This window comes from Variovorax boronicumulans (assembly GCF_040544675.1).
Taxonomy (GTDB): Bacteria; Pseudomonadota; Gammaproteobacteria; order Burkholderiales; family Burkholderiaceae_C; genus Variovorax; species Variovorax boronicumulans_D.
The window spans coordinates 1-57,548 of sequence record NZ_JBEPKK010000019.1 but is presented as its reverse complement, the minus strand read 5'-3'; the positions used below and the strand labels follow the sequence as shown (position 1 = coordinate 57,548).

49 protein-coding genes (1 of these 49 running past the window's edge) are annotated in these 57,548 nt (G+C 66.3%); 28 read left to right on the top strand and 21 right to left on the bottom strand.

The window, feature by feature from the left end:
- The 14 genes from paaK to ABIC90_RS24775 all read left to right on the top strand — a co-directional run.
- Positions 1–1,059, top strand: the 3' portion of a protein-coding gene (gene paaK / locus ABIC90_RS24840; protein WP_354358941.1) for a phenylacetate--CoA ligase PaaK. The gene continues 252 nt to the left of window position 1, outside the view; the window shows 1,059 of its 1,311 coding nt (coding positions 253–1,311); its start codon lies beyond the left edge, outside the window; it ends in the stop codon at positions 1,057–1,059.
- Positions 1,060–1,092: 33 nt separating this feature from the next.
- The gene (gene paaA / locus ABIC90_RS24835) at positions 1,093–2,103 is read left to right on the top strand and encodes a 1,2-phenylacetyl-CoA epoxidase subunit PaaA (protein ID WP_354358939.1); all 1,011 of its coding nucleotides are present in this window, start codon (positions 1,093–1,095) and stop codon (positions 2,101–2,103) included.
- A complete protein-coding gene (gene paaB / locus ABIC90_RS24830; protein ID WP_354358937.1) occupies positions 2,100–2,399 on the top strand; it encodes a 1,2-phenylacetyl-CoA epoxidase subunit PaaB in 300 nt (99 codons plus the stop codon). The genes paaA and paaB overlap by 4 nt, the downstream gene beginning before the upstream one ends.
- 98 nt (positions 2,400–2,497) lie before the next feature.
- A complete protein-coding gene (gene paaC / locus ABIC90_RS24825; protein WP_354358935.1) occupies positions 2,498–3,277 on the top strand; it encodes a 1,2-phenylacetyl-CoA epoxidase subunit PaaC in 780 nt (259 codons plus the stop codon).
- The gene (paaD, locus tag ABIC90_RS24820; RefSeq protein WP_436318246.1) at positions 3,274–3,798 is read left to right on the top strand and encodes a 1,2-phenylacetyl-CoA epoxidase subunit PaaD; all 525 of its coding nucleotides are present in this window, start codon (positions 3,274–3,276) and stop codon (positions 3,796–3,798) included. The genes paaC and paaD overlap by 4 nt, the downstream gene beginning before the upstream one ends.
- Positions 3,799–3,809: 11 nt before the next feature.
- A complete protein-coding gene (paaE, locus tag ABIC90_RS24815) occupies positions 3,810–4,895 on the top strand; it encodes a 1,2-phenylacetyl-CoA epoxidase subunit PaaE (protein WP_354358931.1) in 1,086 nt (361 codons plus the stop codon).
- Positions 4,896–4,938: 43 nt separating this feature from the next.
- Positions 4,939–6,087, top strand: a complete 1,149-nt coding sequence (locus ABIC90_RS24810) for an ABC transporter substrate-binding protein (RefSeq protein WP_354358929.1) — start codon at positions 4,939–4,941, stop codon at positions 6,085–6,087.
- 201 nt (positions 6,088–6,288) lie between these two features.
- Positions 6,289–7,317, top strand: a complete 1,029-nt coding sequence (locus ABIC90_RS24805) for a branched-chain amino acid ABC transporter permease (protein WP_354358927.1) — start codon at positions 6,289–6,291, stop codon at positions 7,315–7,317.
- Positions 7,314–9,212, top strand: a complete 1,899-nt coding sequence (locus tag ABIC90_RS24800) for a branched-chain amino acid ABC transporter ATP-binding protein/permease (RefSeq protein WP_354358925.1) — start codon at positions 7,314–7,316, stop codon at positions 9,210–9,212. Before ABIC90_RS24805 ends, ABIC90_RS24800 begins: the two co-directional genes overlap by 4 nt.
- On the top strand, positions 9,209–9,940 hold the full coding sequence (locus ABIC90_RS24795) for an ABC transporter ATP-binding protein (RefSeq protein WP_354358923.1): 732 nt from the start codon (positions 9,209–9,211) through the stop codon (positions 9,938–9,940). The genes ABIC90_RS24800 and ABIC90_RS24795 overlap by 4 nt, the downstream gene beginning before the upstream one ends.
- Before the next feature lie 175 nt (positions 9,941–10,115).
- On the top strand, positions 10,116–12,167 hold the full coding sequence (gene paaZ, locus ABIC90_RS24790) for a phenylacetic acid degradation bifunctional protein PaaZ (RefSeq protein WP_354358921.1): 2,052 nt from the start codon (positions 10,116–10,118) through the stop codon (positions 12,165–12,167).
- Entirely contained in the window at positions 12,167–12,925 is a 759-nt protein-coding gene (locus ABIC90_RS24785; protein ID WP_354358919.1) for an SDR family NAD(P)-dependent oxidoreductase, read from the top strand. Before paaZ ends, ABIC90_RS24785 begins: the two co-directional genes overlap by 1 nt.
- Before the next feature lie 30 nt (positions 12,926–12,955).
- Positions 12,956–13,516, top strand: coding sequence for a methyltransferase family protein (locus ABIC90_RS24780; protein ID WP_354358917.1), 561 nt, complete (start codon positions 12,956–12,958; stop codon positions 13,514–13,516).
- Positions 13,517–13,643: 127 nt separating this feature from the next.
- Complete coding sequence (locus ABIC90_RS24775) at positions 13,644–14,411, top strand: CPBP family intramembrane glutamic endopeptidase (RefSeq protein ID WP_354358915.1); 768 nt, start codon at positions 13,644–13,646, stop codon at positions 14,409–14,411.
- Positions 14,412–14,420: 9 nt separating this feature from the next.
- Here ABIC90_RS24775 and ABIC90_RS24770 read toward each other — a convergent pair whose 3' ends face one another.
- Both ABIC90_RS24770 and ABIC90_RS24765 read right to left on the bottom strand, forming a co-directional pair.
- Positions 14,421–15,071, bottom strand: a complete 651-nt coding sequence (locus ABIC90_RS24770; protein WP_354358913.1) for a flavin reductase family protein — start codon at positions 15,069–15,071, stop codon at positions 14,421–14,423.
- A 47-nt stretch (positions 15,072–15,118) separates the two neighbouring features.
- Positions 15,119–16,075: a helix-turn-helix domain-containing protein gene (locus ABIC90_RS24765; protein ID WP_354358911.1), complete on the bottom strand. Its 957-nt coding sequence runs from the start codon at positions 16,073–16,075 to the stop codon at positions 15,119–15,121.
- Between the two features lie 202 nt (positions 16,076–16,277).
- Here ABIC90_RS24765 and ABIC90_RS24760 point away from each other — a divergent pair, with 202 nt between their 5' ends.
- Genes ABIC90_RS24760 through ABIC90_RS24735 form a run of 6 tightly spaced genes read left to right on the top strand, consistent with a single transcriptional unit; the run spans position 16,278 to position 22,227 of the window.
- Positions 16,278–17,468 (top strand): amino acid ABC transporter substrate-binding protein, encoded by a 1,191-nt coding sequence (locus ABIC90_RS24760; RefSeq protein WP_354358909.1) that lies wholly within the window; start codon positions 16,278–16,280, stop codon positions 17,466–17,468.
- Between the two features lie 4 nt (positions 17,469–17,472).
- Positions 17,473–18,351, top strand: coding sequence for a branched-chain amino acid ABC transporter permease (locus tag ABIC90_RS24755; protein WP_354358907.1), 879 nt, complete (start codon positions 17,473–17,475; stop codon positions 18,349–18,351).
- Entirely contained in the window at positions 18,348–19,280 is a 933-nt protein-coding gene (locus ABIC90_RS24750; RefSeq protein WP_354358905.1) for a branched-chain amino acid ABC transporter permease, read from the top strand. The genes ABIC90_RS24755 and ABIC90_RS24750 overlap by 4 nt, the downstream gene beginning before the upstream one ends.
- Positions 19,277–20,026 carry an ABC transporter ATP-binding protein gene (locus ABIC90_RS24745; RefSeq protein WP_354358903.1) on the top strand — a complete coding sequence of 250 codons (750 nt, stop codon included), beginning with the start codon at positions 19,277–19,279 and terminating at the stop codon, positions 20,024–20,026. Before ABIC90_RS24750 ends, ABIC90_RS24745 begins: the two co-directional genes overlap by 4 nt.
- Complete coding sequence (locus tag ABIC90_RS24740) at positions 20,023–20,739, top strand: ABC transporter ATP-binding protein (RefSeq protein WP_354358901.1); 717 nt, start codon at positions 20,023–20,025, stop codon at positions 20,737–20,739. The genes ABIC90_RS24745 and ABIC90_RS24740 overlap by 4 nt, the downstream gene beginning before the upstream one ends.
- A 36-nt stretch (positions 20,740–20,775) precedes the next feature.
- On the top strand, positions 20,776–22,227 hold the full coding sequence (locus ABIC90_RS24735; protein ID WP_354358899.1) for an aldehyde dehydrogenase: 1,452 nt from the start codon (positions 20,776–20,778) through the stop codon (positions 22,225–22,227).
- A gap of 13 nt (positions 22,228–22,240) precedes the next feature.
- On the opposite strand, the gene ABIC90_RS24730 is transcribed toward ABIC90_RS24735, so the two are convergent.
- The 5 genes from ABIC90_RS24730 to ABIC90_RS24710 all read right to left on the bottom strand — a co-directional run bounded on the left by ABIC90_RS24730 (position 22,241) and on the right by ABIC90_RS24710 (position 26,900).
- Positions 22,241–22,588 (bottom strand): DUF3325 domain-containing protein, encoded by a 348-nt coding sequence (locus ABIC90_RS24730; protein ID WP_436318245.1) that lies wholly within the window; start codon positions 22,586–22,588, stop codon positions 22,241–22,243.
- Positions 22,581–24,260, bottom strand: coding sequence for a PepSY-associated TM helix domain-containing protein (locus ABIC90_RS24725; RefSeq protein WP_354358897.1), 1,680 nt, complete (start codon positions 24,258–24,260; stop codon positions 22,581–22,583). The genes ABIC90_RS24730 and ABIC90_RS24725 overlap by 8 nt, the downstream gene beginning before the upstream one ends.
- A gap of 24 nt (positions 24,261–24,284) precedes the next feature.
- Positions 24,285–24,581, bottom strand: a complete 297-nt coding sequence (locus ABIC90_RS24720; RefSeq protein ID WP_354358895.1) for an iron uptake protein — start codon at positions 24,579–24,581, stop codon at positions 24,285–24,287.
- A 118-nt stretch (positions 24,582–24,699) separates the two neighbouring features.
- Entirely contained in the window at positions 24,700–25,992 is a 1,293-nt protein-coding gene (locus ABIC90_RS24715) for an aminotransferase class V-fold PLP-dependent enzyme (protein ID WP_354358893.1), read from the bottom strand.
- Positions 25,993–25,994: 2 nt separating this feature from the next.
- A complete protein-coding gene (locus tag ABIC90_RS24710) occupies positions 25,995–26,900 on the bottom strand; it encodes an amino acid ABC transporter substrate-binding protein (RefSeq protein WP_354358891.1) in 906 nt (301 codons plus the stop codon).
- A 132-nt stretch (positions 26,901–27,032) separates the two neighbouring features.
- Between ABIC90_RS24710 and ABIC90_RS24705 the strand changes: the two genes are divergently transcribed.
- On the top strand, positions 27,033–27,947 hold the full coding sequence (locus tag ABIC90_RS24705; protein WP_354359014.1) for a LysR family transcriptional regulator: 915 nt from the start codon (positions 27,033–27,035) through the stop codon (positions 27,945–27,947).
- Between the two features lie 292 nt (positions 27,948–28,239).
- Here the strand turns inward: ABIC90_RS24705 and ABIC90_RS24700 are convergent, their stop codons facing one another.
- The 10 genes from ABIC90_RS24700 to ABIC90_RS24655 form a co-directional block, all read right to left on the bottom strand.
- Positions 28,240–30,690, bottom strand: a complete 2,451-nt coding sequence (locus tag ABIC90_RS24700; protein WP_354358889.1) for a hypothetical protein — start codon at positions 30,688–30,690, stop codon at positions 28,240–28,242.
- A gap of 240 nt (positions 30,691–30,930) precedes the next feature.
- On the bottom strand, positions 30,931–32,400 hold the full coding sequence (locus ABIC90_RS24695; RefSeq protein ID WP_354358887.1) for an N-acyl-D-amino-acid deacylase family protein: 1,470 nt from the start codon (positions 32,398–32,400) through the stop codon (positions 30,931–30,933).
- Positions 32,397–33,311, bottom strand: a complete 915-nt coding sequence (locus ABIC90_RS24690; protein WP_354358886.1) for a MurR/RpiR family transcriptional regulator — start codon at positions 33,309–33,311, stop codon at positions 32,397–32,399. Before ABIC90_RS24690 ends, ABIC90_RS24695 begins: the two co-directional genes overlap by 4 nt.
- Positions 33,312–33,324: 13 nt before the next feature.
- Complete coding sequence (locus tag ABIC90_RS24685; RefSeq protein WP_354358884.1) at positions 33,325–34,641, bottom strand: amino acid deaminase; 1,317 nt, start codon at positions 34,639–34,641, stop codon at positions 33,325–33,327.
- A complete protein-coding gene (locus ABIC90_RS24680) occupies positions 34,638–35,615 on the bottom strand; it encodes an ABC transporter ATP-binding protein (protein ID WP_354358882.1) in 978 nt (325 codons plus the stop codon). The genes ABIC90_RS24685 and ABIC90_RS24680 overlap by 4 nt, the downstream gene beginning before the upstream one ends.
- Before the next feature lie 154 nt (positions 35,616–35,769).
- Positions 35,770–36,807: an ABC transporter ATP-binding protein gene (locus ABIC90_RS24675; protein ID WP_354358880.1), complete on the bottom strand. Its 1,038-nt coding sequence runs from the start codon at positions 36,805–36,807 to the stop codon at positions 35,770–35,772.
- Positions 36,807–37,646, bottom strand: a complete 840-nt coding sequence (locus tag ABIC90_RS24670; protein WP_354358878.1) for an ABC transporter permease — start codon at positions 37,644–37,646, stop codon at positions 36,807–36,809. Before ABIC90_RS24670 ends, ABIC90_RS24675 begins: the two co-directional genes overlap by 1 nt.
- A 13-nt stretch (positions 37,647–37,659) precedes the next feature.
- Entirely contained in the window at positions 37,660–38,613 is a 954-nt protein-coding gene (locus ABIC90_RS24665; protein WP_354358875.1) for an ABC transporter permease, read from the bottom strand.
- Complete coding sequence (locus ABIC90_RS24660) at positions 38,613–39,869, bottom strand: lactonase family protein (RefSeq protein WP_354358873.1); 1,257 nt, start codon at positions 39,867–39,869, stop codon at positions 38,613–38,615. Before ABIC90_RS24660 ends, ABIC90_RS24665 begins: the two co-directional genes overlap by 1 nt.
- 19 nt (positions 39,870–39,888) lie before the next feature.
- Entirely contained in the window at positions 39,889–41,472 is a 1,584-nt protein-coding gene (locus tag ABIC90_RS24655; RefSeq protein WP_354358871.1) for an ABC transporter substrate-binding protein, read from the bottom strand.
- A 192-nt stretch (positions 41,473–41,664) separates the two neighbouring features.
- Here ABIC90_RS24655 and ABIC90_RS24650 point away from each other — a divergent pair, with 192 nt between their 5' ends.
- On the top strand, positions 41,665–42,051 hold the full coding sequence (locus ABIC90_RS24650; protein WP_281149377.1) for a RidA family protein: 387 nt from the start codon (positions 41,665–41,667) through the stop codon (positions 42,049–42,051).
- Between the two features lie 3 nt (positions 42,052–42,054).
- Here the strand turns inward: ABIC90_RS24650 and ABIC90_RS24645 are convergent, their stop codons facing one another.
- The 4 genes from ABIC90_RS24645 to ABIC90_RS24630 form a co-directional block, all read right to left on the bottom strand.
- A complete protein-coding gene (locus ABIC90_RS24645; RefSeq protein ID WP_354358869.1) occupies positions 42,055–42,648 on the bottom strand; it encodes an ATP-dependent Clp protease proteolytic subunit in 594 nt (197 codons plus the stop codon).
- A 98-nt stretch (positions 42,649–42,746) separates the two neighbouring features.
- Positions 42,747–42,887, bottom strand: coding sequence for a hypothetical protein (locus ABIC90_RS24640; protein WP_354358867.1), 141 nt, complete (start codon positions 42,885–42,887; stop codon positions 42,747–42,749).
- An 18-nt stretch (positions 42,888–42,905) separates the two neighbouring features.
- Entirely contained in the window at positions 42,906–43,667 is a 762-nt protein-coding gene (lolD, locus tag ABIC90_RS24635) for a lipoprotein-releasing ABC transporter ATP-binding protein LolD (RefSeq protein ID WP_354358865.1), read from the bottom strand.
- The gene (locus ABIC90_RS24630; protein WP_354358863.1) at positions 43,660–44,916 is read right to left on the bottom strand and encodes a lipoprotein-releasing ABC transporter permease subunit; all 1,257 of its coding nucleotides are present in this window, start codon (positions 44,914–44,916) and stop codon (positions 43,660–43,662) included. Before ABIC90_RS24630 ends, lolD begins: the two co-directional genes overlap by 8 nt.
- Positions 44,917–44,971: 55 nt before the next feature.
- Here ABIC90_RS24630 and ABIC90_RS24625 point away from each other — a divergent pair, with 55 nt between their 5' ends.
- The 6 genes from ABIC90_RS24625 to ABIC90_RS24600 all read left to right on the top strand — a co-directional run bounded on the left by ABIC90_RS24625 (position 44,972) and on the right by ABIC90_RS24600 (position 57,458).
- Positions 44,972–45,937 (top strand): hypothetical protein, encoded by a 966-nt coding sequence (locus tag ABIC90_RS24625; protein ID WP_354358861.1) that lies wholly within the window; start codon positions 44,972–44,974, stop codon positions 45,935–45,937.
- On the top strand, positions 45,934–47,745 hold the full coding sequence (gene recJ / locus ABIC90_RS24620; protein ID WP_354358859.1) for a single-stranded-DNA-specific exonuclease RecJ: 1,812 nt from the start codon (positions 45,934–45,936) through the stop codon (positions 47,743–47,745). The genes ABIC90_RS24625 and recJ overlap by 4 nt, the downstream gene beginning before the upstream one ends.
- Before the next feature lie 251 nt (positions 47,746–47,996).
- On the top strand, positions 47,997–48,278 hold the full coding sequence (locus ABIC90_RS24615) for a hypothetical protein (RefSeq protein ID WP_354358857.1): 282 nt from the start codon (positions 47,997–47,999) through the stop codon (positions 48,276–48,278).
- Positions 48,279–48,542: 264 nt separating this feature from the next.
- Positions 48,543–49,763: a tyrosine-type recombinase/integrase gene (locus ABIC90_RS24610; protein WP_354358855.1), complete on the top strand. Its 1,221-nt coding sequence runs from the start codon at positions 48,543–48,545 to the stop codon at positions 49,761–49,763.
- A gap of 499 nt (positions 49,764–50,262) precedes the next feature.
- Positions 50,263–53,403, top strand: a complete 3,141-nt coding sequence (gene drmD / locus ABIC90_RS24605) for a DISARM system SNF2-like helicase DrmD (RefSeq protein ID WP_354358853.1) — start codon at positions 50,263–50,265, stop codon at positions 53,401–53,403.
- Positions 53,400–57,458: an Eco57I restriction-modification methylase domain-containing protein gene (locus ABIC90_RS24600; protein ID WP_354358851.1), complete on the top strand. Its 4,059-nt coding sequence runs from the start codon at positions 53,400–53,402 to the stop codon at positions 57,456–57,458. The genes drmD and ABIC90_RS24600 overlap by 4 nt, the downstream gene beginning before the upstream one ends.
- Positions 57,459–57,548 lie beyond the last annotated feature (90 nt).

The following is a 57,548-nucleotide window of genomic DNA, read 5'->3' as shown; positions in this document are numbered from 1 at the left end:
GCCGTGCCGCGCACACAGGTCGCGCGCATCCACGCATCGTCGGGCACCACCGGCAAGCCGACCGTCGTGGGCTACACGAAGAACGACATCGACACCTGGGCCGACCTCGTCGCGCGTTCGATCCGCGCCGCGGGCGGCCGGGCCGGCGACATGATCCACGTGGCCTACGGCTACGGCCTCTTCACCGGCGGCCTGGGCGCGCACTACGGCGCCGAGCGCGCGGGCTGCACCGTCATCCCGATGTCCGGCGGGCAGACCGAGAAGCAGGTGCAGCTCATCCAGGACTTCAGGCCCGACATCATCATGGTCACGCCCAGCTACATGCAGGTGATCATCGAGCAGTTCGAGCGGCAAGGCCTCGATGCCAAAGACAGCTCGCTGAAGATCGGCATCTTCGGCGCCGAACCGTGGACCGAGGCGATGCGCCGCGACATCGAGGCCAAGGCCGGCATCGATGCGGTCGACATCTACGGCCTCTCGGAAGTGATGGGTCCGGGCGTTGCCAGCGAATGCGTCGAGAGCAAGGACGGCCCTGTCATCTGGGAAGACCATTTCTATCCCGAGATCATCGACCCCGACACCGGCGAACTGAAGGCCGACGGCGAAGAAGGCGAACTGGTCTTCACGTCGTTGAGCAAAGAGGCGATGCCGATCATCCGCTACCGCACGCGCGACCTCACGCGCCTGCTGCCGCCCACCTCGCGCGCCTTCCGCCGCATGGGCAAGATCGTCGGGCGCAGCGACGACATGATGATCATCCGCGGCGTCAACGTCTTCCCCACGCAGGTGGAAGAGATCGTGCTCGCGCACAAGAGCCTCTCGGGCCTCTACCAGGTGCATGTGAGCCGCGCCGACAAGCTCGACCAGGTCGAGGTGCACTGCGAGCTCAATGCCGCCGACGCCGCCGCGGCCGACCGGGCCGCCATCGGCGAATGGGTGCAGCACCGCGTCAAGACGCTCATCGGCATCTCCACCCGCGTGGTCGTCCATTCGCCCAACGAAATGGAACGCACCCAGACCGGCAAGGCCCGCCGCGTGATCGACACGCGCCCACGCTGAACCGCCCCACACACCCACCGAAAGGACACGCACATGTACACCCAGGCAATGGACACCATGGGCAAGGACGCCGGCGACGACAAGAAGAAAGCCTTGCGCTCCGCCGAAGAGATGCAGCTCGAAGCGCGCTTCGATGCCCACATCGACGCCGGCGACTTCATCGAGGCGAAGGACTGGATGCCCGAGCACTACCGCAAGACGCTGGTGCGCCAGATCAGCCAGCACGCGCATTCCGAAATCGTCGGCATGCTGCCCGAGGGCAACTGGATCAGCCGCGCGCCGACCTTGAAGCGCAAGGCCATCCTCCTGGCCAAGGTGCAGGACGAAGGCGGCCACGGCCTCTACCTGTATGCGGCTGCCGAAACGCTGGGCACTTCGCGCGACCAGATGTTCGACGCGCTGCACAGCGGCAAGGCCAAGTACAGCTCGATCTTCAACTACCCCACGCTCACCTGGGCCGACATGGGCACCATCGGCTGGCTGGTCGATGGCGCGGCGATCATGAACCAGGTGCCGATTTGCCGCTGCTCGTACGCACCGTATGCGCGCGCCATGATCCGCATCTGCCGCGAGGAGAGCTTTCACCAGCGCCAGGGCTACGAAGCCCTGCTGACCATGATGACCCACGGTACCGACGCGCAGAAGGCGATGGTGCAGGACGCGGTCAACCGCTGGTGGTGGCCCTCGATCATGATGTTCGGCCCGCCCGACGACCAGTCGCCCAACTCGGCGCAGTCGATGCGCTGGGGCATCAAGCGCTTCAGCAACGACGAGCTGCGCCAGAAGTTCATCGACGCCGCCGTGGAGCAGGCCGCCATTCTCGGCGTGACCCTGCCCGACCCCGACCTGAAGTGGAACGAAGAGCGCCAGGCACACGACTTCGGCGCCATCGACTGGAGCGAGTTCTGGCGCGTGGTAGGCGGCGACGGGCCGTGCAACCGCGAGCGCCTGCAAGCCCGCGTCGATGCGTGGGACGACGGCGCCTGGGTCCGCGAAGCCGCAATGGCCCACGCCAACAAACAACCGATCAAGGAGGCGGCATGACCGTCGATATGACAAAACAAGAGTGGCCCCTGTGGGAAGTGTTCGTGCGCAGCAAGGCCGGCCTGGACCACAAGCACTGCGGCAGCCTGCATGCGGCGGATTCGAAGATGGCCATCCAGATGGCGCGCGACGTGTACACGCGCCGCCAGGAAGGCAGCAGCATCTGGGTGGTGCGCTCCGAGCAGATCGTGGCGAGCGACCCGGCGGACAAGGACATGTATTTCGATCCGGCGGAAGACAAGGTGTATCGCCATCCGACCTTCTACGCGCTGCCCAAGCAGGTCGACCACATGTAATGCCCACCCGGCCGTTCGGGCTGAGCCTGTCGAAGCCAGTCACCACCTTCGACAAGCTCAGGATGAACGGATCGGGAGTCGCACAGGAACTCAACACCATGCAAGCATCGATAGAACTGAACTGCACCCCCGCCGTGCAATACCTGCTGCGCATCGGCGACACCTGCCTCGTGCTCGCGCAGCGCCTGGGTGAATGGTGCGGCCATGCGCCCGTGCTCGAGGAAGACATCGCGATGGCCAACATCGCGCTGGACCTCGTCGGCCAGGCACGCGGCCTGCTCACGCATGCCGGCAAGCTCGAGGGCGAAGGCCGCGCGCACGACGAAGACCAGCTCGCCTACCTGCGCGACGAGCGCGACTACTTCAACCTCACGCTCGTCGAGCTGCCGCGCGGCGACTTCGCATTCGCCGTGCTGCGCAACACCATGGTCGCCACGCTGCTCAAGCTGCTGTGGCAGCGCCTGGCCGCGTCGAGCGACGCCGAAGTGGCGGCCATCGCCGGCAAGGCGGTGAAGGAAGCGCGCTACCACCAGCAGCATTCGGCCGACTGGGTCGTGCGCCTGGGCGACGGCACCGATGAATCGCGTCGCCGCACCGAAAAAGCGTTGAAGCAACTCTGGCTCTATGTGCCCGAACTCTTCGAAAGCGATGCGGTGGACGAAGCAGCGAGCGCCAGCGGCCTCGGCCCGGCGTGGAGCGAGTTGCGCGAACCCTGGCTTGCCGAGATGCAGCAGGTGCTGGACGCCGCCGGCCTCACGATGCCGAAGGAAGCCGCCTTCCGCAGCAACGGCAAGCAGGGCGTTCACAGCGAGCACATGGGCTACATCCTCACCGAGATGCAGCATCTGCAGCGCAGCTTTCCCGGAGGCGTGTGGTGAACGCAGTTGCATCGCGCGTCGATGCGGCCTGGGCCGTGCTGCACACCGTGCTCGACCCCGAGGTGCCGGCCGTTTCGGTCTGCGACCTGGGCATCGTGCGCGAAGTGATCGAGCACGACGAGGGCCTCGAGATCGTGCTCACGCCGACCTACTCCGGCTGCCCCGCCACCGAGGCCATCGAACACGACGTGCTGGCCGCCATCGAACAGGCCGGCCTCGGCCGCGCACGCGCCACCTTGCGCCGCGCACCCGCATGGAGCAGCGACTGGATCAGCGACGAAGGCCGCGCGAAGCTCAAGGCCTACGGCATCGCGCCGCCGGCCCACCTCACCCCCGAAGCCGCGGCGAGCACCGCGATGCCGATCAAGCTCTTCGGCCGCATCGCGGGCGAACGCATCGCCTGCCCGCGTTGCGCGAGCGAGCGCACCGAGCGCCTCTCGGCCTTCGGCTCCACCGCATGCAAGGCCTTGTACCGCTGCATGGCCTGCCGCGAACCCTTCGAACACTTCAAGCCAATCTAGGTCCCCAAGCGATGAGCACCCTCTTCCATCCCCTGCGCGTGAAGGCCATCGAGCCCGACACGGCCGAGGCCGTCATCGTCTCGTTCGAAGTGCCCACCGACCTGCAGGAAGTCTTCGGCTTCACGCAGGGCCAGTACCTCACCTTGCGCCACGACATCGACGGCCAGGACCTGCGCCGCTCCTATTCGATCTGCGCGGGCCTGGACGACGGCGAGCTGCGCGTGGGCGTGCGCAAGGTGCGCGGCGGCGTGTTCTCCAACTGGATCAACGCCAGCCTGCAGCCCGGCGACACGCTGCAGGTGATGGCGCCGCAGGGCCGCTTCTTCGTGCCTATCGAGCCTTCCTCGGCCCGGCATCACGTGGGCATCGCGGGCGGCAGCGGCATCACGCCGATCCTCTCGATCATGAAGACGGTGCTGGCGCGCGAGCCCGCGAGCCGCTTCACGCTGATCTACGGCAACCGCCAGTTGCAGTCCACGATGTTCAAGGAAGAAATCGAGGACCTGAAGAACCGCTACATGACGCGCCTGGTGCTGCTGCATGTGTTCTCCGACGAGCACACCGATTCGCCGCTGGGCTTCGGCGTGATGAACCGCGAGAAGATCGGCGAGTTCCTCTCGTCGGTGGTGCCGGCCAAGCGCATCGACCACGTGTACGTCTGCGGCCCGTTCCAGATGAACGACGAGGCCGAAGCCGCGCTGCTCGCGGCCGGCGTGCCGGAAGACCGCATCCACATCGAGCGCTTCGGCGTTGCGCTGCCCTCGGCCACCCAGGTCGGCGCCGTGGTGCACGAGACGCTGCCCGGCGATGCCAAGCAGGCGCGCATCACCATCGTGCGAGACGGCCTGCAGCGCGAAATCACCTTCACCGAAGGCCAGCCCAGCATCCTCGATGCGGCGTCGGCCGCCGGCCTCGAAGTGCCGTTCTCGTGCACCTCGGGCGTGTGCGGCACCTGCCGTGCCAAGTGCGTGGACGGGGAAGTCCGCATGGAAAGAAACTTTGCGCTCGACAAGAATGAAGTGGCCGCGGGCTTCGTGCTGACCTGCCAGGCCCACCCCCTCACCGAGCGCGTGACGCTGTCCTTCGACGAACGTTGATGCGCCAGGCCTCGACCCCTTTTTCAACCCGGAGACAAAACCAATGAAATTCCTCTTCAAGCCCCTGCTGATCGCCGCGCTGTGCGCCACCGCCGCCGCGGCCTGGGCCGACGTCAATGTCGGCGTGACGGTGTCGGCCACCGGCCCGGCCGCCTCGCTCGGCATTCCAGAGAAGAACACCATCGCGCTGATGCCCAAGACCATCGGCGGCCAGAAGATCAACTACATCGTGCTGGACGATGCCTCCGACACCACCGCGGCCGTGGCCAACACCCGCAAGCTGATCGCCGAGAACAAGGTCGACATCGTGCTGGGCTCCACCACCACGCCCAACTCGCTGGCCATGATCGACGTGGTGAGCGAAGCCAAGGTGCCGATGATCTCCATCGCCGCCTCGGCCCGCATCATCGAGCCGATGGACGCCAAGAAGAAGTGGGTGTTCAAGACGCCGCAGAACGACATCATGATGTCGCTGGCCATCGCCGAGCACATGGCCGCCAACGGCGTGAAGACGGTCGCCTACATCGGCTTCTCCGACGCCTACGGCGAAGGCTGGTCGGAAGAATTCGCCAAGGCCGCCGCGCTCAAGAAGATCACCGTGGTCGCCAACGAGCGCTTCTCGCGCAGCGACACCTCGGTGACCGGCCAGGCACTGAAGATCATGGCCGCCAAGCCCGACGCCGTGCTGGTCGGGGGCTCGGGCACGCCGGCCGCGCTGCCGCAGAAGACGCTCAAGGAGCGCGGCTACACCGGCAAGATGTACCAGACCCACGGCGTGGCGAATTCCGACTTCCTGCGCGTGGGCGGCAAGGACGTGGAAGGCACCTTCCTGCCGGCCGGCCCGGTGCTCGTGGCCGCCCAGCTGCCTGCCGACAACCCGGTGAAGAAATCCGCGATGGCCTACGTGTCGGCTTATGAAGCGGCCAACGGCAAGGGCACCGTGTCCACCTTCGGCGCGCACGCATGGGACGCCGGTTTGCTGATGAGCTCGGCCGTGCCGGTCGCGCTGAAGAAGGCCCAGCCCGGCACGCCTGAATTCCGCGCCGCGCTGCGCGATGCGCTGGAGCAGACCAAGGATGTGTCGGGCGCGCATGGCGTGTTCAACATGACCGAGAAGGATCACCTCGGCCTGGACCAGCGCGCGCGCGTGATGGTGAAGATCGAGAACGGCGCCTGGAAATACCAACCCTGATGGCCTTTGCCTTGCTCCCTCCCCCTCTGGGGGAGGGCAGGGGTGGGGGCACGACGGCACACGGCAACGCACTGCGCCGAACAAGGGCCGCTTGCCCCCATCCCAACCTTCCCCCAAAGGGGGAAGGAGCAACGCAGCGCGGCTGACGGCGTTTGCGGCAGAAACTGATTCGACACACGGGCCGAGCCCAAAGGTTCTTTTATGGATTTGCAGATCGCCCTGTTGTTGGGGCAGGACGGCATCGTCAACGGTGCCGTCTACGGATTGATGGCGCTCGCCCTGGTGCTGGTGTTCTCGGTCACGCGCGTCATCTTCATTCCCCAGGGTGAGTTCGTCGCCTTCGGGGCGCTGTCGATGGCGATGCTGCAGGCCGGCCGCGTGCCGGCCACGCTGTGGCTGCTGCTCGCACTGGCGGTGATGGTGCTGATCGTCGAGTTCTGGCGCTGGAAGCGCGGCGCGGTGGTCGACTGGGCCTCGGCGCTCGCGTGGTGCGTGGTGCTGCCGCTGGCCGCCGCCGCGCTGGTGCTGCTGCTCAAGCCCACCTCGATGGCGGGGCAGACGCTCACCACGCTGCTGCTGATCATGCCGCTCGGTCCGCTGCTCTATCGCCTGGCCTATCGGCCGCTGGCGGATGCCAACGTGCTGATGCTGCTGATCGTCTCGGTCGCGCTGCATGGCGTGCTGGTCGGCCTGGGCCTGCTGTTCTTTGGCGCCGAAGGTTCGCGCACCACGGCCTTCTCGGACGCCCGCTTCGACATCGGCGGCATTCCGGTCAGCGGGCAATCGCTGGTGGTCGTTGGCGTCACCCTGCTGCTGGTGATCGCGATGTTCCTGTTCTTCGGGCGCTCGATGGTCGGCAAGGCCTTGCGCGCCACTGCCATCAACCGCGTGGGTGCGCGCCTCTCGGGCATTCCGACCGAGCTGTCGGGCGACCTGAGCTTTGCGCTCGCGGCGCTCATCGGCGCGGTGTCGGGCCTGCTCATCGCGCCGATCACCACCGTGTACTACGACACCGGCTTCCTGATCGGCCTCAAGGGCTTCGTCGCGGCCATCGTCGGCGGGCTGGCGAGCTATCCGCTGGCGCTGGTCGGCGCGCTCCTCGTCGGGCAGCTCGAAGCCTTTGCTTCCTTCTGGGCCAGCCCGTTCAAGGAAGTGCTGGTCTTCACCCTGATCATTCCCGTGCTGTGGTGGCGTTCGCTGCGCAGCCATCATGTGGAGGACGAGGAATGAGCCCGTCTTCGAATCCCGTCGCGGTCAATGCACCGCCCGCCGGCAAGCCGCTGGTCACGCCGCGCCAGCTCACGCTGGTCTTCGTGGTCGCGCTCGCGCTGGCCTGGGGCTTCCTGCCCGAGTTCACCGTGTCGGTACTCAGCAACATCGGGCTCTATGCGCTGGTCGCCGTGGGGCTGGTGATGCTGACCGGCGTGGGCGGCATGACCTCTTTCGGACAGGCCGCCTTCGTCGGCATGGGGGCGTACGCCACGGCGTGGATCTGCACCTCGCCTACCGCTGCCGCATGGATGAGCGGACTCAACCCTGTGCTGTTGCCCTGGGCCGGCCTGCTGCTGGGCCTTGTGTTCACCTTCGCGCTCGCCTGGGCGCTGGGCGCGGTCACGCTCAAGCTGCAGGGCCACTACCTGCCGCTGTGCACCATCGCCTGGGGCCTGAGCCTCTACTACCTGTTCGGCAACATGGAGTTCCTCGGCGGGCAGACCGGCATCACGGGCGTGCCGCCGCTCGTGGTCGCGGGCGTGTCGCTTGCCACGCCGCGCGCGCTGGGCGTAGTGATCTGGGCCGTGCTGCTGCTCGCGCTGTGGGCGATGCACAACCTGCTCGACTCGCGCGAAGGCCGCGCCATCCGCGCGCTCAAGGGCGGGCGGCTGATGGCCGAATCGATGGGCGTCGACACCGCGCGCCACCGCATCAAGCTCTTTGTGCTGGCCGCGCTGCTCGCTGCAGTTTCGGGCTGGCTCTATGCGCACCTGCAGCGCTTTGTGAACCCCACGCCCTTCAACCTGAACATCGGCATCGAGCTGCTGTTCATGGCGGTGGTGGGCGGCGCGGGGCATCTTTGGGGCGCGGTGCTGGGCGCTGCGCTGATCACTCTGCTCAAGGAGAAGCTGCAAGACGTGCTGCCCGCATTGCTCGGCACCAGCGGCAACTTCGAGGTGATCGTGTTCGGCCTGCTGATGCTGTTCGTGCTGCAGCGCTTTGCGGATGGGCTGTGGCCTACGCTGGCACGGCTGGCGAGCCGCTGGGTGCGTGCCGATGTGCCCAAGCCAACGCCCGCCGCTTCGAAGGCCCCCGCCGTGCAGCTTGCGCAGCGCACGCTGCCCGCATCGGGCGAATTGCTGCTCGAAGCCAGCGACGTGAGCAAGCGTTTCGGCGGCCTGGTCGCCAACAACGCGATCTCGATGACGCTGAAGGCCGGCGAGATTCACGCGCTGATCGGGCCGAACGGCGCAGGCAAGAGCACTTTTTTCAACATGATCTCGGGCGTGGACGATCCGACCTCGGGCGAGGTCAGGCTCTCGGGCCAGTCGATGGCCACGAAGCCGTCGCGTGACTTCGCCGCACTGGGCCTGGGCCGTACCTTCCAGCATGTGCGCCTGCTCGGGCAGCGCAGCGTGGTCGAGAACGTCGCGCTCGGCGCCCACCTGCGCGCCAGGCGCGGCTGGCTCGCCGCGATGCTGCGGCTGGACCGCGCCGAAGAAGCCGCGCTGATGGCCGAAGCCCGCCGCCAGATCGAACGCTGCGGCCTGGGCGCGCATGCCGACACGCCGGCCGCATCGCTGTCGCTCGGCCAGCAGCGCGTGGTGGAAATCGCGCGCGCCCTTGCCGGCCAGCCCTCGGTGCTGCTGCTCGACGAACCCGCCGCGGGCCTGCGGCACCTGGAAAAGCGCGCACTCTCCGTGCTGCTGAGCCAGCTGCGCGCCGAGGGCCTCGGCATCCTCGTGGTGGAACACGACATGGAATTCGTGATGAACCTGGCCGACCGCGTCACGGTGCTCGAATTCGGCACCGTCATCGCCATCGGCACCCCCGCCGAGGTGCAAGCCAACCCGCGTGTCCTGGAAGCCTATCTGGGCGGTGCCGACGACGAACTGCTGGAAGACGCACGATGAGCCATCCCCTGCTTCAACTCGAGGACTTCTGCGTCGCCTACCGCACCGTCGAGGCGGTGCACAGCGTGCGGCTGCATGTGAACGAAGGCGAGATCGTCACCGTCATCGGCCCCAACGGCGCGGGCAAGACCACGCTGCTGTGCGCGGCGATGGGGCTCTTGCCGTCCACCGGCGTGCTCGCGCTGCACGGCGAGCGCATCGCGCGCCCTGGCGTCGAGACCATGGTGGCGCGCGGCGTGGCGCTGGTGCCGGAGCGCCGCGAGCTGTTCGGCGAGATGTCGGTCGAAGACAACCTGCTGCTCGGCGGCTTCTACCAGTGGCGCAAGGGCAAGCGCGACCAGCGCGCCCGCATGGAGGAGGTGTTCGAGATCTTCCCGCGGCTGCGCGAGCGCGAGCCGCAGATGGCGTCCACGCTCTCGGGCGGCGAACGCCAGATGCTCGCCATCGGCCGCGCGCTGATGGCGCGGCCGCGCCTCCTGATGCTCGACGAACCCTCGCTCGGCCTGGCGCCGCTGGTGGTGCGCGAGGTGCTGCGCGTGGTGTCGCAACTGCGCAGCCATGGCGTGTCGGTGCTGCTGGTGGAGCAGAACGCGCGCGCGGCGCTGCAGGTGGCCGACCGGGCGTATGTGCTGGAGATGGGCGACGTGGCGCTGGAAGGCAATGCGCGCGATCTGCTGCATGACCAAAGAATCATCGATACCTATCTGGGGATCGGCAACAAGCACTGACGCCGCTTTTCTCTCTGCCCTTCTCTTTCTCCCTCCCCTTCCGGGGGAGGGTCGGGGTGGGGGCACGACGGCTTTTGACAAAGCACTGCGCCGAACGAGCGCCGCTTGCCCCCATCCCAGCCTTCCCCCGGAAGGGGAAGGAGCCAATACAAAGACAAAGCCAAAGGACACTTTCATGACCCCCCTCCAAAGCTACATCGCCGGCCGCTGGATCGGCAAAGAGAGCGCGCAGCAATTGCGCAGCGCCATCAACGGCCAGCCCGTGGCCAGCACGCATGCCGAGGCCATCGACTTCGCCGAAGCGCTGCAGTACGCGCGCCGCACCGGCATCCCCGCGCTCATGAAGCTCGACTTCCAGCAGCGCGCGGAGCGCCTCAAGGCGCTGGCCAAGTACCTCGCCGCGAACAAGGAAACGCTCTACGCGATCTCGGCCCACACCGGTGCCACGCGCGCCGACAGCTGGATCGACATCGAAGGCGGCGCCGGCACGCTGAGCGCCTACGCCGGCATCGGCTCCAACGAGCTGCCTTCGGGCAACCTGGTGCATGAAGGCCCGGCCTTCCCGCTCGGCAAGAAGGGCGGCTTTGCGGGCACGCACATCCTGGTGCCACGCGGCGGCGTGGCGGTGCACATCAACGCCTTCAACTTTCCGGTGTGGGGCTTGCTCGAGAAGTTCGCGCCCAGCTTCCTCGCGGGCATGCCGTGCATCGGCAAGCCGGCCTCGGCCACCAGCTACCTCACCGAGGCTGCGGTGCGGCTCATCGTGCAGTCGGGCATCCTGCCCGAGGGCAGCCTGCAGCTGGTGATCGGCGGCACGGGCGACCTGCTCGATCGCCTCGAAGGCCCCGACGTCGTCACCTTCACCGGCTCGGCCGACACCGCGGCCAAGCTGCGCGTGCATCCGAACATCGTGCGCCAGTCGATCCCGTTCAACGCCGAGGCCGACTCGCTCAACTGCGCCATCCTCGCGCCCGACGTGACACCCGACGACGAGGAGTTCGATCTCTTCGTGAAGGAAGTGGCACGCGAGATGACGACCAAGGCCGGCCAGAAGTGCACCGCGATCCGCCGCGCGATCGTGCCACGCCAGCACCTCGATGCGGTGGCCGAGCGCCTCCGCGCGCGCCTCGCCAAGACCGTCATCGGCGACCCATCGCGCGAAGAGGTGCGCATGGGCGCCCTCGCCTCGCACGCGCAAAAGGCCGACGTGGCCGAGCGCGTGGCCATGCTGCTGCAGGGCGCCGAGCTGGTCTACGGCGAGCGCGACGGCTTCTCGCCCGTGGGCGACGGCGTGAGCGAAGGCGCGTTCTTCGCGCCCACGCTGTTATTGAGCCGCAAGCCGCTGGAACACGATGCCGCGCACGATGTCGAGGCCTTCGGCCCCGTCAGCACGCTGATGCCCTACGACGGCATCGACGAAGCATTGGCCCTGGCCGCACGCGGCCGCGGCAGCCTCGTCGGCACGCTGGTCACGCGCGACCCGGCCATCGCAGCCAAGGCCATTCCGGTCGCTGCCGCGTGGCACGGCCGCCTGCTGGTGCTGGACCGCGAAGCCGCCGTCGAATCGACCGGCCATGGCTCGCCGCTGCCGCAGCTCAAGCATGGCGGCCCTGGCCGCGCGGGTGGCGGCGAAGAACTGGGCGGCCTGCGCGCCGTGAAGCACTACCTGCAACGCGCCGCGGTGCAGGGCTCGCCGACGATGCTGGCCGCGATCACCGGCGAGCATGTGCGCGGCGCCGCCGTACGCGAGAGCGAGGTGCATCCCTTCCGCAGCTATTTCGAAGACCTGCGCATCGGCGACTCGCTGCTCACCCACCGGCGCACCGTCGGCGAGGCCGACATCGTGGCCTTCGGCGGCATCTCGGGCGACTATTTCTACATGCACTTCGACGAGGTCGCAGCCAAGGAATCGCCCTTCGGCAAGCGCATCGCGCACGGCTACTTCGTGCTGTCGGCAGCGGCGGGCCTGTTCGTCTCGCCCGCGCCGGGCCCGGTGCTCGCCAACTACGGCTTGGACACGCTGCGCTTCGTCAAGCCCGTGGGCATCGGCGACACCATCCGCGCGCGCCTGACCTGCAAGCGCAAGATCGATCGCAACAAGAAGGACGCGAGCGGCCAGGGCCAGGGCGTGGTGGCGTGGGACGTGGAGGTGACCAACCAGGACGGCGACGTGGTCGCGAGCTACGACATACTGACCCTCGTGTCCAAGAAGCCGGAGGCCATCTGATGTTCGATCTCACTGGAAAAGTCGCGCTCGTCACCGGCGGCAACGGCGGCATCGGCCTCGGCATGGCCGAGGGCCTTGCGAAAGCCGGGGCGCGCGTCATCGTCGCGGCACGCAATGCACAGAAGTCGGCCGCCGCGGTCGAGGCCCTCAAGGCATTGGGCAGCGACAGCTTCGCGCTCACACTCGACGTGACCGACGAGGCCTCGGTGCAGAAGGCTTTCGACGACGCGGCCGCGCGCTGCGGCCGGCTCGACATCCTCGTGAACAACGCCGGCACCACGGTGCGCAAGCCGGTCGACCAGCTCTCGCTGGCCGAGTGGCACCAGGTGATGGACACCAACCTCACCAGCGCCTTCCTCTGCAGCCGCGCCGCGCACCCGCACCTTCAGCGCGCGGGCGGCGGCAAGATCATCAACATCGGCTCGATGATGTCGATCTTCGGCGCGCCCTATGCGCCGGCCTATGCCGCGAGCAAGGCGGGCATCGTGCAGCTCACCAAGTCGACCGCGCTCTCGTGGGCGGCCGACAACATCCAGGTCAACGCGATCCTGCCCGGCTGGTTCGAGACCGAACTCACCGACGGCGCCCGCACCCAGATTCCGGGCCTGTACGACCGCGTGGTGGCCCGCGCCGCCGCCGGCCGCTGGGGCCAGCCGGCCGACATCGCAGGCACCGCGGTGTTTCTCGCGAGCCCCGCCTCCGACTACGTGACCGGCACAGCGATTCCGGTGGACGGCGGGTTTTCTATTTCTGGCTGAAGACGGGCGGCGCGTGTAAATTCGGCCGCCATGCTCTTCTGGTTCCAGATCTTCCTTCTCGTCGCCGGCACGGCCGCGCTGCTTTACGTGTCGCGCGGACCGCTGAGCCAGCCCGGCTCGCACGGCTTCTACCGCTTCTTCGCGTGGGAATGCATGCTGGTGCTGATCGTGGTGAACCTGCCGGTGTGGCATGTGGACCCGTTCTCTCCGACGCAGATTCTTTCGAGCATCTTCCTCGCGCTCTCCATCTGGCTGCCGATCCACGCGGTGCGGCTGCTCAAGGCACAGGGCAAGCCCAGCGATGCGCGCAACGACGACCCTGCCCTCTACGGTTTCGAGAAGACCTCGTCGCTGGTAACCACCGGCGCCTTCCGCTACATCCGCCATCCGATGTACACCGCGCTGATGCTGCTGGCCTGGGGCGCCTTCCTCAAGCAGTTCACCTGGCTCACCCTGGCGCTGGTGCTGGCGGCCACGGTGCTGCTGCTGCTGACGGCACTGCGCGACGAAAAGGAATGCATCGCGCATTTCGGCGAGACCTACCGCGACTACATGCGGCGCACGCGGCGCTTCATTCCGTTCGTGATCTAGGCCATTCTTCACGGGTCGCGGTTCCTCCGCAGCCTGCAAGTGCGGGGCGCAACGTTAATATGCGCCTCCCTCCCCGGCGCCCGTCTCCCCCATGCACTCCCCGAAAAGCACGGCCTTCCCTTCCGCCGTGCAAGCCGCCCTGTTGTTCCTGGCGCTGCTCCTCTGCGAATTCATCGTCGGCACCGCGCTGCGCGATGCCAACGGCTGGCTCGGGCTGAACGGCATGCAGCTGGGCGTACTTTCCACGGTGCTGGGCAACGGCTGCGTGTTCGCGGTGGTCATGCACTACCAGCAGCTCACCTACCGCCAGCTCTTCCACCAGTCGCCCGCCTCGACCCGCGCCACGTTGATGCTGATCGTGCCGCCGGTGCTGCTGCTCGTGCCGGGGCTGATGGTGGCGATGTCGCTGGCCCTCACGCTGCTGGCGATCATTGCGCCGCTCTCGCCCGGGGAACAGGCGATGTTCAGCCGCATGGCCGACGGCAGCGTCGCGGCCACGCTGGCGGTGTGCGTGGTGGCCCCGCTGCTCGAAGAAATGCTGTTCCGCGGCATCGTGCTGCGCGGCTTCCTTCGACGCTACTCGCGGGGGTGGGCCATCTTCGGCTCGGCCGTGCTGTTCGGTGCGGCGCACCTGAACATCTACCAGTTCGTCGTGGGCGTGGCCATGGGCATGGTGCTCGGCTGGCTCTACGAGCGCACCCGTTCGCTCATTCCGTGCATCGCGCTGCATGCCGCGTACAACACCGGCGCCCTGGTGGTCGGCGACTGGCCCGACGCGGCCACGGCCGCCGAGACGCTGTGGATGCTGCTGCTGGTGGTGCTGGCCGCCGTCGTCGGCGTGCTGGCCTTGCGGCGCATGCTGGTCGCGCCGGCGCCGCGCAAGCCGTTGCGCTAAGCGTTCCCTTCAAGGCTGCACGGGCGGCAGCGGCCGCGCATCGACCGCTTCGCCGTCCACGATGAAGTGCCCGCCCGCCACATGGTGCAACGTGCGCAGTTCGTCATGGCCGGTGAAGTTCCAGCGCCCGTTGGCGAACACGCGTGCATCGGCCTGCGCGGCGATCACCTCGCCCAGGAACAGGTCGTAGCGCTGCTGTATCGGCGGCTCGGGCAGCAGTCGGCATTCGAGCCAGGCCACGCAGCCTTCGAGCAGCGGCGCATCGGTGGCGGTGCCGGCGAAAGTCTGAAGGCCGTAGGCCGCGAACTTGTCGCGCCCCGAGGTCTCGACGATCTCGCGGCCCGAGCTGTTGCCCAGGGCCTCCGTCAGATCGAGCTGCGCGCGCGACGGCACCTGCAACGCAAAGCAGCCCGCGCCTTCGAGCAGCACCCGCGTCCAGGTGCTCTTGTCGAGCACCACGGCCACCTTGGGCGGATCGAAGTCCAGCGGCATCGCCCACGCGGCCGCCATGATGTTGCGCTGCCCGCCGTGCGCCGCGCTCACGAGCACGGTGGGTCCGTGGTTGAGCAGGCGATAGGCCTTGGCGAGGGGAACGGGGCGGCGGTGCGAAGACGAAGGCGATGCGGCGTTGTTCGGCGTAGCGGGAGCGGGGTGGGCCATGCAGCCAGCATGCCACGCCTTGCGGCGATTCGCTCGCGCAGTTCAGCTCAGCGCGGCGCCGCCTGCCGCCTGAACTCGCTCGGGCTCCCGCCCGTGTGCTCGCGAAACACCCGGCTGAAGTGCGAAAGGTTGCCAAAGCCCGAGGCCAGCGCGATGTCGGTGATGGACCTTGACGCATTCGCCGGATCCAGCAGCCCGCGGATGCTCGCCGCCAGCCGCTGGTGAAGGATGTAGCCGGTGAGCGTGTCGTCGTCGCCCGCGAAGGCGCTGTGCAGCAGGCGCTTGCTGCAGCGAAGGGCCTGCGCCATGCCGTCGATCGACAGTGCCGGGTCGTGCAGGTTCTGCGCGACGTGGTGCTGGATGCGGTCTTTCAGCGCCTCGCGCTGGGTGCGAGGCGTGCTCTGGCCCGCAAGCTCCATCAGCGAGAGCCGCACCAGCTGGATCAGCAATTCGCCCGCGCCGCGCGCCGCCGCTTCGCTCATGAATGGCAGTTCGAGATACGTGTTGCGCATGGTCTCCAGCGCCACGCGCGAGATGCCGCTGTCGCCCCCGATGCGGCGCGCCAACAGGTCCGCGAGCGGCAGCGAGGGCGAGACGATCTGGTCCTTGGGCAGCATCACGATCAGGTGGTCGCTGCGCTCGGGATTCTCCACGCGGTAGTCGGCGGTGGTGTCGTAGAGCACCCATCCGCCCGCGCGCACCGCCGCCGCACGGCCGCGCTGCGTCACCTCCGCCGAGCCCTGCCAGGGCGCGACGATCTTCAGGTAGGGCGCCTCGCTCAGCCGCGCCATCTGCGCGGTGCGCAGCACGCGGTGGCGATTGGCCTCCAGCCGCGTGAGGATGACGTCGCCGGCATGCGAGGCGGCGATATGGCCTTCGAATTCGCTGTCGCCGTACAGGTCGGAGCCCAGGCCGCCGAAGTGGCGCCACACCCACTCGCACCACTGCGGCCCGCGCTCCTTCGGCGGAATCGGGTCGGTGGACAGCAGCAGGGACTCGGTCATGAAGGAAAACGAAAGATCGCAATGCGCGGCCGGACGGCAGCGCATTGTGAATCGCCTGGGCAATCCGCGGGCTTTCGGGTTAACCACTAGGCACCTGCGCGCTGCGTCAAGTGCTTTGTGCGCGGCGGGCACAGCACCCGGGGGCCCCCTTTCCTAGGATGACCGCAGCGGGCGCATACCGACGCCCGGAAGGAGACTCGCCATGTTTCAAGCCACCCGCCGCCGCTGGATCCAGGGGGCCGCCACCGCCCTGGGCACCGCCGCCGTCGCACCGCGCCTGTTCGCGCAGAGCGGCCCCGTTCGCATCGGCTACGCCATCGCCCGTACTGGCCCCTGGGCGGCCGGTGCGCAGGTCAGCCAGGAGCCCAACTACCTGCTGTGGGCCGAGCAGGTCAACGCCGCGGGCGGGATTTCGGTGAAGGGTGCCAGGCGCCCCATCGAGCTCATCGGCTACGACGACCGCAGCGAGACCGAGACCTGCGTGCGCACCTTCGAGAAACTGATGGGCAGCGACAAGGTCGACCTCGTGCTGCCGCCCTGGGGTTCGGGCGCCAACTTCGCGGTTGCGCCGCTGGCCAACCGCTTCGGCTATCCGCTGCTGGCGCCCACCGCGCTCTCGCGCAAGCTGATCGACATGCGGCTGCCCTTCTTCTTCTCGCTGCTGCAGCAGCCCGACAAGATGATGGGTGCGCTGGTGGACATGCTGGTGGCGAACAACGTGAAGACCATCACCATCGTCTACATGGACGACCTGTTCGGGCTGGAGAACTTCGCGGCGCTCAACAACGCGCTGAAGAAGACGCAGATCCAGGTGCTCGACCGCAAGAGCTACCCGCTCGGCGTGAAAGACCTCGCGCCTGTGCTGCGCACCATGAAAGACCTGAACCCGGACGCCTTCATCGGCATCACCTACCCGCCGGACACCATCCTGGCGAGCCGGCAGGCGCGCGAAGTCGGCTTCAACCCGAAGTACTTCTACGCCTCGGTGGGCACCGCCTTCCAGCTCTACAAGAACGTGATGGCCGCCAACACCGAAGGCGTGATCGGCATGGGCTCGTGGAACGGCAAGACCAGCCCCGAGGCCAAGGCCTACTTCGAAGCGCACACGAAGAAGTTCGGCAAGGAGCCCGACCGCTGGGCCAGCGGCCACGCATGGGCCGGCCTGCAGATCCTGCAGCAGGCGGTGGAGAAGGTGGGGCTCGATCGCAAGGCGCTGCGCGAGCAGATCGCAAAAAACGAGTTCAAGACCATCCTCGGGCCGATCCGCTTCGAGGGCAGCGAGAACGCCTCGATCCCCGGCACCGTCGCGCAATGGCAGGGCAACGACTTCGAAGTGGTCTGGCCCAGGGACCGCGCCACCGCGCAACTGATGCCGAAACCGGCCTGGAAGTAACGGCGTGTCGTTCTCTGGATGGGCCGAGCTCCTGGCCGGCGGATTGATCACGGGCGGCATCTATGCGCTGGTCGCCATCGGGCTGAACCTGCAGTACGGGCTGATGCGCATCATGAACATCTCGCACGGCGAGTTCCTGATGCTGGGCGCCTTTCTGACATGGTGGGCGCACACGGCGCTGGGCATCTCGCCGCTGGTCTTCATGCCGGTCGCGTTCGCGGTGCTGATGGCACTGGGCATGGCGGTGCACTGGCTGTGCTTCAGGCAGGTGGCGGCGCGCGCACCGAACGTCGATGTGTTCGAGGCGCGCAGCCTGATGGTGGGCTTCGGGCTGATGTTCCTCGTGCAGAACACCGCGCTGCTGATCTGGGGCGGCGACCTGCGCGGCTACGACTACCTGGCCGAGCCGGTGCAACTGGGCGAGATGCGCTTCACCGCCAACAAGCTGGTGCTGTTCGGCGTGGCGCTGACGCTGAGCGTGGCGCTCGTCGCGCTGCTCAAGCTCACGCTGCTGGGCAAGGCGGTGCGTGCGCTGATGCAGTCGCCCACCGGTGCGCAGCTGGTGGGCATCAACACGAAACGGCTGCATCCGCTGATGTTCGGCATCGGCCTGGGCCTCTCGGGCGTGGCCGGTGCGCTGCTGTCGATGACCTATGAAATCTCGCCCTCGATGGGCGAGCCCTACACGGTGACGGCGCTGATCGTCATCACCCTCGGCGGCTTCGGCAGCGTCGCGGGCAGCCTGGTCGGCGGCCTGCTGCTGGGCGTGGTGGAAGCGCTGGGCATGCACTACACGAGCCCCTCGCTCAAGATGCTGCTGTCGTACGCCGTGTTCATCGGCGTGCTGATCTGGCGGCCCAACGGACTGTTCTCCAGAAAATGATCTCCCTCTTCCACAACAAGCCCTGGTGGGTGCTCGCCACCGGCCTCCTGCTGGCGGCCGCCCTGCCCTGGGTCGCGTCGGAGTTCGTCGCCTCGGTGGCGCTGGGCTGCCTGATGTACATCGCGCTGGCCACCAGCTGGTCGCTGTTCTGCGGCGCCACGCGCTACCTGTCGCTCGCGACCTCGGCCTTCTTCGGGCTCGGCGCGTATGCGAGCGCCACGCTGCTCGAGGTGCTGCCGTGGCCGCTGGTCATCCTCTCGGGCGCGGCCATTGCCAGCGCGGTGGCGGTGCTGATGGGCGCGGCGGTGCTGCACCTGCGCGGCACCTACTTCGCGGTGCTGACCTTCGGCATGACCGAGCTGATCCGCCACGCCGTGACCTTCGTCGAGAAGCAGGTGTCGGGCACGGTGGGGCGCGTGCTCACCGTGGTGCCGTCGAACGAAACGGTGTACCTCACGGTGCTGGCGATCGCTGGCACGGCCATTGCCACGGCGCTGCTGGTCAAGCGCAGCCGCTTCGGCCTCGCGCTTTCCGGCATCGGCGCCGACGAGCAGCGCGCACAGACGCTGGGCGTGGACACGCGCCGCGTGAAGATCGCGGGCTTCGCGCTCACCGCCGCGTTCGCGGGCGCGGTCGGCGCGGCGATGGCCGTGCGCTGGACCTACATCGACCCGCCCGCGGTGTTCAGCCCCTTCATCGGTTTCCAGACCGTGCTGATCGCGATGATCGGCGGCGCCGCCAGCATCGGCGGGCCGGTGGCCGCGGCCATCGTGTTCAGCCTGCTGTCGGAGACGCTGCGGCTGCAGCTACCCTACGGCTACATGATGGTGCTGGGCCTGCTGCTGATCCTGTGCGTGATGTACCTGCCCAACGGCCTCGCGTCGCTGTGGCAGCGCAAGGTGGCGGCCATCCGGGGGCACGGGCCATGAACGCGCAGCCTCTTCTGGAAGCCCGCGAACTCACGGTGCGCTTCGGCGGGCTCACCGCCGTCGATGCGGTCAGCGCCACGCTGCATGCGGGCGAGCTGGTCGGCATCATCGGGCCGAACGGCGCGGGCAAGACGACCTTCTTCAATGCGATCTCGGGCGTGGTCATGCCGACCTCGGGGCGGTTGCTGGTCGAGGGCGATGTCGACCTGACCCGGCGCGGCCCACACCTGTATGCGGCGCACGGCATCGCGCGCACCTTCCAGACGCCGCGCGTCATGGCCGACATGACGCTGGAGGACAACGTGCGCTTCGGCATGCAGTTCGCGGGGCGCCGTCGCGCGCCCATCGCGGGGCTGGGGAGCACCGGCGAGATTCTGGACATGCTGGGCCTGGGCGGCCTGGCGAAGAACATCGCCGCCGATGTGACGCCCTCGCAGCAGCGGCTGCTCGAGATCGGCATGGCGCTGGGCACGCGGCCGCGCGTGCTGCTTCTCGACGAAGTCGCCGCGGGCGTGACCGAAGCGGAGGTCGATGCGATGGCGCGGCGCATCCGCAGGCTGCGCGACGAGCACGGCCTCACGGTCGTGTGGATCGAGCATGCGGTCGCCACGCTGCTCAAGTACGTCGAACGCGTCTTGGTGCTGCACCAGGGCCGCAAGATCGCCGACGGCACGCCGGCCGAGGTAGTGCGCAATGCCGAGGTGGTCGAGGCCTACCTGGGCGACGAGATGGAGACCACGGAATGAGCGCCGCACCGAGCCAACTCACCGTGCGCGGCCTGTCCGCGGGCTACCACGGCTTCCAGGTGATCCAGGGCATGGACCTGGATGTGCGCCCCGGCATCACCGTGGTGCTCGGCCCCAACGGCGCGGGCAAGACCACGCTGCTCAAGGCGCTGGCGGGCCTGCTGCCGCGCACGGGCGATGCGGTGCTGGACGGCGCTGCCCTGCCCTCGGGCGAGGCCACCGCCTGCGTGCGCCGCGGGCTCGCGCTGGTCGCCGAAGGGCGTCAGCTCTTTCCGCAGATGACCGTGACCGAAAACCTCGAACTCGGCGGCTGGCTGCTGCCCGGGCAGGTGCGCCGCGAGCGGCTGGTGCGCGCCTTCGATGACTTCCCGCGCCTGAAGGAACGCGCCACGCAGCTCGCCGGCACCATGAGCGGCGGCGAACAGCAGATGGTCGCCGTGGCGCGCGCCATGATGAGCGGCCCCCGCCTCCTGATGCTCGACGAGCCCTCGCTCGGCCTCGCGCCGCGCATGGTCGACGAGCTCTTCGCCATCGTGCGCCGCATCGCGGCCCAGGGCGTGACGGTGCTGATGGTCGAGCAGAACGTGCGCAAGGCCCTGCAGGCCGCCGACCGCGGCTACGTGCTCGAACGCGGGCGCGTCGTCGCCTCGGGCGAGGCACAGGCGCTGCTGCATTCCGACGTGGTGCGCAAGGCCTACCTGGGCGTGGCCTGACATCTCTCCCTCCCCTCTTTCTCAAAGGACACTTTCATGACCGACGTTTTCATGTTCATCGACGGCGAGCATCGACCGGCCTCGGGCGGCGCCACTTTCGAGCGCCGCAATCCGCTGGACGGCGGCGTCGCCACCCGTGCGCCCGCAGGCACACCGGCGGACGCCGTCGCCGCGGTGGACGCTGCGCAGCGCGCCTTCGCCGCCTGGTCGCAAACCGGCCCGGGCGAACGCCGCGCGCTGCTGCTCAAGGCGGCGCACGCCCTCGAGGCACGCACCGATTCCTTCGTCCAGGCCATGGCGCGCGAGACCGGCGCATCGGCGCTGTGGGCCGGCTTCAACGTGCACCTCGCGGCGGGCCTGCTCACCGAGGCCGCCTCCCTCACCACGCAGATCAGCGGTGAAGTGATTCCCTCCGACGTGCCCGGCAGCCTCGCCATGGGCGTGCGGCAGGCGGCGGGCGTGGTGCTCGGCATTGCGCCGTGGAATGCGCCGGTGATCCTTGCCACGCGCGCCATCGCCACGCCGCTGGCCTGCGGCAACACCGTGGTGCTCAAGGGCTCGGAGCTGTGCCCCGAGACGCACGCGCTCATCGTCGAAGCGCTGAACGAAGCCGGCCTGCCCAAGGGCGTCGTCAACTTCGTGACCAACGCGCCCGCCGATGCCGGCGCCGTGGTCGAAGCCATGGTCGCGCACCCCGCGGTGCGCCGCATCAACTTCACCGGCTCGACACGCGTGGGCCGGCTGATCGCGCAGACCTGCGCCAGGTACCTCAAGCCCGCCGTGCTCGAACTCGGCGGCAAGGCGCCGCTGGTGGTGCTGGACGATGCCGACATCGACGCCGCGGTGAACGGCGCGATCTTCGGCGCCTTCGCCAACTCGGGGCAGATCTGCATGTCGACCGAGCGCATCGTGGTGGACAACGCCATCGCCGATGAATTCGTCGCGAAGTTCGCAGCGCGCGCGCAAGGCCTGCCGCTCGGCGATCCGCGCGAAGGCCCGGTGGTGCTGGGCTCGGTGGTGGACATGAGCACGGTGACGCGCTGCAACGCGCTGATCGACGATGCGCTGGCCAAGGGCGCCACGCTGGTCTGCGGTGGCAAGGCCGCCAACACGCTGATGCCCGCGACCGTGCTCGACCACGTGACACCCGCGATGCACATCTACCGCGAGGAATCCTTCGGCCCGGTGAAGGCGGTGGTGCGCGTCAGCGGTGTGGAAGAAGCCGTGGCCGTCGCCAACGACAACGAGTTCGGGCTGTCGTCCGCCGTGTTCGGCCGCGACGTGGCGCGCGCCTGGAACGTGGCGCGCCGCATCGAAGCCGGCATTTGCCACGTCAACGGCCCGACCGTGCACGACGAAGCACAGATGCCCTTCGGCGGCGTCAAGTCATCGGGCTACGGGCGCTTCGGTGGCCGGGCAGGCGTGGAAGCTTTCACCGAACTGCGCTGGCTCACGGTGCAGACGACGCCGCGGCGCTACCCGTTCTGAGCGGCAGCGGGTTCTACGAGCGGCCGGATCTTTCCGGCGCGGCGGCTGCGGGAACCCACATCACCAAGGGGCGCAGCCAGCGCGGGCGCCAGCTCAGCGTGAACGCCACGACCAGCGCCGCGCAGGCGAGGGTCATGAACCAGACCAGCGAGGCCATCGAGACATGGTCCGCGCGAAGGCACAGCACCAGCGATGCGAGCAGAAAGGCAGCCCCCATGGCGCGCAGGAGCCGGACCATGCGCGGGGAGCACTGCGGATCGGTGCGCACCTGCTCCCAGTGCACATCGATCGACAGCGCAAGAAGGGCCGCGCCCGCAATGCTGGCGGCCATGGCGGCAAACAGGAACATGGCGTCAGGCACGGGCGGTCGAGGTACGGGTGTCTGGGGCGAACTGCGCGGAAGCAGCCGTCGTGGCCTCGGCCCGGCGCTTGAGCATGCGCGCGGCCACCACGGCCAGAGCGGCGCTCGCGAGCAGGGAAAGATCGACGCCGGCCACCGGCCAGTAGCCGGTGCCGATGGTGCGCAGCAGGTGGTCGCCCGTGGTGATCCAGTTGAGCAGCACCGCTGCCACGGCCAGCACGGCGGCGGCCCAGCACTGCTCTGCCCAGGCGGGCGACAGGCGGCCTTCGGCGGTGGGGGCGGTCCGCCAGATTCCGTGTGCGAAGGCCAGCAGCCAGGCACCCGCGAAGATGCCCATTTCCCATTTGCCGCGCAGCGGCAGGCCGTCGGGCAGCAGGCGATTGGCGATGAGCATGGCGAAAGTCGCGACCAGGAGCCCGGTCACGGTGGCGACCGCGCAGGCGTCCACCCAGCGCGCGCCGCTCACGCCCTGCCTGGCGTGCTGGCGCTTGCGCTTTTCCACGAAGAAGATGAAGCCGGTGGCAATGCACACGCAGCCCGACAGCCCGCCGAGCACGTACAGCCAGCGCAGCAGCCAGTGTTCGAAATGCTGCAGGTGCAGGCCGGTGAGAAAGTCCGCGATGCCGGCCACGACCGTCGGCGGCGGGTCTTCACGAATCACCTCGCCCGTGGACCCTTTGAAATGGATGCCTTCGCCGGTGAGGGTGACGCGGTCGCTGCCCGCGCGGTAGACACTGACGTAGGCATTGGCATCGTTCACATGGCGCACCACGAGCAGCCCCACCTCGCCCGCCATGTCGCGGGCGGCCCAGCGCCGCTTGGCCTCGGCCACCATCGCATCCACCGACGCCAGCGTGCCGGGGACGCCAGCGCGGTCGTGCGGCAGCCCGGTTTTTTTCGCGTCTAGTTTCTCGTGCAGCTCGTGCAGCGGCTCCAGCTGGGTGTGGGTGACCGGGAAATAGATGCCCGCGAAGATCACCAGGCCCGACAGCGCAAAGATGAAGTGGAAGGGCAGCGCCACCACGCCCGTCAGGTTGTGAAGGTCGAGCGCGCTGCGTTGGGTGTGCTTGGCCGGACGGAAGGTGAAGAGCTCGCGGAAGATCTTGCGGTGCATCACCACGCCGCTCACCAGCGCGACCAGCATCACGAGCGCGGCGAAGCCGACGATCCAGGTGCCCAGGTTCAGCCAGTCGAGGTGCAGGCTGTAGTGCAGCGGGTAGAAGAATTCGCTGCCGACCTTGAGCCGGTCTTCGGGCAGCGCCGTGCCCACGCGCGGGTCGATGGTGCGCCCACCGAAAACGGTGTCTTCCGGGTCCTTGGCGTTGGGCAGCGTGAAGTTCGCGAACAGGCTCAGCACCGGGTCGCGGTGGGTGGTGTAGGCGGCCCATCGCGTGGGGCTGAAGCTCTCGGCCATCGGCCCGTTCACGCGGCTGCGCGCCTCGTCGATGCTTTGCGCAGTGGGCTTGATGTCTTGGAAGATGGGCAGCAGCATGCGGTCGAAGGACGGCATCGGCTGCGGATCGAATCGGGTTTCGGGGATCGCCCAGCGGTCGATCTCGCGGTCGAACACCGACAGCGAGCCGAAGAAGAAGACGACCATCAGAACGAAGCCCAGCGTCAGGCCGAACCAGGTGTGCAGCCAGGCCATGGAAAGCCGGAAGTTCTGAAACACGGGAAAGCTCCTGAAGGGAAAGGGTCAGAGCAGCGCCCGCTGCACCAGCGAGGCCGCACCCGTCATGACGAGCCCGCCACCCATCAGCACAAGCCACATGCGCGTGAGGCTCCCCGCCGCGAAGGCCCAGAGAAACGCGGCCAGGAACACGAGGAAGGCCAGCATGCTGCTGAGCGACTCGGCGTCGTGGAAAGGCATGCCTGCGCTGAACAGGAGGCCTACACCCAGCGCGATGAAGCCCCAGCAGAAGACGTAGCCGCCCAGCACGCCGGCAGCGATGCGGGAGACGACGTGAGCGGCGGAGGCGGTACTGCGGGCCATGGCGTGGACTGAACGGGACGGATTGCGGGGAAGATTCGAATGCGAATCGCTCGCATTATCTCCGATGCGAACGGCCATCCGCTCGATCAACCCTACGGCGCGAACTTGATCCGCCGGGTCACGACGCCGCCGCGATGTTCTGCGTCACTTTCAGGAAGCGCTCCACATCGGCCATCGAATGGCAATGCAGCGGCGAGACGCGCACCGTGCCGGCGAGCCCGAAGGACTCGAGCATCCGCTTCGAATAGATGCTGGTCGCCACGCGTTCGTACACCGTGACGCCGCGCTTGCCGTACTCGACCACCGCCTGCGTGCAGTCGATGCGGTCGAAGCCGATGCCCAGGATCAGGTCGCGCTTCGTCAAGTCTTCGTGGTCGAGGAACACTTCGACGCCCCGCATCTCGCGCAGCCCGGTCGCGTTATCGGTGCCGTCCAGCAGCGCGGCCAGCAGCGCGCGCTCGTGCAGCTCGATGCGGCCGATGCCTTCGACGAACAACGCGCGACGTTCCTCCGCATCGGTGAAGTGGCCGCCGAGCCAGCAGACGTAATCGACGATTTCCGTGAGCGCGGCGAACTGCCATGGCGCGGAGCTGCCCAGGTCCCAGAAGTCCGGCTTCTTGCCCGCGAGCTTGTGGTGCGGCAGCACGGCCGCGCGGTCGGACACCCACGAGAGCCCCGAGCCGCGGCATCCGAAGAATTTGTAGGGCGCGAGGTTGATGCCATCCACCGGCGTCTTCCGCAGGTCGATGAGCCCATGCGGCGCGTGCTGCACCGCATCCACCAGGATGTAGAGCTCGGGCTTGATGGAGCGCGCGCGGCGCACGATCTCGGCCATGTCGAGCTTGGCGCCCGAGATGTTGGAGGCGTAGATCACGTTGAGCAGGCAGGTGTCCTTGTCGACCAGGCGCACGATCTCTTCCACATCGACGCCGCCCGTCACCGGGTTGCTCTTCGCCACGCGCAGTTCGCGGCCGAGCCGGTCGGCGTAGAGACTCATCGCGTCGAAGGCCGAGGGATGCTCCAGCACGGTCGTGACCATGTTTGTGCCCGGCACGTTCTCGGCCACCGCACGCACCATGTCGAACATCGCGCCCGAGGCGGTGAGCGAGGCATACACGCTGCCGCCTTGCGCGTTGAGGATGGTGCGCAGGTCGTCGGCGGCCTTCGCCTGGATCTGCTGCAGCTCGACCGCGGTGGCGTGGATGCGCTCCGCGTTGTCGGGAATCGCATCGACCTGCGCGAAACGCTCGACCGCTGCCTTCAGGCGGAACGAACCGCCGGCGTTGTCGAAGTACAGGCGCTCGCGACCGTGGTGGTCGCGGTCGACCAGCAGAAAGCGCTCCTTCACTTCGCGCATCAGCGCATCGGAAAAGGCCAGGACCCGGGGGTGATTGGAAACCGTGGACACCATGCTCAGACGCCCTTGTTGTTGGGGTTCTTGTAGATCTCGCGCACCGCATCCGACATCGGGAAATTGAGGTTCACGTTCTTCGGCGGAATCGGCGACATGAACCACTTGGCGTACAGCTGGTCGATGGCGCCCGACTTCATGAGGCCCGCGACCGTTTCGTCGACCAACGCCTTGAACTGCGGATCGTCCTTGCGCAGCATGATTCCGTAGGGCTCCTGGCGCAGCGACTCCGTCAGGAGCTTGTAGTCGCCCGGCGCGGTGGCGCTGGCCACCATGCCGGCAAGCTGCACATCGTCGAGCACGTAGGCGTCGGCACGGCCCGTCGAGAGCAGCAGGAAGCCGTCGGAGGTGTCCTTGCCCGCGATCTCGTTCACTTCGATGGTGCCGCTCTTGCGCGCGCCGCGCAGCAGCTGGATGGAGGTGCTGCCCGAGACGGTGGCTACGTTCTTGCCGTTGAGGTCGGCCAGCGTGTTGATGCCCGCACTCTTGCGCACCGCCGCGGTGATGTTGGTCACGAAGTGGCTGGGCGCGAAGTCGACCTGCGCCTGCCGCTGCGTGGTGTTGGTGGTGGTCGCGCAATCGAGATCGACCGTGCCGTTCTGCAGGAGCGGAATGCGGTTGGTCGAATTGAGCATGGTGTAGCGCACCTCGATCTTCGCGAGGCCGAGCTTGGCCTTCACCGCATCGACGATCTTCAGGCAGATGTCGTTGGTTAAGCCGATGGGCGCGCCGTCGGCGCTGAGCTTGTACGAGAACGGAATCTGGCTGTCGCGCGCGCCGATCTGGATGGTGCCGCTCTCCTTGATCTTCTGCAGGGTGCCGCCGTCCTGCGCGCTGGCGGCGCTGCACGCGAAGGCCAGCACGAGGCCGAATGCCAGGGGAGACAGCGGCAGTTTCTTGAGGTTCATGGCGGGTTCCTTGAAGGGTCGATGAAGAGGGTGTGGGCGCATCTTCTGCCCGTCGACGAATTTCCAAAAGCGATTTTTTGTGATCGAATCAGATCACCAAAAGCGTTCTTTCAGCCGAGGTGCCGCACCGTGATGACCTTCAAGCAACTCGAAGCCCTCTACTGGATCGGCCAGTTGGGCGGCTTTGCGCAGGCGGCGAACCAGCTGCACACCTCGCAATCCGCCGTGTCCAAGCGGGTGCATGAGCTGGAACTGTTGTTCGACACCGAGCTTTTCGACCGCAGCCAGCGCAGCGCGCGCCTCACCGAAAAGGGCGAAGAGATGTTCGTCCTCGCCAAGCGGCTGCTGGAGCAGCGCGATGCCGCGGTCGAGCAGTTCGGCAAGCCCGAAGTGGTGGAGCGCCGCATCCGCATCGGCGTGACCGAACTCACCGCGATGACCTGGCTGCCGAGGCTGGTTGGGCTGATCCAGCAGCACTACCCCAAGGTGATCCTGGAGCCCGACGTGGACGACAGCCTGCAGCTGCGCGACAAGCTCCTGGCCGACGAGCTCGACGTGGCCGTCGTGCCGGACTCTTTTGCCGACTCGCGCATGCAGAGCAAGGTCATCGGCCGGGTGAAGAGCGCATGGATGTGCAAGCCCGGCGTGGTGCCCTCCACCGGCACGGTGCGCCTGCACGACCTGGCGCGCCACCGCATGCTGGTGCAGGGCAAGAACTCGGGCACAGGGCGCGCCTATGACGCGTGGATGAAGGACCAGGGTGTGCAGCCGTCCAACGCGATCGTGGTGAGCAACCTCGTGGCGCTCACGGGGCTCACCGTGTCGGGTCTGGGTGTGAGCTACCTGCCGCGTGAATGCCTGTCTCCGATGGTCGACGCGGGCATGCTCGCGGTGATCGAGGTCACGCCGCCACTGCCGGTGGTGCGCTACGTGGCCATGCACAAGGGCGAGCACCGCAGCGCGCTGACCTCGTCGATCGTGATGCTGGCGCAGGAATGTTGCGATTTCACGCGGATGTTTCAGGCGCAGGCGGACGCGGCGGACTGACGCACTGCGGGCGAAACTGACGTGCGTTGTTCGGGGCGCGATCACGCCGACGGGGTACCTTGCTCCGCGAATGTCCCCCGGCCTGCGGCCTCCTCCTTTATTTCGCTGCGCAAGGCACCCCATCGGCGTGATCTTTATGAGCTGCGGTCGTTGATCGGCCAGCACCGGCAGCGCGTCCAGCTGCGCGGGCATCGGGCGCCTCCTCAACGAATCTAGGGGGCCGGAGGACATTCGGACGGAACTACGCCGGAAGGATGTGCGTGGTGTTCACGCACATCCCATCGGTGACGGCTCAGTCCATCCGCTGCAATTGCACGTCTGTGACAGCCACGCTGCCCGATGCTTTGGGGAAGCGGAACTTCACCTGCTTGATGTGCTCCAGGTCCACATCGTGCACTGCAAACGCCTTGAGGGGTACGGCCACCATGTTCAGCAACGGACGTGTGGTGCCGGTGTCGGCGTAGATGGCGTCTTCAGGCGCGTCGACCAGCGGGATCGATCCGTTCGGCTTGCGCGCAATGCTGTAGAGCGCGTCGCTGAAATCGCTGCCCTTCAGCGCGACGGAGCGATCCTTGGTATCGACCAGGGACACCTCGACCTCCTGCCCGATCGGCGCCAGGACGGCGACGCGGAAGCTGAGGGTGTCGAAGCCCTTCGCCGAGAGGTCGCCGGTATTGACGGTCATGGTCGAGCCGGCCTCTTCCCACCGCAACTGGGCTTGGTCCGTCACCGACCATATAAGCGGCGTCTTCTTGTCGTAGGTGTTCACGTCATATGTCTCGCCTTCTTTGAACAGGGGCTTGCTGGAAGCGCTGGTGAGAGGATCGGTGCACGCCGCCACGGCCCGTCCACGGCTCCTCAGGAACTGGCACTGCACGGCTTCCTTGAATGCCTCGAACATTGCCGACAGACCGCTCTCGTTCTTCTTGCTGCTGTCTGTATTTCGGAAGCTCTGAAGCAATTTGCGCTGAGCCGCCGGTTGATGAATCGTCAGGACCACGCGCTCGCTGCAACTGGCCTCGCCGGCTGGACATCCGGCGGACGGAATGGGTGCCTGGCCTTTCCAGTACGGCGCGAACTGAACTTCGTCACCGACGAAATAGCGAACGAACGATTCCATCAGGAAGGCTCCGCCACGCCGTTGATCGCTTGCGCCGAGCCGCAGCGTTTCCATGGTCCCGGGCTGCTTGCAATGGAAGGGCGCAGCGCCGCGGGACACGATGTCGTACACGGTGCCATCTGACGTCGTGTAGTTACTGACATCCGAACCTACGGCATCATCAGTCTCGGACCAATGCGTGTTGTAGAAATTGTGGTTGGCGCCTCTCGCGACAATCTGGAATTTCGGTGCGGTTTCATCCTCCGCCGTGTAGCGGCTGTCGTCGAAGATCTGCGCGCCCGGCATGTTGTAGACGTCGCCATCGCAGGTCGGCAACAGCGTTGCAAACGGGACATGCGTGACGCGCGACAGCTGACGGGCATTGATCGGAGCCAACGAAAAAACTGCACGTATCTTGTGCGGCGGCTCATTGCCGGAAGGCAACAGCACACCGGACTGCGACAGCGCATCCGGGGACGCTGCGCGCTCAAGCCATGCCACGCTGTTCGCGTTGATGTCCTTCAGTGTCACCGCCTCGGCGGCTCTCAGCTTTGCCGCAGCCGTGGTCAGCGCGGCCGTCTCGGTGTCGTGTCTTGCCTTCGCGGCCACGGCTTCGCTCTGGCGCTGCGCCACGGCCTGTTTGAGTGCATCGTGCGTGGGCGAATCCGCCGTCACGGCCGCGAGCGCGGTCTTTGCCTTGGTCAGTTCTCTGGCCGCGGCATCCGCCGCCGCCTTGGCTGTGTTCACGCGACCCAGAACTTGCGCGAGTTCTGCCTTGGCCAACGCCGCGGCCATGCGAAGACCGCGCGCCGTCTCGACGTTCTCATAGCTGATACCGATGCGCTGCTTGTTCAGTTCCACCGCATAGGCGACCGCTTCCGCGCCACGCGAGTGCCCGATGATGCCCACGCGGTCGAGGTCCAGCTTTCCCTTGAGCTGCGCCAGCTCGACGCCGTTGAAAACGCCGGTGGCATTGCCCGTGCGCAGCATGTCGAGCGTCGTCATGAGCAACTGGCCGCGCGCCAGTGCGCCAGCATCGGATGCGTTGTAGTTGTTGAGACCGTTGATTTTTCCCGCATCGATGGAAAACGCCGCGTAGCCGTTTTCCGCCAAGCTCTTCTGCAGGTAGTCGTAGCCCTTGGCGTTGTTGAGTTCCGAGGAGTCGTGCATGCCATGCAGAAACACCACCACGGGGAAGCCGCCCGATGGCGACACCTGAACCTTGGACATGCCCGGCGTACCGGCCTCGCCGTTGGGATACCTCACCGTGCCGCGCAAAGGCACGGTGTAGATCACCTCCTTGTTCTTCTGGTCGGACACAGCCGTGGTGCCCAACCTGTAGACGACCTGCTCCGACGCCGTGAAACGGCCTTTTTCTCCAAAGGGCACCGTGGCCGAATACCGGGTGATTTCGGACGGGTCAGCCGGATTCGGCATCTCCGTCACGGGGACCGTCGCTGCGGGTTCGGCAGGTGCCGCGGGTGGCGGCGCCGGGTCTGTCGTACCGGAAGGCGGCGGCTGTGTCAGCGCGAATGGCACCGCGCTTCCTCCTCCATCACCGCCCCCACCGCATCCGCCCATCGACGCGACCGCAAGAAAAAGCGCGCACGCCTGCGACACGCGCCTTGCACGTTTGAATTTCATTGTTTCTCTCCCTGACTCCAAGCACGATGGGCGCGTGTTGCTCACATGGCATACAGCGCGCCCGACGGGTGTCGAATGTCCGGGAGCACGTGCGCGACGGTGCGGGCTGCGGCTTGATCGCCGGCCCGTCAGGTCATGCACCCCTCCCTCGCAAAGACGCTGCCTTCGAAGCAGCATTCATGCCAGCCGCGCACGCCTGCGATCCAGCAGCGTGCGATGTGCACGCGCCACGGAAGGCGTCTAGCTGCCGCGCGTCAACATCCGCCCCGCCCGCGCAAGCACGCGCGCCTCCGCCTCCCCACCGCGATACGCCAGCACACCGTTCACGAACACCCGCTCCACACCCACGCTCACGCCGTGCGGCTTGTCGTAGGTCGCCGTGTCGGCGATGGTCTCTGGGTCGAACACCACCACGTCGGCCATCGCGCCGGCGCGCAGCAGGCCGCGGTCGGCGATGCGCAGGTTGCGCGCGGTCATGCCGGTCATCTTGTGCACCGCCTGCTCCAGCGTGAAGAGGCGGCGCTGGCGCCAGTAGCGCGCGAACACGCGAGGGAACGCGCCCCACAGGCGTGGATGCGGATGGCGGTCGTGCGGCAGACCGTCACTGCCGATCATCGTGAGCGGGTGCGCGATGACCCGCTCCACGTCTTCTTCCTGCATCTGGAAGTAGCAGGCGCCGCCGGGCTTCAGCCGCACACAGGCCTCCTGCTCGCTGATGCCCCACTCGCGCGCGATGTCGGAAACGAGGCGGCCGGTCATCTCCGGATGCGGGTCGGACCATGTCAGCAACACATCGATCACGCCATCGACCAGGTCCTCGCGCAGCACGGTGGAGCCGGCCACGTAGGGGTACACGTCCATCGCGATCTTCTGGCGCTGCGCGAGCGCTTCGATGAGCGGCAGCGTTTCCTTCGTGCGGCCCCAGTTCGCGGGGCCCGCGCACTTGTGATGAGAGATGACCAGCGGCACGCCGGCGTTGAACGCCGAGTCGCCGGCCTCGTGCAGCGCCTCGACGATCTGCTGCATCTCGCTGCGCAGGTGCGTGGCGTACACGCCGCCGTGGCGCGCGACGACGCGGGCGAGCGCGGTGACCTCTTCCGCCGGCGCGGCAAAGGCTTCTTCGTAGAACAGGCCCGACGACATGCCGTGCGCCCCATCGGCCATGCAGCTGTCGAGCAGCGCTTCCATGCGCGCCAGCTCTTCGGCGCTCGCAGGCCGGTCGAGCGCTTCCATGCTCGCAAAGCGCAGCGTCGTGTGGCCGACCAGCGCAGCCACGTTGAGCGCAGGCTGCGTCGCATCGACAGCCGCCCTGTACTCGGCCATGGTCGCGTGCCTGAACGAATCGGCGCCCAGCAGCGTGAGCGGCGGCTTCGACTGCGGCGTGCGGTACGGCGCGAGCGAGATGCCGCAGTTGCCCGTCACCACGGTGGTGATGCCCTGCGACACCTTCGGCAGGCACAGCGGATCGCGCAGCACGATCGCATCGTCGTGCGTGTGCGCGTCGATGAAGCCGGGGGCGATCACCTGGGTGCGGCAGTCGACGATGTCGATGTCGGCGAGCGCAAGTCCTTCGGGCAGCCGCCCGCGCAGGCCTTCGCCGAGCGCGAGGATGCGGTCGCCCTGCAGCAGCACGTCACCGGGCCACGAAGGCCCGCCCGAACCGTCGACCACCAGGCCCGCTTCGAGCAGCACGGCTTTGGCGTCGCTCACGATGCGCGCCCTTCCTTGCGGCTGATGCCGCCGCCGTCCCAGCTTTGCAGCGGGTGCGTGGTGGCGTCGATGCCGTGGCGCTGGAAGGCTTCGCGGGCGCGCTGCAGGCGCTGCACCGCGGGCTCGCCGCGGCGTTGCGCCACCAGCACGGTGAGGATTTCAATGGCGGTCAGGTGCGTGAGGTAAGCGTCGATGCCCACGTGCATCACCGCATCGTCGGGCACCGAGAGGCCCAGCAGAAAGTCGGCCTTGGCCGCGAGCGCGGTGCCGGGCCGCGTGAGCGCAACCACCTTGGCGCCCTGCCCGCGCGCGATGTCCACCGCATCGAGCAGCGAGGGCATGCCGCCCACGTGCGAGATCGCGATGACCACGCCGCCCGGCCGCTGCGCCGCGCCGGCGACCTGCTGCAGGTGGTAGTCGGCCCAGGCATTGGCCGAGAGGCCGAGGCGAAAGAGCCGCGCCTGCAGGTCGTTGGCCATGAACCACGAGGTCGCGCCCGCGCCGTACAGGTCCACATGCGGCGCTGCGGCGATGGCGGCCACGGCGCCGTCAAGCACCTGCATGTCGAGCTGGCCGCGCACGCCCGAGACCGAGGCCGCAGCGCTGCGTGCGATCTTGCTGACCACTTCGTCCGCCGCGTCCTCGATGTTCACGCGGCGGTGCAGCGGCGAGCCGCCGAGCGCCAGCTCCTGCGCGAGCGCGAGCTTGAATTCGCGCAGGCCCGCAAAGCCCAGGTCGCGGCAGGTGCGCATGATGGTGGGCACCGAACTGCGCGAGCGCTCGGCCAGCTGCTCGAAGCTCTCTTCGAGCGCGCGGTCGGGGTCTTCGAGGATCAGATCGAGAATCGCGCGCCGCGTGGCGGGGGCGCTGCCGCGAAGTTCGGCGATTCTCTTGAGCAAGGAGGGAGTCATCGGTGGCACGCGTTCAGAAATGCATGGCGACGGCGTCGCTCACGCGGTAGTTCTCTTCGACCACGGGCATCCAGTGCCATTTGTCAAAAGTGGTGCAGGGGTGCGAGATGCCCAGGCCGACACGGTCGCCGACGACAGGCGCCAGCGCTTCTTCGCTCGCGTCCCAGCGCAGGTAGGCGTGCTGGTCGTTGAGCGCGGTGATCTTCCAGCCGGTCGGCACGGCCTCGGCTTCGAGCGCGCCGCGGGCCGCGCGTGCAATGGGAACGGGCATCGAGAGGTCGAACGAAATGTCGCGCTTGCCCACGGCAAGGATCGCAAGACCGGGCTCGGGGCGCGACTGCACCGTGGCCCAGACCTCCATCGCCGGGCGCAGGCCTTCGCCGCAGTCGCAGCCCAGGCGCTCGTCCACCGCATTCACCATGCGCTTGTAGAAACCGTGGTCGTGCGTGACGTAGCAGCCCGAGCGCAGCAGGCCGCGCACCGGCGAACCCAATGCAGGCTTCAGGCGCCCGGCCACCAGGTCGAAGATGGCCGAGCCGCCGGCCGAGACCAGCACCTCGTCGGTCTCGAAGAGCTTTTGCGTGTCGCAGTGGCGGGCGATGGCTTCGACGCGGTCCATCAGCGTGTTCGCATACGCGGTGTCGGGCTCGCTGATGCCGGTGGCGCCCTGCCCTTCATAGGTCTCGATGCCCACGAGCTTGACCGCATCGCTTGCACGCAGCCGCGTGGCAAGCGTCACGGCTTCTTCGTGCGTGCGGCAACCGGTGCGCGCACCTTCGACGCCGATCTCGATCATCACTTCGAACGGCACGCTTGCAGGATGGCGCCTGGCCCAGTCTTCGATGAGCGCGAGCTGCGCCAGCGAATCGACCAGGAACACGATGCGCAGGCCCGCATTGGCGCTCAGCAGCATCTGGATGCCCGCCAGGTCTTCATCGCTCACCACCTGGTTGGCGATCAGCGTGCGGCGCGCGCCGGCCGCCACGCCCACGGCCAGCTGCGTGACGGTCGCGAAGGTCAGGCCCCATGCGCCCGCATCCAACTGGCGCTGGAAGAGCTGCGGCGACATGGTGGTCTTGCCGTGCGGTGCGAGGTCGATGCCCCACTCGCGCACGCGCGACTGCATCCACGCGAGGTTGTGCTCCAGCGCCTCGCGCTTGAGCATGGCCAGCGGCAGCGGCAGGTCGCCGGCCAGCACATTCCATCCGGCGGTGCCGACTTCGCTGCGGCGGCGCGGCGCCTGCGTGCGCGGGTAGCCCTTGAAGCTGCTACCCAGCAGCGGGTCGTTGAAGTCAGGGGCGGCGGTAGCGGTGTCTGTCATGGTCGTCATGCGGCGATATTGGAAAGCAGTTCCTTGCGGATGCAGGCGCTGTAGTGTCCTGGAGATATTTCGTCGAGCGGCGGCACGGTCTGCGCGCAAGCCTCGATGGCGTGCGGGCAGCGCGTGCGAAATACGCAGCCCGAGGGCGGCGAGATGGGGCTGGGAATGTCCCCCTTGAGCGCGATGCGCTCGGTGGCGAGCGTGGGGTCGGGCTTGGGGCTGGCGGCCAGCAGCGCCTGGGTGTAGGGGTGCGAGGGGCGCGCGAACAGCTCGTCGGTCTCGGCCACCTCCATCACCTTGCCCAGGTACAGCACCACCACGCGGTCGCACAGGTACTCGACCACATCGAGGTCGTGCGAGATGAAGAGCATGGTGAGCCCGAGGCGCTCGCGCAGGTCGGCCAGCAGGTTGATGACCTGCGACTGGATCGACACGTCCAGCGCCGACAGCGGCTCGTCCGCCACGATGAATTCGGGTTCCACCGCCAATGCGCGCGCCACGCCGATGCGCTGGCGCTGCCCGCCCGAGAACTCGTGCGGAAAGCGGCTCGCATGCTCGGCGCGCAGGCCCACGGTTTCGAGCAGCTCGGCAATGCGCTTGTCGCGCGCCGCCGCGCCCTTGTGCAGGCCATGCGTGGACAGCGCCTCGCCGAGGATCGCACTGATGCGCATCTTCGGATTCAGGCTCGCGTACGGGTCCTGAAAAATGATCTGCAACTTGCTGCGCAGCTTGCGCATGCGCTCGCCCGAAAGCGCGCCGATGTCTTCGCCGCGGTAGAGCACCTGGCCCTCGGTGCGCTCGACAAGGCGCAGCACGGTGCGGCCGATGGTGCTCTTGCCGGAGCCGGATTCGCCGACCAGGCCCAGGGTTTCGCCGGGCTGGATGGCGAAGGAGACATCGTCGACCGCGCGGACCGGGCGGTCGCTGCTGCCGAAGTACTTCTTGAGTCCGCGGACTTCGATGAGGGGGGCGGCAGTGGTCATGGGGATGTTGTTTTGGCTCCCTCCCCTTCCGGGGGAGGGTTGGGGTGGGGGCACGACGGCACTGGATGAAGCACTGCGCCGAACGAACGCCGCTTGCCCCCATCCCAGCCTTCCCCCGGAAGGGGAAGGAGCAACACGCCGGGCAGTGCGCTTCTCATGCGACCCTCACCAGCGGCTGCATCGGCTGCACGCGAACGCAACGCGCTTCGCGGCCATGGTGCGTTTCGATCAGCGGCGGCATCGCAGCGCTGCACTCGGGCAGCGCCAGGTCGCAACGCGGCTCGAAAGCACAACCAGGCGGCGGCGCGAGCGGACTGGACACCTGCCCGCGAATCGCAAAAAGCCGCTTCGGCTTGGGCTGCCCCGGCAGCCGCGCCTTGCCAGGCAGGCAGGCCAGCAAGCCCTGCGTGTACGGATGCTCGGGCTGCGCGAACAGCGGCCGCACCGGCGCGCTCTCGACCACGCGGCCCGCATACAGCACCACCACATCGTCCGCATGGTGCGCGACCACGCCCAGGTTGTGGGTGATGAAGAGGATGCTCATGCCCGTCTCGGCCTGCAGCCGGCGCATGAGCTCCAGGATCTGCGCCTGGATGGTCACGTCCAGTGCCGTGGTGGGCTCGTCGGCGATCAACAACGTCGGGTCGCAGGCCATCGCGAGCGCGATCATCACGCGCTGGCGCATGCCGCCCGAGAGCTGGTGCGGGTACTCGTGGATGCGCTGCGCCGCGGCCGGAATCTCCACCAGCTCCAGCATGCGCAGCGCATGCGCGAGCGCGGCCTTGTGGTCCAGCCCCTTGTGCAGGCGCACGCTCTCGGCGATCTGCTCGCCGATGGTGAACACCGGGTTCAGGCTGGTCATCGGCTCCTGGAAGATCATCGACAGCTGGTTGCCGCGCAGCGACCGCATCTCGCGTTCGCCGATCTGCAGCAGGTCGAGCGTCTTGCCTTCACGGGTGACGAAAGAGGCCGAGCCGCTGACCTGCGCGTTCGCCGTCTTGGGCAACAGGCGCATCAGCGTGAGGCTGGTGACCGACTTGCCCGAGCCCGACTCGCCGACCAGCGCGGTGGTCTTGCCCGGTTGGATCGAGAAGCTCACATCGGCCACCGAGCGGATCAGGCCGTCCTCGGTGGGGAAGCTGGTGCTCAGGTGGCTGACCGTGAGACGCGGGGTTTGATTGGCGTTCGTCATCACGAGGTTTTCTTCAGCTTGGGGTCGAGCAGGTCGCGCACGCCGTCGCCCAGCAGTTGCAGCGACAGCGCCGTGAAGATGATCGCCAGCCCCGGGAACAGCACCACCCAGAAGGCCTGGTGCGCGTACTGCTGGCTGCCCGCGACCATGGTGCCCCAGGTCGGGATCTCGGGCGGCACGCCGACGCCGAGGAACGACAACCCCGCCTCGGCCAGGATGGCGTAGGCAAAGATGAAAGACACCTGCACCAGGATCGGCGACATCAGGTTCGGCAGGATGTGGCGCCACAGGATGCGCGAGGTGCGAACGCCCAGTGCGCGCACGGCTTCCACGAACAGCAGCTCCCGCACCACCAGCGTGGAGGCCCGCACCACCCGCGCCACGCGCGGTGTGTAGACCAGCACCAGCGCGAGCACGGTGTTCATCAGCGAAGGTCCGAGGATGGCCACCAGCGCGATGGCCAGCAGGATGTCGGGGAAGGACATCATCGCGTCGACCACGCGCATGAGCGGCGTATCCAGGCGCCGGAAGAAGCCGGCCATCAGGCCCAGCACCGTGCCGGCGATGACCGAGCCCAGCGCAGTGAGCGCCGCGATGGCCAGCGAGTAGCGCGCGCCGTGCACGATGCGCGAATACATGTCGCGGCCGAGCTCGTCGGTGCCCAGCAGGTGCGCGGCGCTCGGCGCCTTCAGGCGGTCGAGCACGGCGGTGTCGTTGGGGTCGATGGAGGCGAACAGGGGCGCGCCGATGGCCATGACGGCAATGACCAGCAGCACCAGCGCGGAGACCATCACGATGCGGCGGTGCATCAGCTGGCGGAGCATTCTTGGCATTTGCATTTCTTTTCTTCCCTCAGACCTTCACGCGCGGATCGACGACGGCGTACAGCAGGTCGATGGAGAAATTGATGAGCACGTAAATCGCGGCAATGACGAGCAGCGCGCCTTGAATGACGGGGTAGTCGCGCCGCAGCACCGCACTCACCACTAGGTTGCCGACGCCCGGCAAACCGAACACCGTCTCGGTGATGACGGCGCCGCCGATCATCAGCGCGACCGTCAGGCCGATCACCGTGACGATGGGCACCAGCGCATTGCGCAGCGCGTGCTTGAGCACCACCTTGCTCTCTGAGAGGCCCTTGGAGCGCGCGGTGCGCACATAGTCTTCGCCGAGCACATCGAGCATCGAGGCGCGGGTGAAGCGGATGATGAGCGCGGAGTTCAGGAGGCCCAGCACCGCCGCAGGCAGCACCAGCGCATGCAGCCGCTCGGCCAGCGCCGCATCGGGCGCGCCATAGCCTGACACCGGAAACCATCCGAACGACACCGCGAAGATCTGGATCAGCACGATGCCCAGCCAGAAGCTCGGAATGCTCGCGCCCAGCATCGCGATGCCGGTGAACAGCTGGTCGACCACGCGCCCGCGGAACACGGCAGAGACGATGCCGCAAGGCACGCCGATCAGCGCCGCGATGGCCACGGCCATGAGCGCGAGCAGCGTGGTGGGCTCGGCGCGCTCCCACAGCGCCTGCGTCACCGGGCGCTGCAGGAAGATCGAGGTGCCCAGGTTGCCCTGCAGCACTTCGCGCAGCCAGTAGCCGAACTGCATGGGCAGCGGCTTGTCGAGGCCGTATTCCTTTTGCACGCGGGCGATGTCGGCCGCCGTGGCCTGGTCGCCGAGCAGCACCGAGACCGGGTCACCCGAGGCGGCGCGCGTGAGCACGAAGACCAGCACCGCCACGATGGCGAGCACCACGAGCATGCCCACCGCGCGCGAGGCGATGTAGCGCAGCGAAGGCTTCTTCATCACGAAGAGAACTCGATGGCGGCCGCGCTGCCCACTGCCACGTACTGGCCGGTGAACTTGATGCCGCCCTTCTGCACGCGGAACACCGTGACGTTGTCGCCCTGCTTGTTGTGGCACACGTAGAGGAACTTGCCGCTCGGGTCCAGCGTGCAGCTGCGCGGGTAGTTGCCGCGCGACCACTCTTCGCGCACGAGCGTAGGCGCGCCGGTGCGGGCATCGATCCTGAACAGCGAGATCGAATCGTGCAAACGGTTCAGCGACACGAAGTGCCGGCCGTCCGGCAGCATGCGGATGCCCGAGGCGTAGCTGGTGCCCTTGAAGCCCTGCGGCAGCGCCGAGGTTTCGCTCACCAGCGTGAGCACGCCGGTGGCGCTGTCGTAGCGCATGAAGGCGATGGTCGAGGCCTCCTCGTTCACCAAGTAGAACCACTTGCCGTTTGGATGAAAGACAAAGTGGCGCGCGCCCGAGCTTTCGGACACCGCGACGGTGCTGGGCTGGCTCAGCACGCCGGTGATGCGATCGAAACGGTACGAGATCACGCGGTCCAGGCCTAGGTCGGCGACCAGCACGAAGCTGCCGGTGGGGTCGCTGTGCACCATGTGTGCATGCGGGCCGTCGTGGTCGCTGGTGGCAAAGCCTTCGTGCGAGCGGGCCGCGGCCGGCACCACGTCGGCACCGGGCTTGCAGGGCGTGGCGCCACAGGCGGCCGCGTCCTTGTAGACCACGGCGGCGCGGTCGGTGTCGAAGCTGCCGTCGGCGCGCAGTGCGATCACGCTGACGTCACCGCTCGCGTAGTTGGCGGTGAAAAGGAAGCGGCCGTCCGGATGCACACTGACGTACGCCGGGTCCTTGCCGCCGCAGGCCATCTCGGCCACGAACGACAGCGCGCCGTCCGCACCGATGCGAAAGGCCGAGACCGAACCGGCCTCGAACTCGTTGGCTGCATAGAGCATCGGCAGCTTCGGATGGCGCGCGAGCGATGCGGGGTTGCGCAGCTTGGCGTTGCTGCCCGTGCTGGCAACGGCGGGCGGTGCGCCGGGAATGGGCTTGAGCGCGCCGGTCGCACCGTCCATCACGAACTGATGGACGCCGAGGCCGCGCCCGCCGCGCCACGGCTTGCCGCCGTCGCTGTAGGTGCCGACGTAGGCGTACACAGGACCGGACGTGGCAGCCTGTGCGGTGGAGGCCGTGAGGCCGAGGGCTCCGAGGCCGGAGGCCAGTGCGCTGGCTTGCAGAAGTTGGCGACGCGATGGCATGGCAGTGGTCCTTCCGGCCTTACTTGATCTTCGCGTTCCAGAAGAAGGGCCAGGTCGCGGGCTGGTAGTTGTCCAGCGCCGGGCTCTTGGCCGAGAGGCCGTTGAACTTGCCGACGTTGATGTACGGCACCTCGTCGTAGATGACCTGCTGCACCTTGCCCCACAGCGCGCCGCGCTTGGCGGGATCGCTCTCGACATTGAAGGCCTGCAGCGCCGACTTCTTGGCGGGCGTGTCCCACCAGCCGGGCGCACCGTCACCCAGTTGCGGCGGCGACAGCATCGGCTCGGGGAACTGGCCCGAGTGGGTCACGTAGATGTCCCACAGCTTCGAATCGTTGCGGCGCTGCACCAGCGTGGCCCAGTCGACCACGTTCAGGTCGACCTTGAAGCCGGCGCGCTTGAGTTGCTCGGCCATCAGCAGCGACATGTTGTAGTGAAAGTCGTACTGGCGGCTGGTGAGCACGCGGATCGGCTCGCCCTTGTAGCCGGCCTTGGCCGCGGCTTCCTTGGCCTTGGGTGCGTTGCGCTGGTTGTACTGGTCGCCGCCGGCGGTCGAATAGAACGGCGAGCCCTTGGGGAAGTGGTTGGCCTCGGCCACGAAGAAGCGCGTGTCGCCGAAGCCGGCGGCGAGCATCTCGCCTTCGCCGAGCGCGGTTTGAATGGCCTGGCGCACGGCCGGGTTGGCGGCCACGCCTTCCTTGGTGTTGAGCACGAGGTAGGGGAAGCCGAACGACGGCGTCATGATCGGCACGGTCTTGCCGCCCGACTTCTCCAGGCGCGGCAGGGCTTCGACCGGCAGCAGGTCGGCAAAGTCGTACTGGCCGGCGAGCGCACCTTCGACGCGCGTGCTGGCGTTGGGCACGGGCACGAAGCGCAACTCTTCGATGACCGCCTCGCGCTTGCCGCCGTAGCCGCTCGCGGGTTCCTTGCGCGCGGCGTACTTGTCGAAGCGGGTGAGCAGCACGAACTGGTCGGGGCGGCGCTCCTTGAACTTGTAGGGGCCGGTACCGACGAACTCCTTGAGCGGCGAGGCGATCGATTCCTTGGCCATGATCGCGGCCATGCCGCTGGGCAGCGCAAGCTGCGAGAGCAGCGGCGCATAGGGCGCCTTCAGCACGATCTCCACGCCCAGCGGGCCCTTGGCCTTGAGCGTCTCGATTTCCTTGCCCACGGCCTTGCCGCGCGGCGACTGGTCCATCCACCGCTGCAGGCTGGCCACCACATCGTCGGCGGTGAGCTCGCGGCCGCTGTGCAGCATCACGCCCTTGCGCAAGGTGATCGCGTAGGACTTGCCGTCGGCGGAGATCTTCGGCATGGTTTCGGCCAGCATCGGCACCACGTTCCACTTGGCGTCGAAGGTGTAGAGCGTCTCGTACACGTGCTGCATGATGGTTCCGACCAGGTCGGCGGTGGAGGCCATCGGGTCCAGCGTCTGAGGCTCGGCCACCATCGCCAGCGTGGCGAAGTTGCGCGGACCCTGGGCATGCGCTTGCTGATGCGGCAGCACGGCACACAGCATCGCGAGCAAGGATGCACCCAGCAGGCTGCGCTTGGACAGCATGGGCAGGCGCCGGGCAAGACCGGCGTTGGCGGCATGGGGCATGGGGAACTCCTTCGTGGGGCGGGCGAGGTTATGAAAGAAATTTTCTTTTCTGCCCGAACTTTGAAGCATCAACCATGCCAAATCATCCGTGTTAACCCTTGATTGGATGATTTTCTGAAATAGATTTTCAGATTGGATCGATACTTGCGATCGTTTTTCCTCCCTTCTTGTTCACTTTTCAGGAGTCCTCCCATGCCCCTCGAATACCTCGGCGCCCCGCCCGTCGCCTCGGACCGCCAGGCCCGCCCCTTCTCCCCGGCCGTGCGCGCGGGCGATTTCATCTATGTGTCGGGCCAGGTGCCCGCCAACGCCGAAGGCGAGATCGTGGTGGGCGGCATCGAGGCGCAGACGCGCCAGGTGATGGAAAACCTGAAGAAGGTGCTCGCGCTGGCCGGTGCCACGCTCGACGACGTGTGCAAGAGCACCGTGTGGCTGCACGACGCGCGCGACTTTGGTGCCTTCAACCGCATCTACATGAGCTACTTCGGAGAGAACAAGCCGGCGCGCTCGACCACCGAGGCGCGCCTGATGGTCGATGCCAAAGTGGAAATCGACGTCGTCGCCTACAAGCCGAAGTAACTGCTACTTCAGCTCGGTCTTGCGCTGGATGATCCGCGAGACCAGCCCGTACTCCACCGCCTCCTCCGCCGAGAGCCAGCGGTCACGCTCGATGTCGGCCAGCACCACGTCGATGTGCTTGCCGGTCTCGCGCGAGATTTCGTGCGCGATGCGCTGGCGGGCCTTGATGATTTCCTGCGCCTGGATGGCGATGTCGGTCGCCTGCCCGCCGGCGCCGCCGCTGGGCTGGTGGATCAGGAAACGCGTGTTCGGCAGGCACACGCGCCGCTCGCGCGGAGCCGCCAAAAACAGGTGCGTGGCGGCGCTGCCCACCCAGCCGGTGCCGATCATGTTCACCGGCGCGCTGATGAAACGCACGATGTCGTGAATGGCATCGCCCGACTCCAGGTGGCCGCCGGGCGAACTCACGAGGATGTCGATGGGCTTGTCGGTGCTGTCCGCGTCGAGCGCGATGAGCCGGCGCGTGACGTCGGCGGCGACCGAGTCGGTGATGGTGCCGAAGATCAGCAGCGTGCGCGATTTGAACGCCTTCTCCTCCAGGTAGGAGGTGCGCGGCTCGCCCGTGGCTGCGGGCTTGGTGTCGTCGTCGGTTTCCATGGTCGGGAAAAACTCCAGTGGGTTGTGTCGGTGTGCAGGATGACGAACCGAACCCCCAGTTTCGCGGCATTGCGCGTGCGGCGCCAGCGCGCCTTGGCTTACCCCGGCACCGCCGGCCACAGTCGCACCGGGGTTTCGAAGCGAAACGGCAGTAGCAGCAGCACCGCGCCCTCGCCCACGAAGAGGCCGTATTTTTCGAGCCCCTGCGACAGTTCCGGCGTGATGGCCAGAGGGCTCATGGATCAGGCGCTCCGCGCTCAGCCGGCCAGCCGGCCCGCCACCAGCTGCAGCACGCGGTCGCAGCGCCCGGCCAGTTCCTGGTCGTGCGTGACCATCACGAAGGCCGTGCCGTGCCGGTGCGCCAGGTCCAGCATCAGCGCGAACACCGTGTCGGCCGTGCTGCGGTCCAGGTTGCCGGTGGGCTCGTCGGCCAGCACGCAGGCCGGCTGCGTGACCAGCGCGCGCGCGATCGCCACGCGCTGGCGCTCCCCGCCCGACAGTTCCGCCGGCCGATGGTGAAGGCGCTCGCCCAGGCCCACGCTCTCAAGGATCTTCGCGGCCGCCTGTGCCGCCTGCGCGGATTCGACGCGGCGGATCTTCAGCGGCATCGCCACGTTGTCCAGCGCGCTGAACTCGGGCAGCAGGTGATGGAACTGGTAGACGAAGCCCAGGTGCATGTTGCGCAGCCGCCCCTGCTCGGCGGCATCGGCGTGCGCGATGTCCTTGCCCAGCAGCTCGACCTTGCCCGAGGTCGGCGCATCAAGTCCGCCCATCAGGTGCAACAGCGTGCTCTTGCCCGAACCGGAAGCGCCGACGATGGCCAGCGTTTCGCCGGCGCGCACGTCCAGGTCGACGCCGTGCAGCACGGTGAGGTCGAGGCGGCCTTCGTGGAATCGCTTCGTGAGTCCACGGGCCTTCAATACGACACCATTGGCGCCGGGCCGTCCCAAGCCAATGGCGGCCCCCTCGGGGGGCAGCGAGGACACGCCAGTGCCGAGCGTGGGGGTCACTTCACTCATAGCGCAATGCCTCGGCAGGGTTCACCCGGCTGGCGCGCCAGCTCGGGTACAGCGTGGCCAGGAAGGCGAGCACGAGGGAGATGATGGCAATGGGCATGATGTCGCTGCGTTGCGGGTCGCTGGGCATCTTGCTGATCAGGTAGATGTCCTTGGGCAAAAAGCTGGCATGAAAGAGCCGCTCCAGGAAGGGCACGATCACGTCGATGTTGTAGGCGATGCCCAGGCCCAGCAGCAGGCCGGCCACGGTGCCGATCACGCCCACCATCGCGCCCTGCACCACGAAGATGCCCATGATGCTGCGCGGCGAACTGCCCAGCGTGCGCAGGATGGCGATGTCGGCGCGCTTGTCGGTCACCGTCATCACCAGGGTGGAAACCAGGTTGAACGCGGCCACGGCCACGATCAGCGTGAGGATGATGAACATCATGCGTTTCTCGACCTGCACGGCCGCGAACCAGGTCTTGTTCTGGCGCGTCCAGTCGCGGATGAGGAACTCGCCCGGCAGGCTCACGGCCAGCTGGTCGGCCACGTCGCGCGCCTCGTTCAGGTCCTTGAGCTTCAGCCGGATGCCGGTCGGGCCTTCGAGGCGGAACACCTTGGCCGCGTCCTGCTCGTGCACCATGGCCAGCGCCGAGTCGTACTCGTAGTGGCCCGAGTCGAACACGCCCACCACGGTGAACTGCTTCAGGCGCGGCACCACGCCGGCCGGCGTGACCTGCCCGCCCGGCGCCACCAGCGTGACCTGGTCGCCCGGCTGCACGAAGAGCGAGCGCGCAAGCTCGATGCCCAGCACGATGCCGAATTCGCCCGGCACCAGCTTGTCGAAGGTGCCCTTGCCGGCGATACCGCCGGTGTCGGTCACTTCGGGTTCCAGCTTGGGGTCGATGCCGCGGACGATGGCGCCCTTCATGTCTTCGCCGCGCGCGATGAGCGCCTGCGTGTTGATGAAGGGTGCGGCGCCGATCACCTCGGGGTTCTTGCGCGCGGCGGCCATGATGTCGTCCAGGCTTTGCAGCGCCTGGCCGTCGCGCGAGAAGATCTCGATGTGCGACACCACGCCGAGCATGCGGTCGCGCACCTCTTTCTGGAAGCCATTCATCACACTGAGCACAATGATCAGCGCCGCCACGCCCAGTGCGATGCCGAGCATCGACACACCGGAGATGAAGGAGATGAAGCCGTTGCGCCGCGTCGCCCGGCCTGCGCGCGTGTAGCGCCAGCCGAGCTGCAGTTCATAAGGGAGTCGCATAGGGGCGGGATTGTGGCATCACGGAAAGCCGAGGGGCTTCCGGGACAATAGAGGGATGGCCGAACAACACCCCCCACGACATCTGTTGATCCCCTTTGCCGGCCGCGGTTCCCAGTCCTGCCGCGCCGCACTGACCGCGCTGAAGCTGCCGAACCTCGAAACCCTGCTCACCCGCCTGGCGCTGGCAGACACCGACACGCTGGACGAAAGCACCCGCTCGCCGCCGCACGAACGCGCCCTCGCCCGCGCCCTGGGCATCGCCGTCGACGACGGCTGCATCCCCTGGGCCGCGCTGGAGGCACGGCAAACAGGCGTGGCCGCGGCCGACGACGAAGAAGCATGGGGCCTGGCCACGCTGAGCCATTGGCTGGTGGGCATCGACGACGTGGCGCTGGGCGATCCGTCCGCCATCGAGATCGACGCCGCCGAATCGGCCGCGCTCCTGGCCGTGGCGCAGCCCTTCTTCGAGGAAGACGGCATCGCGCTGCATCCCTCGCCCACCCCGGGCCGCTGGCTTGCACGCGCGCGCATCTTCGACGGGTTGGCCACAGCCTCCATCGATCGCGCGGTGGGCTACCCGATCTCGCAATGGTCGCCGCTGGGCGACGCGGCCCGCCCGCTGCGCCGGCTGCAGAACGAAATGCAGATGCTGCTCTACACGCAGCGCGTGAACGACGACCGCGCCGCGCGCGGCGTGCCGGCCATCAACTCCTTCTGGCTCAGCGGCACCGGCGCGTTGAAGGGCGCAACGCCGACCGCCCCCGCACCCACCGTGAACAACACCCTGCGCGTGCCCGCCCTGCAGGACGACGGCGCGGCCTGGGCCGAGGCCTGGCAGGCGCTGGACGCCGGCGACATCGCCGCGCTGCTGGCCGACTACACGCGCGGCGCCGAAGTGACGCTCACCCTTTGCGGCGACCGCGCCGCGCAGCGCTACACCGTGCAGCAGCGCGGCCTGGCACGCTGGGCCAGGAGCCTGTTCGATCGCACACGCGCAGCCAACGTGCTGGAGTCGCTGTGAAGATCGTCGCCCGAGACATTCCCCCGCGCACCGTCTGGGCGCTGGAACAGGCGGGCGTGCATCCGCTGCTCGCGCGCCTTTTCGCCGCGCGCGGCGTGCTGGCCAAGGACGAACTCGACGACGGCCTCGCGCGCTTGCTACCCCCCGACACCTTGCGGGGCACCCGCGAAGCCGCCGTGCTGCTGGCCGACGCGATGGCGCTCGACAAGCGCCTGTGCATCGTGGCCGACTACGACTGCGACGGCGCCACCGCCTGCGCGGTCGGCGTGCGGGGCCTGCGCCTTTTGGGCGCCAGGCACGTGAGCTACCTCGTGCCCGACCGCGTGGTCGACGGCTACGGCCTCACGCCGCCGATTGCCGAGCGCGTGGCCGACAGCGGCGCCGACATGCTGATCACCGTGGACAACGGCATCGCGAGCGTCGACGGTGTGGCCGCCGCCAAGGCGCGCGGCCTGCAGGTGCTGGTGACCGACCACCACCTGCCCGGCCCCGAGCTTCCTGCGGCCGACGTGCTGGTCAACCCCAACCAGCCCGGCTGCGATTTCGAGAGCAAGAGCATCGCGGGTGTCGGCGTCATGTTCTATGTGCTGCTCGCGCTGCGCTCCGAACTGCGCCAGCGCGGTGTGTTCGATGTGCCGTCGCCCGCTGCCGGGCCGCCCCAAAGCGGGCGAGCCTCCCCCCCGGGGGGTGGCGAAGCACACGAAGTGGCAAGCCGAGGGGCAGGCAAACCGCAGCCCAAGCTCGATGTGCTGCTGCCGCTGGTCGCGCTGGGCACGGTAGCCGACGTGGTGAAGCTGGACGCCAACAACCGCCGCCTCGTCGCACAGGGCCTGCGGCGCATCCGCGCGGGCGCCATGCCCGCGGGCGTCGCCGCGCTCTTCAAGGCCGCGGGCCGCACCGCCTCCGCCGCCACCACCTTCGACTTCGGCTTCGCCCTGGGCCCGCGCATCAACGCGGCCGGCCGGCTCGCCGACATGACGCTGGGCATCGAATGCCTCCTGACCGACGACGCGGGCCGCGCCGACGAGCTTGCGCGCATGCTGGACGGCATCAACCGCGAGCGGCGCGACATCGAAGGCGGCATGCGCGACCAGGCGCTGCTCCTGGCCGAGTCGCTCTTTGCCACCGACGGCGAGGGCATCGAGGCACCGCCCGCGGCCATCAGCGTGTTCGATGCGAACTTTCATGAAGGCGTGGTCGGCATCGTGGCCTCGCGCATCAAGGACCGCTTTCACCGCCCCACCTTCGTGTTCGCAGCGAGCGGCGCGCCGGGCAAGGAGCAGGAGCTCAAGGGCTCGGGCCGGTCGATTCCGGGCTTTCATCTGCGCGACGCGCTGGACCTGGTGGCCAAGCGCCATCCGGGCGTGCTGCTGCGCTTCGGCGGGCATGCCATGGCGGCCGGCTGCACCGTGGCGCGCGAACACTTCAAGACCTTCGAAGAGGCGCTGGCGCAGGTGGCCGGCGAATGGCTGGCCGCCGCTGCGCTCACGCGCCAGATCGAGACCGACGGGCCGATCGCGCGCGAGTACATGCGCATCGACTTGGTGGACACGCTGCACCGCGAGGTGTGGGGACAAGGCTTTGCGCCGCCCACCTTCAGCGAGGAAGTGGAAGTGGTGTCCCAGCGGCTGGTGGGCGAAAAGCACCTGGCGCTCAAGCTCAAGCACCAGGGCCAGCCGATCGATGCGATCTGGTTCAGCCACACCGAGCCCCTGCCGCCGCGCGTGAAGCTGGCCTTCAGGCTCGATGCCGACGAGTGGCAAGGGGTGCGGCGCCTCAGGTTCCTGGTGGAAGGCGCGGAAATCTAGGAATCCAGGAGCCCTGGGGTGCTGGCTGGAATGCCTGATGTGGGGGTTGCAGCCGAAGCAGCTGCAGAACAAGCAGCCAGTGACCAATTTCGGTCGAGCGCTTAGGCGTGGCAACGGTACAACATTGGGCAGGACCAGTGCGTTCTGCATATTCCCTCGTGCGCGCGATGGTGCTGCAATCGTCGGTATCCCACGTTGTCCGCATCCGCCGGGTCTGCTCCCAGCGGTGTGCGAGCGCCAGCACTCCGAGAATGACAAAAACACTTCATCAAGCGTCGAACACCAAGCACCTGTCGCCCTTGGCCGCCGACATCGAAGCCGAATTCGGGTCGCTGCGCGATGTAGGGGGCGAAGGCGCGCGATTGACGAGGGCCAGCGCCGAGGCTTTGCGCATCGGGGTCGAGCAGGCCGCACGAGCAATGCCTGAAGCCATGCGCCAGGGATTCATCCGCAGTTGCGAGAGCCGGCTTGAAGCGAATTGGGGACGCGACGATCGCCGCTGGCGCGTGACGTTTTTCGATCTGACCGATTAGCCTCGGCAGAGATCACGAACTCACTGGAAATGCCAGTTCGGCCAATCCAGACCGGAAAAATAACCGCCTGCTTATTCGCTCAAAGCGGAAACACAAACAGCCTGCGCAAAGAAAAACCCCTGGGCCATTGCATGACGCAGGGGTTTGAATGGTGCGCTTGTCCGACTCGAACATGACTCGCAAACCCGCATGAATGCTTGAGGTCGTCAGAGTGGGGGCAGAATATGCCCCCAAATATGCCCCCACCCATCGAGGGATGCCCTGATGAAATTGACCGATGCCAAGCTCCGCAACCTCACCACACCCGGCAAGCATGCCGACGGCGGCGGACTTTATCTAGAAGTTACCCCAGCTGGCGGTCGCTACTGGCGACTGAAATACCGCTTCGGCGGGAAGGAAAAACGCCTAGCCTTCGGGGTCTATCCGACCGTGAGTCTCAAGGAAGCCCGTGAGCGGCGCGAGGCCGCCAAGCAGATGCTAGATCGAGGCAACGATCCCGGTGAGCTGCGAAAAGCTGCTAAGGCAAGGGTCGCCATCGAGGCCGCCAATAGTTTTCAGATGGTGGCCCATGAATGGCACAAAGCCAATTCCAAACGGTGGGCCGCGGTTACCGCCGCCAAGGTTCTCACACACTTGGAAGCCGATGTATTCCCCTCCATTGGCAATCGCCCGATATCCGCAATTACCCCGCCTGAGCTGCTGACGATGCTGCGCAAGGTAGAGGGGCGCGGCGCGGCATATACGGCGACGCGGTTACGCGAGTTCTGCGGACAAATTTTCCGTTTTGGTATCGCTACGGGCCGGGCCACCTATAACCCGGCTGCCGACCTCGTGAAAACCATTGTCCTTCCAGGCGTGAAGCATCGACCCGCGCTTACTGACCGCCGCCAGTTCGGTGAGTTTCTGCTCGACCTGAAAGGCTATCAGGCTGCGGACAAACTTACTCTGCTGGCGACGCGGCTGGCGCTGTTGACCTTCGTGCGCTCGCAGGAACTTCGACACGCCCAGTGGGATGAGATCGACTTCGAGACTTGCGAATGGCGGATCCCTGCGGCGCGCATGAAGATGGGCAAGAGCCTGAATCAGGCCCACATCGTGCCCTTGTCCGAAGCGGCTATCGACACGTTTCGCGATCTGCATACTCTCACCGGCGATAGCCCGAATGTCTTCCCTAACAGTTATGGCGCCGATGGCTTCATGAGCGAGAACACCATCGGCCGCATGCTCATCCGCATGGGCTATCAAGGCAGGCAGACGTTGCATGGCTTCCGCGCGTCGGCGCGTAGCCTGCTGTCCGAACGGGGCTGGAGCGTCGCTGCACTGGAGCGGCAGCTTGACCACGCCGAGCGCAGCAAGGTTGTGGCCGCCTATGCGCGCAGTGAGCACCTGGACGAGCGACGAAAGATCATGGACGACTGGGGCACGCTGGTAGCTTCGCTAGAAGCTGGCAACAACGTCGTCCCTCTGGACAGGAAGGCTGCGTGAAACTCTCGCAAATCTAGGCCGCCCTGACCGCTTCCTGCAGCCTGCACACCTCTTCTCCTCGTGACTAGATAGTCCGCAACGCCGCGCCGCCCCCTTTCAGGTCGGCTCAGGCATGTGCACAGGGTCCGCGGAGAGCGCAGTCCGGCCGCGTGTGAGTCGGTCTGGTGGTGGTCAGCATCATGTTCGACGGGTGCCCGCCTGTCACAGTGCCACTTCGCTCGGCAATGAGGTTCAGGGTGCACAACGGCGAACGGCCAACGCAGGTCCACAAAGAGGTGATGTTTGATCCACTGAGCGCACTGCGCCATGCACCCGATCAGCGACAAGATCAGCCATCAATGGGGTCACCTCCAAAGTCGGGCACACGAGATGGAGCGATCACGTTTATCGCGACGACAGACGCGAGGGACACTCATCAGAGTCCGGCTACAGTCGGCCGGAACCGAGCCAGATCTCCGCCGGCTGGGAAATGAACGAATTGGGAAGGCAAGCAGACCAAATGGAGATCTCGAACGATCCAGAAACTTCGAGCTACCGTGCGCGCCCTGAACCTGGTCAGTTGGTTGAGGTCCGTCGACGCCGATGGGTAGTTGCAGAGGTGGATTCGGCAAAATTGACGTCGAACTCAAACTCACAGAGCTTGGTGAGCCTCTCGGCCATCGATGAGGATGGCCTTGGAGAGGAGCTGGAAGTCATCTGGGAAATCGAGCCGGGCGCTCAAGTCATCGAGCGAGCGGGACTGCCCTCCATAACGGGACAAGACGACTCGGCTACTCTTGACGCGTTCCTTGATGCGATACGTTGGGGAGCCGCGACAAACGCCGATAGGAGCTTTCTGCAGGCGCCCTTTCGCAGCGGGGTCAGCATTGAGGATTTTCAGCTCGACCCGTTGGTCCGCGCCATCGACATGGCCCGAGTGAACTTGCTGATCGCCGACGACGTTGGCCTAGGCAAGACCATCGAAGCCGGCCTCATCGTTCAAGAGTTACTGCTACGGCATCGCGCGCACACCGTTTTGATCATCTGCCCAGCATCGCTTCAGGAGAAGTGGCGCGTCGAGATGCTGGAAAAATTCGGCCTTGAGTTCCGGGTGGTCGATACGGCTTACATCAAGAAATTGCGCCGTGAGCGCGGCATCCATGCTAACCCTTGGACATCCCACCCACGTCTCATCGCATCGATGGACTGGGTCAAGAGCGGCGAAGGGCTACGCGCCATGCGTGACGTTCTTCCGCCGCATGCAGGCCATCCGCGGAAGTTCGATCTCCTAGTTGTCGACGAAGCGCACAACATCGCCCCCGCCGCTGGTGCGCATTACGCGCTTGAAAGCCAGCGTACGCGATTCATCCGTACGATCAGCCCGCACTTCCAGCACCGGCTGTTTCTGACAGCGACACCTCACAACGGCTACACCGAGTCGTTCACCTCACTGCTAGAGTTGCTGGACGACCAGCGCTTCGCTCGGAACATCCTTCCTGACGAGAAGCAACTGAGTCAGGTGATGATCCGTCGCCTTAAGAGCGATCTGGTCGACGCCGACGGCAACCCGTTGTATGCCCAACGCAAGCTACAGGCGCTGGCGGTTCCGTACACGGATGAGGAACGGGAGATCCACCAGAAGCTGAACGACTACTGTGCAAGTCGCGAGAAAGACGCGGAGAAGACCGGCACCACATTCGGCACCTCGTTTGTCAATCGACTGCTCAAGAAACGTCTGTTTTCGTCGCCTGCCGCGTTCGCCTCCACGCTTGAGAAGCATATCTCCTCGCTGTCGAATAGGGCCGAACCCAAAGCAAAGGACGCCATGGCCGAGCGCATCCTGCGAAAAGCTATCCTGAAAGTGGATGAGGACTATGCCAACGACCAAGAGGTTGAGAACGCCCAATCGGAGGCCGTGGAGGAAGCTTCGCGCCGAGCCAAGCCGCTGACCCAGGAACAGCAGAGGATGCTAGGCGAACTGAGGCAATGGGCACAGCGAGCCAAGAATCAGACTGATTCCAAGGCCAAGGCCATCATCGATTGGCTCTCAGCCAACCTGCAACCAGGTGGCCAGTGGAACGATCATCGGGTGATCCTATTCACCGAATATCGCACCACACACCAGTGGATGCACGAGATCCTCGCCAGCCATGGCTTCGGCGGCGACCGACTCGGCCTGCTCCACGGCGGCCTCACGCAGGATGAGCGGGAGCCCATCAAGGCGGCCTTCCAAGCATCTCCAAAGGATTCTCCGGTTCGCATCCTGCTTGCCACCGATGCAGCCTCTGAGGGTATCGACCTGCAGAACCATTGCAACTGCCTTATCCATTTGGAGATCCCCTACAACCCCAACGTGATGGAGCAGCGCAACGGGCGTATCGACCGTCACGGGCAACGAGAGAAAGAGGTGCTTATCTGGCACCCGGTCGACGGCGGGGCCAAAGGTCACGATTCGGTCGGTGGCCTCGGCGAGGACATCCTACGTGCTCTGCGCAAACTGGAGTCAATGCGAGCCGACATGGGCAGCGTCAATCCGGTCATCGCGCCCCAGATGTCGGGCCTCATCGAAGGTTCTCTGAAGGACCTGGACACCCGCCTCGCAGAGGCCAGGATCGCCAAGGCCAGGCGTTTCGTGCGCGCCGAACGCGAGCTGAAAGAACGTGTCGCAAAGCTCCACGAGCGACTCTTAGTCACGCAGCAGGATTTTCACCTCACTCCCGGCCATGTCCAGACTGCGGTGAAGACCGGCCTTGCGCTAGCGGGTCGCCCTCCACTGGAAGCCGTTGCCCTCGAAGGAGCTCCCTCGAGCAGCGTATTCAGGATGCCACTTCTATCAGGCTCATGGACGCGCTGCCTAGAAGGTCTGCGTCACCCCCATACCCAGCAGATTCGCCCCATAACCTTCGACCACGCCGTGGCGAAGGGAAGAGACGATGTCGTGCTCGTCCACCTGAACCATCGTCTGGTGCAGATGTGCCTGCGCCTGCTGCGTGCCGAGGTCTGGGCACAGGACGACGTGAAGAAACTGCATCGCGTCACCGTGCGCACGATGCCGGAAGCGCATATCGAAGGCCCGGCCGTGGTCGTAATCTCGCGGCTGCTCATCATCGGCGGAAACCATCATCGACTTCACGAGGAACTGACCATCTCGGGCGGCTATCTGCGCGATCAGTCGTTCCGGCGTGAAGAAGGCGTCATGCGTGTCCAGCAGTTGCTGGACGAGGCGCAGCCATTCAGTGCAAACGATTCGCTGTTCGATGCCCTCCGGGTGCGCTTCGATCGCGCCCAGTCTGCCATCCTTCAATCGGTCGAAACCCGTTCGAAGGACCGACTCAAGTTTCTGGCCAACACGCTACAGACGCGCAAACAGCAGGAGATCGACGATATCGGCGCAGTACTAGACGAGCTTGAGAAAGCGATCCAAAGAGAGCTAAAGAAAGATCAGCAGCCGGAACAATTTTCGCTCTTCACCGAGGACGAGCGCATCCAACTTAGACGCGACAACGCCGCGCTGGAGGCACGCCTCGCGCGCGTGCCCATAGAGCGTATACAGGAGGCCCAGGCCATAGAAGCCCGCTATGCCAAGCTTGAGGATCGCACCTTTCCGGTCGCAATCGTCTTCCTGGTTCCCAAGTCCGGCATACAGGGCGATACAGCATGAGCAATCACGACCCCCATCACGACTGGCTGGCGCTCATCGAGATCTCCGGCCCCTTCCTCGCCGTTCCGGTACTTAAGGAGGCATTCCCTCAAGGTTTGGAAGAGCTCGACGGCCCCAAACGCAGGCGTCTGCGTCAGGCATACGAGGAATGGCGCGAGGCGCTAGAGACGGATGATCCGCAGTTCATCGAGTTGCACGCTGCGTGGATCGACGAGGTGCTTTCGCGCGGACTGGACCTCGACGAGGATGGTAGAGGCGACGTTCTTAAGCGCGTCGACTGGTGTGCCGCCAACCTGAATTTCAGCCTGCCCGAGCATGGCGTGATACTGATTCCGGACGTCGCAGTGGTCGATGAGCAACGGGCCAACGAGCCCCTGATGCTCATCCAGACCTACGGTCCGAATGTCGACCTCGATGTCACCCTGAAGCTGGACGGTTGGGACGCCACCCCGGCTGATCGGATGGTTCAACTATGCCGCGCCGCCGGTTGCCGCCTGGGGCTGGTGAGCAATGGCGAACGCTGGATGCTAGTTGATGCTCCGGTTGGCGCCGTCACTACCTTCGCCAGCTGGTACGCCCGTATCTGGAGCCAGGAGCTCATCACCCTGCAGGCCTTTGTGCACCTACTGGGCATTCGTCGCTTCTTCTTTGCTGAAGCCGAACAACTGCCGGCACTTTTCGATCGCTCCCTGAAATATCAGGACGAAGTCACCGATGCCCTCGGGGAACAGGTACGGCGCGCTGTCGAAGTGCTGATACAGGCGCTTGACAAAGCCGACCAGGACCGCGACCGCGAGCTACTGCGCGATGTGAAGGAGCCGATGCTTTACGAGGCAGCGCTGACCGTGATGATGCGGCTTGTTTTCCTGCTCTCCGCCGAGGAACGTGGCTTGTTGCTACTCGGCGACGAGCGCTACGAAGCCAACTACGCGCTCTCGACCCTGCGCATGCAGTTGCGCAAGGAATCCGAGGAGATCCTCGAACGCCGCTGGGACGCTTGGTCGCGCCTGCTAGCGATCTTCCGCGCCGTGTTCGGCGGCATTGATCACGAAAACCTGCGCCTGCCCGCGCTGGGTGGCTCACTCTTCGACCCGGATCGATTCCCCTTCCTTGAGGGCCGCGCCCAAGGCTCTCATTGGCGCACAGACACCGCTAAGCCGCTGCCAATCGACAACCGCACCGTGCTGCTGTTGCTTGAGGCCATCCAGCAGTTCCAGGGGCGGACGCTGTCCTACCGTGCCCTGGATGTCGAACAAATCGGCTACGTCTACGAGGGCCTGCTGGAACGTACCGTCAAGCGCACCGCCGAGGTCACACTGGAACTCGATGGCACCAAGAATGCCAAGACCCCCTGGGTCACGTTGGCCGAACTGGAGTCCGCCCAACTGGACGGCGCAGCACGTCTCGCAGAGTTGCTGCAGGAGCGCTCCGGCAGCTCCGCCAGCCGAGTGCGCAACGGCTTGGTCAAGCCCGTCGATGACTCGCTCGCCGATCGGCTGCTCGCCGCTTGCCATGGAAATACAGGGCTGCGTGACCGCATCAAGCCTTTTGCCAACCTGGTGCGTACCGATCCATGGAACTACCCGTTGCTCTATCCCGCAGGGGCCTTCATCGTTACCGCGGGCTCCGATCGGCGCGAGACCGGCACTCACTACACACCGAAATCTCTCACCGAGGCCATCGTCACCGAGACGCTCACGCCGATTGCCTATGTAGGTCCGACCGAGGGCACGGCGCGCGACCAATGGGTACTAAAGTCTCCAGCTGAACTGATCGAACTTAAGATTTGTGACCCGGCCATGGGTTCGGGGGCTTTCCTGGTGCAAGCGTGCCGCTGGCTCGCTGATCGGTTGGTCGAAGCTTGGTCATGGGCCGAGGCGGCAGGCAAGTCGGTGAATGTGAATGGCGAAGCACTTGAGTTGGCGGATGCAAAAGAACCGCTGCCCCGTGATACTGAATCGCGCACCGTGATCGCCCGACGCCTAATCGCCGAACGTTGCCTCTATGGCGTGGACCTGAATCCGCTTGCTGTGGAACTCGCCAAGTTGTCGATCTGGCTGGTCACGCTGGCCAAGGGGCGCCCGTTCGGCTTCCTTGACCACAACTTGCGCTGTGGTGATAGTCTGCTGGGCATTGATAGTCTTGATCAACTCAGCAAGCTATCAATGACGCCAAGCACTCAGGCGCAGGGGCGCCTCTTCGGCAGGAATATTCGACGGACCGTCGACGAAGTAGAGGCGATCCGTCTGCAGCTCCGTGAAATGCCCATCCGCGATATTCGCGATATCGAAGTGATGGCGAGCCTCGACGCCGCCGCGCGATTGAGGCTCGCAAGCTCCGAAGCGGTAGCTGATGCACTTATCGGTGTCGTCTTTGTAAACGGCACTCGGACTGCCGAAAAAACACTCGCCGCGCTGGCCTCTGATGCCGAGAGAGCTCTCGCTGGCGACGAGGTCGCCAAGGCTGCGCTACTTCAAGCTGCGGCGCGTCAACTCGCTCAAGATTCAAGCGACGGCAAACCTCGTCGCCCATTTCATTGGCCGCTTGAGTTCCCCGAGGTCTTTCTTCGAGATGATGCCGGTTTCGACGCACTGGTGGGCAACCCACCATTCATGGGCGGTCGCATCATTGGTCGACGCCTTGGCGGGACCTACCAAGAATATCTAAAGCTCATACGCAACAACGTCGCCGGGTCTCCCGATCTCTGCGCGTACTTCTTCCTTCGTGCATTTAGTCTCGTTAGGAACGCTGGTCACGTCGGCCTGCTCGCGACTAAATCACTCGCTGAGACGGGCTCGCGTGTAGTGTGTCTCGATCAGATAATTGAAAAACGTGCCGCGATTCGGAGCGCGGTATCGCGGACTCCCTGGCCTGGGAAAGCTTCTGTCGTGGTTGCAATCGTGTGGTTCACTAAGACTAGTTGGAACGGCCTCGTCACGCTCGACGGAAGATCAGTGGGGACAATCAACGGAGGGCTTGAAGAAGAAATCGGCATCGCGCGTCCGGTGAAGCTTAAGGCTTGGGAGGGCCGCTTTTCTCAGGGCCAAGATATCATGGGGCGGGGTTTCGAACTGACCAACGACGAGCGTTCCGAGATCATCCAACGCGACCCCATATGCGCAGAGGTGATCTTCCCCCTTTTCAATGGCCAAGACCTCAACACGCTCGCCGTTTTGGCCCCTTCCCGTTGGGTCATCTACTTTCGGGATTGGCCCGAGGCGATCGCGCGCAAATACGTCGCTGCCTTCGCCCGAGTTGAGGCTCTAGTGAAGCCATATCGAGACTCCCTGACCGGACAAATTCATCAGGGCTGTTATTGGAAGTTCTGGGACCTTCGCCCACAGCTCATCCAAGAACTCGATGCTCGCACAACAATCCTAGCGTCCGCAATCAACAGCAAATATGTATCGTTTCGTCGAGTTCCAACTGGCAACGTCTACAACAAAAAGACAAAGCTGTATTTCATTGACACGTGGTGGGAGTTCGCAATCCTTCAGTCCACGTTTCATCAGGAATGGGCGTTCTGGACGTGTGGCACGCTTGGCGTATCGACGATCAACTATTCCACTTCGGCTGCACTTGAGACTTGGCCGATGCCTGCCGCAGATCAGTCCGTCGTCAATGAGCTAGAGCAGCTGGGGCATGAGTACCATTCTGCTCGAGAGACGCTGCTTATTGAGCATCGAATCGGTATGACGAAGCTGTACAACCGATTTAACGACCCCACCGATCAATCGCCGGACATTTGCCATCTTCGAAATTTGCACGCCCTGCTCGATCGCCTCTGCGCGCGTGCGTATGGCTGGGATGACCTGACTCTCGAACACGGTTTTTTCGATCTTGAGTATCTCCCCGAGAGCGACCGCAAGCGCTTCACTGTTTGCAACACAGCTCGGAGCGGCGCTCGCCGGAGACTCGGTCTACTGAATCAGGATCAGCACGGAGCAGAGAGCAATTCAAAGGCAGAGTTCGCTGAGGGCGTTGCTCAGCGCAGGCGGAGCAGCCTCCCGTCCGCGCAAGCGAGTCTGCTCATCGAAGGGGAGAGCACTGACTAGTGTCCTGTCCCGTTAATTCGCCCGCATAGGCGGGTGAGTTTTTCGAGGATCGAATTGGCCGTTGCTGTCCATGTGAACGGCTTGCAGTTC

Excerpts from the sequence above, each read along its gene's own strand:
- paaA (WP_354358939.1), top strand. The coding sequence starts at position 1,093 with ATGTACACCCAGGCAATGGACACCATGGGCAAGGACGCCGGCGACGAC.
- paaB (WP_354358937.1), top strand. The coding sequence starts at position 2,100 with ATGACCGTCGATATGACAAAACAAGAGTGGCCCCTGTGGGAAGTGTTC.
- paaC (WP_354358935.1), top strand. The coding sequence starts at position 2,498 with ATGCAAGCATCGATAGAACTGAACTGCACCCCCGCCGTGCAATACCTG.
- paaE (WP_354358931.1), top strand. The coding sequence starts at position 3,810 with ATGAGCACCCTCTTCCATCCCCTGCGCGTGAAGGCCATCGAGCCCGAC.
- ABIC90_RS24810 (WP_354358929.1), top strand. The coding sequence starts at position 4,939 with ATGAAATTCCTCTTCAAGCCCCTGCTGATCGCCGCGCTGTGCGCCACC.
- ABIC90_RS24805 (WP_354358927.1), top strand. The coding sequence starts at position 6,289 with ATGGATTTGCAGATCGCCCTGTTGTTGGGGCAGGACGGCATCGTCAAC.
- ABIC90_RS24800 (WP_354358925.1), top strand. The coding sequence starts at position 7,314 with ATGAGCCCGTCTTCGAATCCCGTCGCGGTCAATGCACCGCCCGCCGGC.
- ABIC90_RS24795 (WP_354358923.1), top strand. The coding sequence starts at position 9,209 with ATGAGCCATCCCCTGCTTCAACTCGAGGACTTCTGCGTCGCCTACCGC.
- paaZ (WP_354358921.1), top strand. The coding sequence starts at position 10,116 with ATGACCCCCCTCCAAAGCTACATCGCCGGCCGCTGGATCGGCAAAGAG.
- ABIC90_RS24785 (WP_354358919.1), top strand. The coding sequence starts at position 12,167 with ATGTTCGATCTCACTGGAAAAGTCGCGCTCGTCACCGGCGGCAACGGC.
- ABIC90_RS24780 (WP_354358917.1), top strand. The coding sequence starts at position 12,956 with ATGCTCTTCTGGTTCCAGATCTTCCTTCTCGTCGCCGGCACGGCCGCG.
- ABIC90_RS24770 (WP_354358913.1), bottom strand. The coding sequence starts at position 15,071 with ATGGCCCACCCCGCTCCCGCTACGCCGAACAACGCCGCATCGCCTTCG.
- ABIC90_RS24765 (WP_354358911.1), bottom strand. The coding sequence starts at position 16,075 with ATGACCGAGTCCCTGCTGCTGTCCACCGACCCGATTCCGCCGAAGGAG.
- ABIC90_RS24760 (WP_354358909.1), top strand. The coding sequence starts at position 16,278 with ATGTTTCAAGCCACCCGCCGCCGCTGGATCCAGGGGGCCGCCACCGCC.
- ABIC90_RS24750 (WP_354358905.1), top strand. The coding sequence starts at position 18,348 with ATGATCTCCCTCTTCCACAACAAGCCCTGGTGGGTGCTCGCCACCGGC.
- ABIC90_RS24745 (WP_354358903.1), top strand. The coding sequence starts at position 19,277 with ATGAACGCGCAGCCTCTTCTGGAAGCCCGCGAACTCACGGTGCGCTTC.
- ABIC90_RS24740 (WP_354358901.1), top strand. The coding sequence starts at position 20,023 with ATGAGCGCCGCACCGAGCCAACTCACCGTGCGCGGCCTGTCCGCGGGC.
- ABIC90_RS24735 (WP_354358899.1), top strand. The coding sequence starts at position 20,776 with ATGACCGACGTTTTCATGTTCATCGACGGCGAGCATCGACCGGCCTCG.
- ABIC90_RS24720 (WP_354358895.1), bottom strand. The coding sequence starts at position 24,581 with ATGGCCCGCAGTACCGCCTCCGCCGCTCACGTCGTCTCCCGCATCGCT.
- ABIC90_RS24715 (WP_354358893.1), bottom strand. The coding sequence starts at position 25,992 with ATGGTGTCCACGGTTTCCAATCACCCCCGGGTCCTGGCCTTTTCCGAT.
- ABIC90_RS24710 (WP_354358891.1), bottom strand. The coding sequence starts at position 26,900 with ATGAACCTCAAGAAACTGCCGCTGTCTCCCCTGGCATTCGGCCTCGTG.
- ABIC90_RS24705 (WP_354359014.1), top strand. The coding sequence starts at position 27,033 with ATGACCTTCAAGCAACTCGAAGCCCTCTACTGGATCGGCCAGTTGGGC.
- ABIC90_RS24700 (WP_354358889.1), bottom strand. The coding sequence starts at position 30,690 with ATGAAATTCAAACGTGCAAGGCGCGTGTCGCAGGCGTGCGCGCTTTTT.
- ABIC90_RS24690 (WP_354358886.1), bottom strand. The coding sequence starts at position 33,311 with ATGACTCCCTCCTTGCTCAAGAGAATCGCCGAACTTCGCGGCAGCGCC.
- ABIC90_RS24685 (WP_354358884.1), bottom strand. The coding sequence starts at position 34,641 with ATGACGACCATGACAGACACCGCTACCGCCGCCCCTGACTTCAACGAC.
- ABIC90_RS24680 (WP_354358882.1), bottom strand. The coding sequence starts at position 35,615 with ATGACCACTGCCGCCCCCCTCATCGAAGTCCGCGGACTCAAGAAGTAC.
- ABIC90_RS24675 (WP_354358880.1), bottom strand. The coding sequence starts at position 36,807 with ATGACGAACGCCAATCAAACCCCGCGTCTCACGGTCAGCCACCTGAGC.
- ABIC90_RS24670 (WP_354358878.1), bottom strand. The coding sequence starts at position 37,646 with ATGCAAATGCCAAGAATGCTCCGCCAGCTGATGCACCGCCGCATCGTG.
- ABIC90_RS24665 (WP_354358875.1), bottom strand. The coding sequence starts at position 38,613 with ATGAAGAAGCCTTCGCTGCGCTACATCGCCTCGCGCGCGGTGGGCATG.
- ABIC90_RS24660 (WP_354358873.1), bottom strand. The coding sequence starts at position 39,869 with ATGCCATCGCGTCGCCAACTTCTGCAAGCCAGCGCACTGGCCTCCGGC.
- ABIC90_RS24655 (WP_354358871.1), bottom strand. The coding sequence starts at position 41,472 with ATGCCCCATGCCGCCAACGCCGGTCTTGCCCGGCGCCTGCCCATGCTG.
- ABIC90_RS24650 (WP_281149377.1), top strand. The coding sequence starts at position 41,665 with ATGCCCCTCGAATACCTCGGCGCCCCGCCCGTCGCCTCGGACCGCCAG.
- ABIC90_RS24645 (WP_354358869.1), bottom strand. The coding sequence starts at position 42,648 with ATGGAAACCGACGACGACACCAAGCCCGCAGCCACGGGCGAGCCGCGC.
- ABIC90_RS24640 (WP_354358867.1), bottom strand. The coding sequence starts at position 42,887 with ATGAGCCCTCTGGCCATCACGCCGGAACTGTCGCAGGGGCTCGAAAAA.
- lolD (WP_354358865.1), bottom strand. The coding sequence starts at position 43,667 with ATGAGTGAAGTGACCCCCACGCTCGGCACTGGCGTGTCCTCGCTGCCC.
- ABIC90_RS24630 (WP_354358863.1), bottom strand. The coding sequence starts at position 44,916 with ATGCGACTCCCTTATGAACTGCAGCTCGGCTGGCGCTACACGCGCGCA.
- ABIC90_RS24625 (WP_354358861.1), top strand. The coding sequence starts at position 44,972 with ATGGCCGAACAACACCCCCCACGACATCTGTTGATCCCCTTTGCCGGC.
- ABIC90_RS24615 (WP_354358857.1), top strand. The coding sequence starts at position 47,997 with ATGACAAAAACACTTCATCAAGCGTCGAACACCAAGCACCTGTCGCCC.
- ABIC90_RS24610 (WP_354358855.1), top strand. The coding sequence starts at position 48,543 with ATGAAATTGACCGATGCCAAGCTCCGCAACCTCACCACACCCGGCAAG.
- drmD (WP_354358853.1), top strand. The coding sequence starts at position 50,263 with ATGGAGATCTCGAACGATCCAGAAACTTCGAGCTACCGTGCGCGCCCT.
- ABIC90_RS24600 (WP_354358851.1), top strand. The coding sequence starts at position 53,400 with ATGAGCAATCACGACCCCCATCACGACTGGCTGGCGCTCATCGAGATC.